At 72.9% G+C, this 57,671-nt stretch carries 43 protein-coding genes, 8 tRNA genes and 1 riboswitch; of the genes, 21 read left to right on the top strand and 30 right to left on the bottom strand.

All coding sequences use genetic code 11. The annotated features are described in order from the left end of the window. Positions 1 to 188: 188 nt before the first annotated feature. The 4 genes from AC3ET4_RS15780 to AC3ET4_RS15765 form a co-directional block, all read right to left on the bottom strand. A complete protein-coding gene (locus AC3ET4_RS15780; protein ID WP_431949678.1) occupies positions 189 to 1,343 on the bottom strand; it encodes a M23 family metallopeptidase in 1,155 nt (384 codons plus the stop codon). 185 nt (positions 1,344 to 1,528) lie between these two features. Further along, positions 1,529 to 1,667: riboswitch (cyclic di-AMP (ydaO/yuaA leader) on the bottom strand. A gap of 217 nt (positions 1,668 to 1,884) precedes the next feature. Then, complete coding sequence (locus AC3ET4_RS15775; RefSeq protein WP_431949660.1) at positions 1,885 to 3,216, bottom strand: extracellular solute-binding protein; 1,332 nt, start codon at positions 3,214 to 3,216, stop codon at positions 1,885 to 1,887. A 101-nt stretch (positions 3,217 to 3,317) separates the two neighbouring features. Beyond that, positions 3,318 to 5,840 (bottom strand): caspase, EACC1-associated type, encoded by a 2,523-nt coding sequence (locus AC3ET4_RS15770; protein ID WP_431949658.1) that lies wholly within the window; start codon positions 5,838 to 5,840, stop codon positions 3,318 to 3,320. 37 nt (positions 5,841 to 5,877) lie between these two features. Then, a complete protein-coding gene (locus AC3ET4_RS15765) occupies positions 5,878 to 6,246 on the bottom strand; it encodes an effector-associated constant component EACC1 (RefSeq protein WP_431949656.1) in 369 nt (122 codons plus the stop codon). 704 nt (positions 6,247 to 6,950) lie between these two features. Here AC3ET4_RS15765 and AC3ET4_RS15760 point away from each other — a divergent pair. Next, positions 6,951 to 7,835 carry a helix-turn-helix transcriptional regulator gene (locus tag AC3ET4_RS15760; RefSeq protein ID WP_431949654.1) on the top strand — a complete coding sequence of 295 codons (885 nt, stop codon included), beginning with the start codon at positions 6,951 to 6,953 and terminating at the stop codon, positions 7,833 to 7,835. A gap of 108 nt (positions 7,836 to 7,943) precedes the next feature. On the opposite strand, the gene AC3ET4_RS15755 is transcribed toward AC3ET4_RS15760, so the two are convergent. Continuing rightward, the gene (locus tag AC3ET4_RS15755; protein WP_431949676.1) at positions 7,944 to 10,337 is read right to left on the bottom strand and encodes an endonuclease/exonuclease/phosphatase family protein; all 2,394 of its coding nucleotides are present in this window, start codon (positions 10,335 to 10,337) and stop codon (positions 7,944 to 7,946) included. Positions 10,338 to 10,751: 414 nt separating this feature from the next. Here AC3ET4_RS15755 and AC3ET4_RS15750 point away from each other — a divergent pair, with 414 nt between their 5' ends. Further along, on the top strand, positions 10,752 to 11,924 hold the full coding sequence (locus AC3ET4_RS15750; protein ID WP_431949652.1) for an Ig-like domain-containing protein: 1,173 nt from the start codon (positions 10,752 to 10,754) through the stop codon (positions 11,922 to 11,924). A 12-nt stretch (positions 11,925 to 11,936) separates the two neighbouring features. On the opposite strand, the gene AC3ET4_RS15745 is transcribed toward AC3ET4_RS15750, so the two are convergent. Further along, positions 11,937 to 13,505, bottom strand: a complete 1,569-nt coding sequence (locus tag AC3ET4_RS15745; protein WP_431949650.1) for a hypothetical protein — start codon at positions 13,503 to 13,505, stop codon at positions 11,937 to 11,939. A 309-nt stretch (positions 13,506 to 13,814) separates the two neighbouring features. On the opposite strand from AC3ET4_RS15745, the gene AC3ET4_RS15740 reads away from it, so the two are divergent. Then, the gene (locus AC3ET4_RS15740) at positions 13,815 to 14,495 is read left to right on the top strand and encodes a class I SAM-dependent DNA methyltransferase (RefSeq protein ID WP_431949648.1); all 681 of its coding nucleotides are present in this window, start codon (positions 13,815 to 13,817) and stop codon (positions 14,493 to 14,495) included. Between the two features lie 18 nt (positions 14,496 to 14,513). Further along, complete coding sequence (locus tag AC3ET4_RS15735; RefSeq protein WP_431949646.1) at positions 14,514 to 16,502, top strand: SpoIIE family protein phosphatase; 1,989 nt, start codon at positions 14,514 to 14,516, stop codon at positions 16,500 to 16,502. A gap of 23 nt (positions 16,503 to 16,525) precedes the next feature. On the opposite strand, the gene AC3ET4_RS15730 is transcribed toward AC3ET4_RS15735, so the two are convergent. Next, positions 16,526 to 16,894 (bottom strand): hypothetical protein, encoded by a 369-nt coding sequence (locus AC3ET4_RS15730; RefSeq protein ID WP_431949644.1) that lies wholly within the window; start codon positions 16,892 to 16,894, stop codon positions 16,526 to 16,528. 109 nt (positions 16,895 to 17,003) lie between these two features. On the opposite strand from AC3ET4_RS15730, the gene AC3ET4_RS15725 reads away from it, so the two are divergent. Further along, a complete protein-coding gene (locus tag AC3ET4_RS15725; RefSeq protein ID WP_431949642.1) occupies positions 17,004 to 17,444 on the top strand; it encodes a hypothetical protein in 441 nt (146 codons plus the stop codon). A 253-nt stretch (positions 17,445 to 17,697) separates the two neighbouring features. Here the strand turns inward: AC3ET4_RS15725 and AC3ET4_RS15720 are convergent, their stop codons facing one another. Then, positions 17,698 to 18,465 carry a GntR family transcriptional regulator gene (locus AC3ET4_RS15720; RefSeq protein ID WP_431949640.1) on the bottom strand — a complete coding sequence of 256 codons (768 nt, stop codon included), beginning with the start codon at positions 18,463 to 18,465 and terminating at the stop codon, positions 17,698 to 17,700. A gap of 112 nt (positions 18,466 to 18,577) precedes the next feature. On the opposite strand from AC3ET4_RS15720, the gene AC3ET4_RS15715 reads away from it, so the two are divergent. Then, positions 18,578 to 18,808, top strand: a complete 231-nt coding sequence (locus tag AC3ET4_RS15715; RefSeq protein WP_431949638.1) for a hypothetical protein — start codon at positions 18,578 to 18,580, stop codon at positions 18,806 to 18,808. Between the two features lie 299 nt (positions 18,809 to 19,107). Next, on the top strand, positions 19,108 to 19,668 hold the full coding sequence (locus AC3ET4_RS15710; RefSeq protein ID WP_431949636.1) for a class IV adenylate cyclase: 561 nt from the start codon (positions 19,108 to 19,110) through the stop codon (positions 19,666 to 19,668). A gap of 72 nt (positions 19,669 to 19,740) precedes the next feature. Here AC3ET4_RS15710 and AC3ET4_RS15705 read toward each other — a convergent pair whose 3' ends face one another. From AC3ET4_RS15705 to AC3ET4_RS15690, 4 genes are all read right to left on the bottom strand, one after another. Beyond that, complete coding sequence (locus AC3ET4_RS15705) at positions 19,741 to 21,375, bottom strand: ABC-F family ATP-binding cassette domain-containing protein (RefSeq protein WP_431949634.1); 1,635 nt, start codon at positions 21,373 to 21,375, stop codon at positions 19,741 to 19,743. 497 nt (positions 21,376 to 21,872) lie between these two features. Continuing rightward, a tRNA-Lys gene (locus AC3ET4_RS15700) sits at positions 21,873 to 21,945 on the bottom strand. A gap of 308 nt (positions 21,946 to 22,253) precedes the next feature. Further along, the gene (locus AC3ET4_RS15695; RefSeq protein WP_431949632.1) at positions 22,254 to 24,341 is read right to left on the bottom strand and encodes a DEAD/DEAH box helicase; all 2,088 of its coding nucleotides are present in this window, start codon (positions 24,339 to 24,341) and stop codon (positions 22,254 to 22,256) included. Positions 24,342 to 24,554: 213 nt separating this feature from the next. Then, complete coding sequence (locus tag AC3ET4_RS15690; RefSeq protein ID WP_431949630.1) at positions 24,555 to 25,097, bottom strand: hypothetical protein; 543 nt, start codon at positions 25,095 to 25,097, stop codon at positions 24,555 to 24,557. 315 nt (positions 25,098 to 25,412) lie between these two features. Between AC3ET4_RS15690 and AC3ET4_RS15685 the strand changes: the two genes are divergently transcribed. From AC3ET4_RS15685 to AC3ET4_RS15655, 7 genes are all read left to right on the top strand, one after another. Continuing rightward, the gene (locus tag AC3ET4_RS15685; protein WP_431949628.1) at positions 25,413 to 25,763 is read left to right on the top strand and encodes a metallopeptidase family protein; all 351 of its coding nucleotides are present in this window, start codon (positions 25,413 to 25,415) and stop codon (positions 25,761 to 25,763) included. Positions 25,764 to 25,843: 80 nt separating this feature from the next. Next, positions 25,844 to 27,430 (top strand): metallophosphoesterase family protein, encoded by a 1,587-nt coding sequence (locus tag AC3ET4_RS15680; RefSeq protein WP_431949626.1) that lies wholly within the window; start codon positions 25,844 to 25,846, stop codon positions 27,428 to 27,430. A gap of 83 nt (positions 27,431 to 27,513) precedes the next feature. Continuing rightward, positions 27,514 to 27,586, top strand: a tRNA-Glu gene (locus AC3ET4_RS15675). Between the two features lie 329 nt (positions 27,587 to 27,915). Then, positions 27,916 to 27,990: transfer RNA gene (locus tag AC3ET4_RS15670), tRNA-Asp, on the top strand. Between the two features lie 4 nt (positions 27,991 to 27,994). Beyond that, positions 27,995 to 28,071 (top strand) — tRNA-Phe (locus tag AC3ET4_RS15665). Between the two features lie 343 nt (positions 28,072 to 28,414). Beyond that, positions 28,415 to 32,329: an ATP-dependent RNA helicase HrpA gene (gene hrpA, locus AC3ET4_RS15660; protein WP_431949624.1), complete on the top strand. Its 3,915-nt coding sequence runs from the start codon at positions 28,415 to 28,417 to the stop codon at positions 32,327 to 32,329. Positions 32,330 to 32,401: 72 nt separating this feature from the next. Further along, positions 32,402 to 32,476, top strand: a tRNA-Asp gene (locus AC3ET4_RS15655). Positions 32,477 to 33,133: 657 nt separating this feature from the next. Here the strand turns inward: AC3ET4_RS15655 and bldC are convergent. Both bldC and AC3ET4_RS15645 read right to left on the bottom strand, forming a co-directional pair. Beyond that, positions 33,134 to 33,340, bottom strand: coding sequence for a developmental transcriptional regulator BldC (bldC, locus tag AC3ET4_RS15650; RefSeq protein ID WP_003949541.1), 207 nt, complete (start codon positions 33,338 to 33,340; stop codon positions 33,134 to 33,136). Between the two features lie 482 nt (positions 33,341 to 33,822). Further along, a complete protein-coding gene (locus AC3ET4_RS15645) occupies positions 33,823 to 34,677 on the bottom strand; it encodes a DUF8083 family protein (protein ID WP_431949573.1) in 855 nt (284 codons plus the stop codon). Between the two features lie 173 nt (positions 34,678 to 34,850). On the opposite strand from AC3ET4_RS15645, the gene AC3ET4_RS15640 reads away from it, so the two are divergent. After that, positions 34,851 to 35,957, top strand: coding sequence for a Leu/Phe/Val dehydrogenase (locus AC3ET4_RS15640; RefSeq protein WP_431949571.1), 1,107 nt, complete (start codon positions 34,851 to 34,853; stop codon positions 35,955 to 35,957). A gap of 412 nt (positions 35,958 to 36,369) precedes the next feature. Continuing rightward, the gene (locus AC3ET4_RS15635) at positions 36,370 to 36,681 is read left to right on the top strand and encodes a DUF3073 domain-containing protein (RefSeq protein WP_431949569.1); all 312 of its coding nucleotides are present in this window, start codon (positions 36,370 to 36,372) and stop codon (positions 36,679 to 36,681) included. Between the two features lie 80 nt (positions 36,682 to 36,761). On the opposite strand, the gene purM is transcribed toward AC3ET4_RS15635, so the two are convergent. From purM to purS, 8 genes are all read right to left on the bottom strand, one after another. Next, positions 36,762 to 37,829 (bottom strand): phosphoribosylformylglycinamidine cyclo-ligase, encoded by a 1,068-nt coding sequence (purM, locus tag AC3ET4_RS15630; protein WP_431949567.1) that lies wholly within the window; start codon positions 37,827 to 37,829, stop codon positions 36,762 to 36,764. A gap of 28 nt (positions 37,830 to 37,857) precedes the next feature. Next, positions 37,858 to 39,375 carry an amidophosphoribosyltransferase gene (gene purF, locus AC3ET4_RS15625; RefSeq protein ID WP_431949565.1) on the bottom strand — a complete coding sequence of 506 codons (1,518 nt, stop codon included), beginning with the start codon at positions 39,373 to 39,375 and terminating at the stop codon, positions 37,858 to 37,860. Positions 39,376 to 39,535: 160 nt separating this feature from the next. Continuing rightward, positions 39,536 to 41,218, bottom strand: coding sequence for a PH domain-containing protein (locus tag AC3ET4_RS15620; protein ID WP_431949563.1), 1,683 nt, complete (start codon positions 41,216 to 41,218; stop codon positions 39,536 to 39,538). A gap of 87 nt (positions 41,219 to 41,305) precedes the next feature. Beyond that, positions 41,306 to 42,103, bottom strand: a complete 798-nt coding sequence (locus AC3ET4_RS15615; protein ID WP_431949562.1) for a maleylpyruvate isomerase family mycothiol-dependent enzyme — start codon at positions 42,101 to 42,103, stop codon at positions 41,306 to 41,308. A gap of 47 nt (positions 42,104 to 42,150) precedes the next feature. Next, the gene (locus AC3ET4_RS15610; protein ID WP_431949560.1) at positions 42,151 to 42,354 is read right to left on the bottom strand and encodes a DUF4177 domain-containing protein; all 204 of its coding nucleotides are present in this window, start codon (positions 42,352 to 42,354) and stop codon (positions 42,151 to 42,153) included. A gap of 146 nt (positions 42,355 to 42,500) precedes the next feature. Next, positions 42,501 to 44,750 (bottom strand): phosphoribosylformylglycinamidine synthase subunit PurL, encoded by a 2,250-nt coding sequence (gene purL / locus AC3ET4_RS15605; protein WP_431949558.1) that lies wholly within the window; start codon positions 44,748 to 44,750, stop codon positions 42,501 to 42,503. Then, positions 44,747 to 45,430, bottom strand: coding sequence for a phosphoribosylformylglycinamidine synthase subunit PurQ (gene purQ / locus AC3ET4_RS15600; RefSeq protein ID WP_431949556.1), 684 nt, complete (start codon positions 45,428 to 45,430; stop codon positions 44,747 to 44,749). Before purQ ends, purL begins: the two co-directional genes overlap by 4 nt. After that, complete coding sequence (gene purS / locus AC3ET4_RS15595; RefSeq protein WP_431949554.1) at positions 45,427 to 45,672, bottom strand: phosphoribosylformylglycinamidine synthase subunit PurS; 246 nt, start codon at positions 45,670 to 45,672, stop codon at positions 45,427 to 45,429. Before purS ends, purQ begins: the two co-directional genes overlap by 4 nt. Before the next feature lie 262 nt (positions 45,673 to 45,934). Here purS and AC3ET4_RS15590 point away from each other — a divergent pair, with 262 nt between their 5' ends. From AC3ET4_RS15590 to AC3ET4_RS15575, 4 genes are all read left to right on the top strand, one after another. After that, positions 45,935 to 46,252: a histone-like nucleoid-structuring protein Lsr2 gene (locus AC3ET4_RS15590; RefSeq protein ID WP_431949552.1), complete on the top strand. Its 318-nt coding sequence runs from the start codon at positions 45,935 to 45,937 to the stop codon at positions 46,250 to 46,252. Between the two features lie 140 nt (positions 46,253 to 46,392). Beyond that, a tRNA-Gly gene (locus tag AC3ET4_RS15585) sits at positions 46,393 to 46,464 on the top strand. A 45-nt stretch (positions 46,465 to 46,509) separates the two neighbouring features. Beyond that, a tRNA-Gly gene (locus AC3ET4_RS15580) sits at positions 46,510 to 46,582 on the top strand. A gap of 536 nt (positions 46,583 to 47,118) precedes the next feature. Further along, positions 47,119 to 47,191, top strand: a tRNA-Gly gene (locus AC3ET4_RS15575). A 228-nt stretch (positions 47,192 to 47,419) separates the two neighbouring features. Here AC3ET4_RS15575 and AC3ET4_RS15570 read toward each other — a convergent pair. The 4 genes from AC3ET4_RS15570 to purD form a co-directional block, all read right to left on the bottom strand. Beyond that, a complete protein-coding gene (locus AC3ET4_RS15570; protein WP_431949550.1) occupies positions 47,420 to 48,316 on the bottom strand; it encodes a phosphoribosylaminoimidazolesuccinocarboxamide synthase in 897 nt (298 codons plus the stop codon). Positions 48,317 to 48,385: 69 nt separating this feature from the next. Further along, positions 48,386 to 49,894 (bottom strand): N,N-dimethylformamidase beta subunit family domain-containing protein, encoded by a 1,509-nt coding sequence (locus tag AC3ET4_RS15565; RefSeq protein ID WP_431949549.1) that lies wholly within the window; start codon positions 49,892 to 49,894, stop codon positions 48,386 to 48,388. A 144-nt stretch (positions 49,895 to 50,038) separates the two neighbouring features. After that, the gene (locus tag AC3ET4_RS15560; RefSeq protein WP_431949547.1) at positions 50,039 to 51,742 is read right to left on the bottom strand and encodes a hypothetical protein; all 1,704 of its coding nucleotides are present in this window, start codon (positions 51,740 to 51,742) and stop codon (positions 50,039 to 50,041) included. 190 nt (positions 51,743 to 51,932) lie between these two features. Further along, positions 51,933 to 53,183 carry a phosphoribosylamine--glycine ligase gene (gene purD / locus AC3ET4_RS15555; RefSeq protein WP_431949545.1) on the bottom strand — a complete coding sequence of 417 codons (1,251 nt, stop codon included), beginning with the start codon at positions 53,181 to 53,183 and terminating at the stop codon, positions 51,933 to 51,935. Between the two features lie 203 nt (positions 53,184 to 53,386). Here purD and AC3ET4_RS15550 point away from each other — a divergent pair, with 203 nt between their 5' ends. Then, a complete protein-coding gene (locus AC3ET4_RS15550) occupies positions 53,387 to 54,133 on the top strand; it encodes an SLATT domain-containing protein (RefSeq protein ID WP_431949543.1) in 747 nt (248 codons plus the stop codon). A 67-nt stretch (positions 54,134 to 54,200) separates the two neighbouring features. On the opposite strand, the gene AC3ET4_RS15545 is transcribed toward AC3ET4_RS15550, so the two are convergent. From AC3ET4_RS15545 to AC3ET4_RS15530, 4 genes are all read right to left on the bottom strand, one after another. After that, a complete protein-coding gene (locus AC3ET4_RS15545) occupies positions 54,201 to 54,854 on the bottom strand; it encodes a hypothetical protein (RefSeq protein ID WP_431949541.1) in 654 nt (217 codons plus the stop codon). 57 nt (positions 54,855 to 54,911) lie between these two features. Continuing rightward, positions 54,912 to 55,598, bottom strand: coding sequence for a GntR family transcriptional regulator (locus tag AC3ET4_RS15540; RefSeq protein WP_431949539.1), 687 nt, complete (start codon positions 55,596 to 55,598; stop codon positions 54,912 to 54,914). Between the two features lie 88 nt (positions 55,599 to 55,686). Next, complete coding sequence (locus tag AC3ET4_RS15535; RefSeq protein ID WP_431949537.1) at positions 55,687 to 56,127, bottom strand: hypothetical protein; 441 nt, start codon at positions 56,125 to 56,127, stop codon at positions 55,687 to 55,689. 68 nt (positions 56,128 to 56,195) lie between these two features. Further along, the gene (locus AC3ET4_RS15530; RefSeq protein WP_431949535.1) at positions 56,196 to 57,569 is read right to left on the bottom strand and encodes an aspartate aminotransferase family protein; all 1,374 of its coding nucleotides are present in this window, start codon (positions 57,567 to 57,569) and stop codon (positions 56,196 to 56,198) included. Between the last annotated feature and the right edge of the window lie 102 nt (positions 57,570 to 57,671).

Below are 57,671 nucleotides of genomic sequence, written 5' to 3'. Positions count from 1 at the left end.
GGCGCTCGCGGGAGTCGGGAGGCGGATGCGGACCGGCGGCCCTGGGTGGCGGGGGGTGTCGCCAGGGCCGCCGGAGTTCGTGCGGTCGTTCACGGTCGACGGCCGGTGAACGCCGTCCGCAGCGCGGTCGGTACTGGGGTGGGTCCGGTGGGCGTTGCTCGCGCGTCGTCCCGTACCGGCCGCTCGCCTCAGACCGTGAGGCCCTTGCCGCGCAGCCAGCCCATCGGGCCGATCGGTTCGCCGCCGCCGGGGCGCACCTCGAAGTGCAGGTGGGGGCCGGTGACATTGCCCGTGGCGCCGACGCGGCCGATGGTGTCACCGGTGTTGACCTTGCCGGAGGTGACGATCATCGAGGAGAGGTGGCAGTACCAGAGCTCGGTGCCGTCGTCGAGGGTCAGGATGATGCGGTAGCCGTACGAGCCGGCCCAGCCGGCCGCGGTGATGGTGCCGCCGTGCACGGCCTTGACGGGGGTGCCGGTGGGGGCGGCGAAGTCCTGGCCTGTGTGGGTGTGGGCCCACAGCGAGCTGGACTCGCCGAAGCCGGCGGTCAGCGAGTACGAGGCGACCGGGAGCACGAAGCTCCTGGCGAGCTCGGCGAGGCGCTGGGCCTCCAGCTTCTTCGCCGCCTCCGCCGCGGCCTTCTTCTTGGCGGCCGCTTCGGCGCGGACCCGCTCCTCCGCGGCGGACTTGGCGGCCTTCGCCGTGGCCTCCTGCAGCGCGGCGGTCCTGGCGGCCCGATCGGCGGCCTGCCGCTGCTGCTGGGCCTGGTCGAGGATGCGGCTGCGCAGCACCTCGCCCGCGTCCGGGGTCAGGGCCTCGGCGACGACGGGCTCGGCTTCGGCGGCGCTGTCGTCGCCGACGAGCGCGCCCACGCCGGGCAGTCGGGACGCGTCGGGCAGGTGGGGCAGGGAGACGGCGAGCGGGTTCTTGCCCTCCGCGGTGGCGGCCCCTCCGACGCCCAGTACGGCCACGGCCGCGACCCCGAAGACAGCGGAACCGCGGCCCAGGGAGCGCTGCTTGGCGACGCGGTGCCGGCCGCGCACGGGGCCGGCGGACTCCTCCGTGGGGTTCCAGGGCTCGGCCTGCGGGCCCTCGTCGGGCGCGTCCTCGTGGAGCGCGCCCTCGTCGAGCGCGCCCTCGGTGCTCCGGGGGACGTCGGCCGCCTGGACGGTGCCGAAGGCCTCGATGTCCTCTGGCCGCGGTCCGGCGGCGGCCGGGGTCGCGGCGGCGGTCGCGGCGTATGTCTCGTACGCCCCGTGCCCGGCTCCGTCGTGCTGTGCGGGGACGGTGTCCTGAGGGGTCGTCGTCTCGGTGGGCGCCGTGGCGAGCCAGCCGGCGGCCATGTTCCACTCGCCGGTGTCCCAGCCGTCGATCGCGTTCTTCGTCGGCGGCGCCTGCTCGGCAGCCGGAGGGTTCCAGCCGGCGGCGATGTTCCACTCGGCGGTGTCCCACTCGGGGTACGCGGAGACGGAACCCTGCTGCTGTCCGGGTATGAGGGCAGGCTCGTTCGACGCCACGCGGGCGCACTCCTTTCCTTCCTTCTCGCCTACCGGGTTAGCTGACGGGTTCGGAGCAGGAAGGTCTCCTACGAGGGCCGCGAAGGCCCCCGATTCACCCCAGGAAGTGGTTCCCCGGTTCCCGCGGACGGGATTCGGCAAGCGCGCGGCGCCGCCCTGTCGGCGGCGGGACGACCGCGCTGCGTTATCGAACGTTAATAGAGGCGCCCGCCAATTCCAAGCCACTCTTGCGACTTCCTGACGGGAATCTATGGGGATAGACGCGACATAACAGGACATCGGGCTGCGACCGCCGTGACCAACGGGAAATGTGAGCGTACGTCAGTCGTTATGCGCAAGAGAGTGCCGCGCTTACGAGGAGTGATGCTCACCCCGGGCCCCGGCCGCCGAGGGCGCGCCCCAGACGGCTGTGGAGGCGCTCCGCCGAGGCGTCGGCGGAGCTGTGCGCGGCGAGCATTCCGTGCACTTCACGCTGCAGGACCCGGGTGAACGTGACGTAGTGCGCGGTCGCCGGACGGGCCCTGGCGGCCTGCAGCGCGCACCACAGCAGGGTCGTGTAACCGGGGGTCGCGGCGGTCGGCCGGGGCGAGGACTCCGAGCCGCGGCGCGTGGGGCGGTCGTAGAACCAGGCGCGCGGGTCGTGAGGATCGTCACAGTCGACGTCCCCGGCTCCGTACGCGGATCGCCGTGCGGGAGCGAAGCCGGCTTGCAGCAGTGCCTCTTGGGCGCTGCGTCCGGTCAGGAAACGGATCAGGTCCGAGGCGTCGCCGGGGCGGTCGCTGGTCGCCGCGACACCCAGGCTCTGCCCGCCGAGGGCCGCGACGCCCGGGAGCCGGGCCACGCCGAAGCGCACACCGGGGGCGAGGGCGGCGTCGAGCCGGTTGTAGGCGTAGGGCCAGTTGCGCATCAGCACACTGCGCCCCTCGGCGAACTGGGCGAGGGTGACCGACTCGTCGGCCTCGAGGGACTGCGGGTTGAGGTTGTTGGCGGCGGCCAGCCGGTTGAGCTCGTCCAGGCCCTCGCGCAGCGCGTCCTCGGTGCCCGTGTAGCGTCCGTCGCCGTCGACGAGTTCGACGCCCGCGGTCCACAGGGCTTCAAGGGTGTTGACGGTCAGGCCCTCGTACGCGCGCAGCTGGGTGGTGTAGGCGGCGTGGCCGAGCGGGCGGACGTCGGCGAGCAGGTCGCCGATCGTGGCGTAGCCGGACAGGTCCGCGGGGCGGCGGCCGGCCTTGGCGAGGTCGTCGGTGCGGTAGTAGAGCAGGCCGACGTCGGTGTTGAAGGGCACCGCGTACGTGCGGCCCTTCCAGCGGCCGGCGTCGGCGGCCTGGCGCAGGAAGTCCCCGTCGACGAGGGCGGGGTCGAGCGGACGCAGCAGCCCGCTGTCGGCGAACTCGGGGATCCAGCTGATGTCGAGATTGACGACGTCGTAGCTGGCGCTGCCGGACTGGAAGGCGCCGATCAGCTCGCTGCGCTGCTCGTCGGAGGCGGAGGGCAGCTCGACGAGCCGGGCGGGCCGGTCCGGGTTGCGGCGGTTCCACTCGTCGATCAGGCCGCGGCGGACGCCGGCTCGCCCGCCGGCGGTGAGGTCGGCGTCGCTGGCGACGACGAGCGGCCGGGAGGGGTCGGGGCGCGGCGGCGGGGCCGGGGCCGCGGTGGGGCCGATGCACGCCCCTGCCGCCAGCATGAGCAGGAAGCCCATGACGCTCCGCCGCCGGCTCCGCGAAGGCACGGCGGGACGCGGCAGCGCCGTGGCGTGCGGGTGCGGACGGGCGCCGCTCGCACCGCGGGGGGCCGGGGCTGTCATGACCCTCCCGTGGTGAGGCGGTCTATGGTCTCCGCGACCCGGTTCGGCAGATCCCGCGTGATCGCGAGGCACGCGCCGCCGTTCTCCGTCACCGCCTTGTTGAAGTGCAGCGAGCAGCCGTAGGCCTCCAGGGAGACCACCAGGACGGGGACGTCCGTGTCCGGCGGCTCCTCGCCGGCGCTGTCCTCGTCGTCGGTGATCAGGACGATCAGGGCGCCGGGGGAATCGGCCAGGGCCCGGGACCATTGGCGCAGGGCGGCGGCCACGGGGGCGTCGCGCTCGACGGAGGCCAGTTCGCGGATCGCGGCGTCCCGCGCGGCCGCGTCGTGCGCCCCGATGTCCAGGAGGGTGCGGCCGGGCACCGCGGCGATGCCGTAGCGGTAACCGGAGGCACGGGCCAGCACGGAGCGCACGAGCGGGATGTTGGCGCGGGAGTGGGAGGAGCTGGAGACGTCGACGGCGAAGAGGACGTCACGCCGGGTGCCGGCGGCCTCCCCGCCGGCACGCAGCGCGTCCTCGATGTCCTCGCGGGTCGGCGGCCGGCCGCCCGCCCGGGGGTCCGCGACGAAGACGGCGCTGTCCAGCGGGGTGTCGTCGGCCTCTTCCGTCCCGCTGACGTCGGTACGGAAGCCCTGTGCCGCGAGCGCCCGCTGCCCCGGGCGGGAGCCGAGCCACGCGCCGAGCCGGCGCACCGCCTCGGCGCGGTCGGCGCGGTCGGCCCGGCCGGTCTCCCACGTCACCGGTACGAAGGTGAGGCGCAGGGGCGGCACGTCGGAGGGGTAGTAGGCGGTGTAGGGGTCGGACTGGTTCCCCAGGCAGGGGGGACGGGATTCCAGGGTTGGGGTGACGAGCCCGGCCAGGGTGGACTCGGCGGTCAGCAGGGCCTGCTGGGTGCCGCCCCGTTCGACCAGCCAGGTGCGGGCGGAGCAGGCCAGTGCCCGGTCGTCCGCCGGGGGGACGGCGTCCGTGGTGACCCGGGTGCCGGGCCTCAGGTGCAGCAGCTGGTGCAGGGCCGCGTCCGAGGAGTGCGGTTCGGCGCTGCGGACTACCACGTCCTGCGCGTGGGCGGCGTCGACGAGTTGCTGCACGGTGCTGCCGGTGCGTTCGACTCCGTCCAGCGAGGTGGTCGTGGCGACCACCGCCGGGGAGTGCGCGAGGGTGACCGGCCTGCCGAGGGCGACGACGCTCTCCGGGCGCCGGGTCTCGGCGAGGACCCGGGTGACGGCGGTGCCGGCCGCCGGTATCCACACATCCGGGTGCGGCCCGACGTCCCGCAGCGGCATCGCGCAGTCCTCGCGGTCCTCGCCGTCTCCGCCGTCCGTGCTGCCCCCGTCCTCCGCGCCGCCCGCGCAGGCGCGTTCCGGCTCGGCCCAGGCGGCGGAGGAGCGGAAGGCGGCGACGGCCCGGTCGGTGGGCGCCGCGTAGACGGTGGTGTTGATCTGGCCGCAGCCCTCGGGCCGGCCGCCGAGCGAGGCGGTGGCGCCGTCGGCCTCGCTGTCCTGGAAGGCGTCGAGCACGGAGCTGAGCGCGGCGCGGGTCTCCGGAGCGGTGAGGACCCGCAGTTCCAGCGGGGCCGGGCACAGCGGTGGCGGTCGGTGGGCGTACGTCCAGGCGGTGACGCCGCCCGCCAGCAGGGCCAGGCCGGTGCCGAGCCCGACGGCCCGGTGCCAGAGCGGCTGATGAGGGCCCGCTGTCCACGTCCATGAGAAACCTGCGTACTGCGCGAGCCGGCGCAGCGGCGCCAGCCACCGGGCACCGCGGGCGGGGCGGGGGGTGAGCCGGGCCTGGGACAGGACGGTGTCGCCGGAGCTGTTGCTGGAGCGCTCGGTCGGGAACCACGGGTCGTAGTCCACGCTCTCGTCGAGCGCGGCGGCGTACTCGCCGGCCAGTTCGTGCAGCCGGACGCCCAGGCTTTGCACCGTCACGGGGTCGTACGGGTCGGTGCCCTCGGTCAGCACCCGGACCAGCGCGCCGGTGAAGGGCGTCGGGTCGATGCCGTCGCCCTTGTGGATGCGCGAACCGACCGCCGACGAGGTGATCAGCGAGAACGGCCGTTCCGGAAGCGGCACCAGGCCCGCGTTGCCGGAGTAGCAGCAGTCGAGGACGAGGACGACGCGCTCGGCGCGCGAGGAGGCCAGCAGCTTGAGCAGGTCGCGGTAGGGGATGCCGTCGAGGCGGGCGCCGTTCTTGGTGGACTCCCGCGTCATCAGATACAGCTCGGGCCGGCCGGAGGTGAGGTCCACGTAGCCGTGCCCGGTGAAGTAGACCAGCAGCAGGTCCTGCGCCTGCGCGGCGGCGAGGGCGATCAGCCGCAGCGCGCGGTCGCGGGTGCGCGGCTCGGCGAGGGTCTCCACGGTGCGCGGGATGAACCGGCCGAGTCCGCCGGAGACGAGCGCGGCGCGCAGCCGCGTGACATTGGCCCTGGCGGAGGGGATGTTGGAGAAGTCACGGGCGTGCTCGTACTGGGACACCCCGATCAGGACCGCCCGCGACCGGGATGCGAACGGTTCGTACGGCATGCCCGCCGGACCTCCCCAGGGCCGTCTTCCTCCGGATTCAGTTCTCCAGCGTCTGGCGGATGCGGGCCGCCATCGCCTCCAGCTCGCCGCGGGTCAGGGAGTCCCGGCTGGTGAGGACGCACTCGACGTCCCCGGCGCGTACGGTGACGCTGAGCGAGTCGCCGGGCTGGTTGCGCAGGTGGTTGCGCACGGCGCGGAGCAGCGTGAGCGCGGTGACCTGCAGACTCTCCTGGAGGATCATCAGCAGCAGGTCGTAGGCGACGCCCATGCTCTCGTCAGCGGGCCGCTCCCTGCGGACGACCAGCGGCGCCAGTTCCTCGTCGGCCCGCAGCCAGACCTCCAGCCTGCGCAGGTCCTCAGCCGCGTCCTTGCCGCCAGCCAAGCCAATGGTCACGTACGTGTCCATGACGCCTCCCCTCGGCCCCAGCTTACGCTGACGCACCGTCATTCATACTCCTCGTGAACGGAGTTGTGTGCACGGGGAAGGAAGTGGGCGGTCAGCGGGGCGCGGACGGAAGGCCGCGCGCGGTCGACACGGGCGAGGCCGGCGGGGCCGCGGCCACGGGCGGCGTACCACCCGGACCCGCGCGGATCGCACGGCAGGCAGCGGCGGCACGGCAGGCGGGCGGCACGGTCCGCTCCTGGGCGGGATGCCGCCCGTGGTCCGTTCGCCGCTGCGGGCGGAAACCGGGCGGGCGCCCGCGCGCCCGTCGCCGCCCAGGGTCACGATCAGATCCGGATAGCCGGCGGCGGCCGCCTCCTCCAGCGGCGCGCCGCCCGCACCGGCCCGTGGACGGGCGCCGGTAGGGACCGCGTACGGACCCGGCGGCCGGCCGCCGGACCGCCCACGCCCGACGACGGCGGGGCGGGCGCCGCCCGGACCCGCGCGGGGCGCACGGCAGGCAGCGGGCGCGGTCGTGCCCCGGGCCGGGGCGCCGCCCGCGCGATCCGTGCACCACGGCAGGCAGCGGGCAGGCAGGCGCCTGCGCGCTCGTACCCGGTGGCCGGCCTCAGGACCGCCGCGCCGGCCCGAGCCCCCGCGCCCGTACGCGCCTCTACGCGCTTGTGCGCGCCGGGCCGCCTCATGATCGGCCGCCCATACTGGAACACATGGAGCACAACGCCGAGCTCAGGGATTTCCTGCGGGCCCGCAGGAACCGGCTGAGCCCGCAGGACGCCGGCATCACCGTCACCGGTGCGCCGCGCCGTGTGCCGGGGTTGCGGCGGGAGGAGCTGGCGCGGCTGGCCGGGGTGAGCACCGATTACTACACCCGTTTGGAGCAGGGCAGGCACCTGAATGTCTCCGAGGCGGTGCTTGACGCCGTCGCCCGCGCCCTGCGGCTGGACGCGGCCGAGCGCACGTACCTCTTCGAGCTGGCACGGCAGCGCACCCCGCCCCGCCGCAGGCCGCAGCGCCCGCAGCGGGTGCGACCTGAGGTCCATCGCGTGCTGGACCTGCTGGGCGACCGCACCCCCGTGTTCGTTCTGGGCCGCCGCACGGACGTGCTGGCCGCGAACCGGTTGGCCCGCACACTGCTCACCGACTTCGACGCGCTGCCGCACCGGGACCGCAACCTCGCCCGCTTCATGTTCCTCGACGACGCGGCGCGGGACCTGCACCGGGAGTGGGACAAGCACGCCGCCGAGACGGTCGCCGCCCTCCGGCTGGACGCCGCGCGCCACCCCGACGACCCGGGGCTGACCGAGCTCGTCGGCGAGCTGACGATCAAGAGCTCCGAGTTCCGCGCCTGGTGGGCCGACCACAACGTGCGCCCGAAGTCGCACGGGGTGAAGCTCTACCACCATCCCGTGGTGGGCGACCTCACCCTGTCGTACGAGCACGTGGTCTTCCCCGGGGACAGCGACCAGCTGGTGTGCATCCACACCGCCGAGCCCGGCTCCACCTCCGAGGCGGCCCTGCAGCTGCTGGCCGCGTGGACCGGCTCCGACGCGCCCGCCAGCGGCTTCCCCGACCCGGAGCCGGACCCCCGGTGACGGCCCGCCCCGGGTGATGCCGCGAGGGCGGCGCCGGCGTCGCGCCGGTGCCGCCCTCGACTGGGGTGCCGCCCGCCGTACCAAGTGCCGCCGGCGGCCCGGATGCCGTCAGCGGCCGTCCGGCTTGATGCGGACGATCTGCGGGTCGTGGTCGCTCGCCTGGTCGGCGAACTCCGCGTTGATGTGCACCACGTCGTAGTCGAAGCGGCGCAGCGCCGGACTGAGCAGGATGTGGTCCAGCGACTGCGAGTTGCCCTCGTAGACGTAGGTGTAGCGCTCGGACTGCGGCAGCGTGGTCAGCAGGTCCGTCAGGACGCCGCCCGAGGTGAGGGTCGCCACCGTGTCGGAGAACTCGTAGTCGTTGAGGTCGCCGAGGACCACGACGTCGGCGTTGCGGTCGGCCGCGAGCAGCGACTTCACGAAGGAGTTGACCTCGGTGGCCTGCAGCTTCCGCTGCGCCTCCGAGCCGCGCACCGGCTGCTGGTCGACGCTGTGCAGGGGCTGGTCGCCGCCCTTGGAGTTGAAGTGGTTGGCGATGACGAAGACCTGCTTGTCGTGGAAGCGGAACTCGCCGACCAGCGGCTTGCGGCTGGAGCGCCACGCCTCGCTGCCGGGGTTGATCCGGCCCGGGGAGACCGACAGCTCCACGCCCTTGCGGGTCGGCACCGCCTTGACCGCGGTGGTGGCGTCGCCGCCGGGGCGGTCGGTGAACTGCACGCGGTCCGGGTTGAAGAGGAAGACCTGGCGGATGTTGCCGCCGGGCTCACCGCCGTCGGTGCCGTCCGCGGGGTCGACCGACCGCCAGCTGTAGCGTGGTCCGCCCGCCGCGGCGATCGCGTCGGTGAACTCGCGCAGGGTCTGGTCGGCGGTGACCGTTCCGTCGTCGGTGGCGCCGTTGTCGTCCTGGATCTCCTCGAGTGCCACGATGTCGGGCGAGGAGAGGTTGGTGACGACGCCGTCGGCGAGCCGCGCGAACTTCTCGGCGGGGTCGCTGGGGTCGAGGTTCTCCACGTTGTACGTGGCGACCGCGAGCTCACCGCCCTTCTGCTTGCGGGTCACCTCGCGCTCGAGGCCGCCTGCGACCAGCGTGCCCAGCTGCGTGGCCTGGAGGGTGTAGCCGCCGAAGCCGTCGTAGTCGATCGGGCCGCTGGTCGTGCCGGCCAGCTCGTCGCCGACGTCGGCGGTCGGGACGCCGGCGCCCGCGCCGATCGACATGACCTTGATGCGGCCGGTGTTGGGCCGGTCGTACGCGCCGTAGACCGTGCCGCCGCGGCGGGTCGGGTTCTCGTCCGGCTTCACCGTCACCCAGACCTCGTGGTACTGGGTGGTGCCGCCGATGACGCGCGCGTCGGAGAACCGGGCCAGCTCGCCCTCGTGGGCCTCGTAGAAGTCCAGGGCGTAGCGCGCCGGTTCGAGCGGCAGACCTTCGATGCTGCCGCCGCCGGCGTCGGGCGCGTACGCAGCCGGGACGGTGGACGCGTCCAGGGTGACGGGCGCGGGCAGGGCGTTGCCGGACGAGAGCACCGTGGTGGCGGGGGCGGTGACCTCGGTGACCGACTGGCTGCCGCTGCTCGGGTAGTACTCGGAGACCTTGCCGCTCACCAGCACCGTGTCGCCGACGGCGACGGTGGGGTTGGCGGAGCCGGTGTAGACGAACACGGCCTCGCTGGTGCGCGGGTCCGCGTCGGCCTCCGCTTCCGCGGACTGGATCCAGAAGCCCTTGGAGCCGGTGCTGCGGACCGCGGTGACGATGCCGGGGACCCGGGTGACGGTCTGGCCCTTGAGCGGGGAGACCCGGGTCGAGCCCTGGATGTCGTGGATCCGGGTGGTGCCGGGCTCGGTGGGCTCGGGGGTGGGCGTCGGGTCCGGGTCCGGGGTGCCGCCGCCCGGGGTCTGCCCTGCGGAGTTGACCGGGGAAGGCGCACCCGCGGTGAGGTCGGCGGCGTTGTCGTCGGTGTCGACCAGGGACGCACCGCGGGCGACGGAGGCGGTGTTGCTCGCTCCGGCGGCGGGGCCGCTGCCCTCGCGGACGACCGCGGTGCCGAAGCCGACGAGGTCGACCACGCGCGGGTCGGCGGTGCAGTCGGCCGCGGTCAGGCAGGTCAGCGGGGTGGTGCCGGAGACCAGGGCTATGGTGCCGGTGGTGCCGCTCATCGCGATCGAGCCGCTGGCGTCGGGGGCCGGCAGGGGCGTCGTGCCGCCGGCGCCGGCGGACTCCGACACGAGGTAGCGGCCGCCGGGGGCGATCTGCCCGGTGAGCGGGGTCGCCTGCCACTTGGAGGACGCGGACGGCGCGCCGGGCAGGTACTGCACGCTGTAGCCGGACAGGTCGTACGCGGCGGAGCCGGCGTTCGCGAGCTCCACGAAGTCGTTGGTCAGCGTCGCGCCCGAGTTGCCACCACCGCCGTAGACCTCGGCGACGACCGCCTCGGCCGAGGGGGTCGCATGGGCGGCGGGCAGCCCGGTCAGCACCACGGAGGCGGCGATTCCGGTCGATATCAGCGCGAGCGCCGCGGCGCGGTCGCGGCGTCGGCTCGGTCTGGCGATCGGCACGAGGGTTCTCTCCTATCGGGTCCAACAGCCCGTCACGACGGGCGGCGCACGGCGGACCGGCTCAAGTTACGCGCGTAGAAATCGACCTGACAAGGGCGTCCATGTGAAATCTCGGCATTCCCCGCGCCGCGACTCGGGCACCGAAGCGCCCTTCGGAGGTCGCGCGGGCGCTGTGACTCGCGCCGCCTCCCCGCCGTCAGGGGCTCCCCCGCCCGGGGCGGCGCGGCAGGCGGCGCCGTTCGGGCGACCCACCGATGGGTCACCCGGCGCGCCGGAACGGGCGGGGATTGCCACATTGATGACGTCCCGTCAGCACCGGTCAGTGCCAGCCGGCCTGCCCCACCTCACACCGCGGAGCCCGACGTGCGCCCACTCACCGGACGTCCCGGCCGTCACCGGCCCGCCCTCTTCAGGACCGCCGCCGCCCTGCTGGGGGCGGCCGCCGTCCTGTTCACCGCGGCCCCCGGCAGCGCCGCCCCGATGGCTCCCGCCGCCGGATGCGCCCCGGCCCCCTACGCCGGCACCGGCACGCCCGGCCGGGGCGGTGACGGCGCCGCCGCCACCGCCGCCACCCTGAACGGCCCGGCCGGGCTCGCCACCGACGCCGCCGGCCGCCTCTACATCGCCGACTCCGCCAACCGCGCCGTCCGCCGCGTCACCGCGGGCACGGCCGGTTCCGCACCCGTCATCACGACCTTCGCCACCATCGACTTCGCCCCGTACGGCCTGGCGGTCGGCCGGGACGGCACCGTCTACGTCTCCGGCGAGGGCCGGGCCGTCTCCCTGCGCGCCGACGGCCGCGGCGCCACCACGCTGCTCACCGATGCCGGCCGGCACGACGCCATCGCCGTCGGCGGCGACCGCTCCGTGTACGTCTCGGGCCGCGCGGCCGACGGCCTGCGGCGGATCCCGCCCGGCGGGAAGGCCACGGTCCGCTACTTCCCCGGCGCCACCGTCGGCGCCCTCGCCGCCGACCGCGCCGGCAACGTCTACGCCGTCGTCGACGGGCGCGTCCGGCGCATCGACCACGACGGCCGGGTGACCCCCGTGCCCGCCGCCGCCGAGCTCAGCACCAAAGACGTCCACGGCCTCGCCGTCACCGAGGACGGCTCCCACTTCTACCCGTCCCCGCGCGCCGGGACCAAGGGGTCCGTCCCCCTGAAACAGCCCTGGGGCACCGCCCTCGCGCCGAACGGCTGGCTCTACGTCTCGGACCACGCCGCCCACCGCGTCTACGCCGTCGCGCGCCCCATCCTCGTGCCGGGCCGGCTCCGCGTCACGTCCGGCCCGCACGGCCACGCCACCGGCGACGTCCTCAAGGGCGTCGCCGGGAACGGGATCACCGTCACCGGCCACAGCGAGCCCGCGCGGGGCGTCCTCGTCCAGCAGGCCAACGGCCTCTTCTCCTACACCCCGCGCGAGCGGTTCTCCGGCACCGACGCGTTCACCGCCACCATCACCGACTCCTGCCGGAACGCGACGACCCGCACCGTCCTGGTGCGGGTCGAAGCCAAGCCCCTACCGCGCGCCGGATGACGCGCGGCCCCGTCAGCCGCGCACCTCGGCCACGGCCGCGCCCAGGGCCTCCTTGATGCGCGGGCCCAGCCGGGCGAAGCCGAGCTCCTTCATCGCGGCGCGCAGCAGCGCGTCGTCCGAGCGCTCCTCGCCGTCGCTGTCGATCCACCGGACCAGCGCCGCCAGCTCCTTCGCCGAGTACGCCGTCACGGCCTGACCCGGCGTGATCTTCGGCTTCCGCGGCCGCCGGGGCGGCTTCTTCGCCGCTGCGGGCCCGGACGCCGCGACCGGCTCGGAAGGCGCCGCGACCGGCTCAGGCGTGGGCGCGACGACCGCCTCCGGCTCGGGCGTGGGCTCGGGCGCGGGCGCGACGACCGCCTCCGGCTCCGGCGCGGGCGCGACGACCGCCTCCGGCTCGGGCGCGGGCGCGACGACCGCGTCCGGCTCGTGCTCCGCAGGAGCGACCACCTCGAGCGCCCGCACGTCCTCCGCCCCCGACGCGTGAACCACGGGCTCGGCCTCGACAGGAGCGGCCTCGGGCGCAGGAGAAGCAGCCTCCGCCTCGGCGGTGACCGCCTCGGGCTCGGCGGCCGGAGCCTCCGCGGCTGGCGCCGGCTCCGCCTGGTCCTCCGCCTCCTGCGTCGGCTGCCCCTCGCCCTCCGGCTCTTCCTCCGCGTCGGACGTCACGCGCGGCTCAGGGACGGCCGGGGTCTCCGCCTCGGCCGCCTCGACCAGCAACGCGCCGACCTCCGCCGCGTCCGCCCGGCGCTCCGTCAGCTCCGCGAGCAGCGTGCCGAGGCCCCTCTCCTCCAGGCGCTGCCGGGTGGCCTTGAGGTTGGGCAGCCTGTACAGCGTGCCCTCGTCCGCGGCCAGGCGGTCGAGAAGCCGCGCGAGTTCGTCGAAGGGCAGAGTGTCCAGCGCCGCGTCGGGGCGCAGCAGGCGGCCCAGTTCGGTGAGCCCGGTGGCGGCGGCCTCGGCGGCTTGGGAGGCCTCGTCGAGGAAGTCGGCGTCCGCGGGGACGGCCGGGCGGCCGCTGCCGCCGAGGGCGGCCCAGTCGGTGCGCTCGGTCGCCGCTGAGGCCAGGGCGGTGTGCACGGCGTCGCGCCGCTGGCGTCCGGAGACGAGCCCGCGCGCACGTCCCCGCAGCGACCGGCGGCGCAGCCAGCCGACCTTCACCCCGCGTTGCCGGCGCCAGGCGCCTCGGGCGGTCGCGGCGACCAGTTCGTCCAACTCGGCCTCGGCGACGTCGTACGCGTCGGCGCTCAGCGTGCGCAGCGTCTGCCGTACCCGCATCAGCAGGGACACCGCCGTGCGGCACTCGGCCACCGTGCGGGGCGCTTCGATGCCCAGGGCCTCGGCCTCCCCCAGGCGGCGTGCGGCGGTGGTCAGCGCGGGCAGGTCGCGGTTGCGCAGCTCCGCGAGGACGGTGGAGGCCGCGCGGGCTTCCTCGGGACCGGCGACGGTGTCCGCGGCGGCGTACCAGGCGTGGGTGTCGGCAGTCAGCGTGAAGCCCCCCAGCTCGGCGTAGGCGCGCAGGTCGTCGCGCGTCCCCGCGGCGAGGGAGGAGAGGTCGGCGGTGCTGTGCACGGAGGATGCGGTCATATGAGGTCCGGTTCCTGGCAAGTGCGGTGGGCGTCGGCGGCGTACGCGCGGCGGAGCGGCCCTGGGCCGGTGTGCTCGCGGTGGCCCCACGATACGGGCGCGGTACGGCGCGGCGCACGCGCCCCGTCCGTACCGCCGGCACCGTAGTGCCGCCCGTACCCGCGGAAGGAGATGCGCCGGATGCCCGAAGTGGCCACCGGTGACCTCCGGGAGACGGCGCCACTGACGCGACGAAGGGGACGTGGAGCACCGGGAGGCGACAAAAGGACTGCATGGGATAATTGAGGACAAGCACGAAAGGGATTCTTCGTGATCGACACGTCCGTCTGGCGCGGTTACGAGAGCGGCCGACCTGACCGGAGCGGCCAGGCCGAGGCCTTCGACGCCATCGGCGACCGCTACGACGAGGCCTTCCCGCACAAGGAGGGGCAGCGCTCCGCGGGCGTGTGGCTCGTGGACACCCTGCCCGCCGGGTCACGCGTGCTGGACCTCGGCTGCGGCACGGGCCTCCCCACCGCCCGGCAGCTGAGCGACGCGGCGTTCGACGTCGTCGGCATCGACCTGTCCGAGGGCATGCTCGAACTCGCCCGAACCTACGTCCCGGACGCCACCTTCCACCAGCTGGACGTCGCCGACCTGCGCCCCGGCGGTCCGGTCGCGCTCGGCCGCTTCGACGCCGTGGCGGCCTTCTTCTCCCTGCTGATGCTGCCGCGTGCGGAGATCCCGCACGCCCTCCGCACGATCCATCAGCTGCTCACCCCGGGCGGGTTGTTCGCCCTGTCGATGGTGGAGGCCGACGTGGACGACTTCGCCATCCCGTTCCTCGGCTGCACCATCCGCGTCTCCGGCTACCTGCGGGAGGAGTTGCTGCACGTCATCGAGTCGGGCGGCTTCGAGATCGTCAAGGAGTTCTCGTACACCTACGCCCCGGCCTTCAGCGACGTACCGCCGGAGGAACAGGTCTTCCTCTGCTGCCGGCGGATCGGCTGAGGCGGGACGGACGAGGACGTGGCGCGGCACGGCACCTCCGGCGGAGACCCCGGCCCGGCCGCGGGCGGGGCGGAACCGCCCGAGCGTGCCGCCCCGTGGCCCCGGGACGCCGACGCCCCCCGCCCTCCCGGGGAGCCGCAGACCGACCGGCTGCGCTACCTCGACGCGGCGACCCGGCGCATCGCCGCCGGCATGGATCTGGACGAGACGCTGCGCGAGCTGGACACGGCGGCCGTACCCGCCTTCGCCGACGCGATCTACGTCCATCTGCACGACCCCCTGCCGACCTGGGAGGGCGTGGAGAGCCGGGAGCGCCGGGAGCAGGGGCGCAGCGGGCGCAGCGGGAACAGCGGGCACAGCGCGAACACCGGGGAGCGCAAGGACGCCTCGAACACCGCGGACACCGCGGACGCCGTCGTCCTGCACCTGCACCCCACACGGCCGCGCGACCCGGAGCGGCCCCCTCCGGGGGTGCCGTGGCCGGACACGCCGGCCCCCGCGCCGAAGCCGCCGCCGATGGCGCTGCGGTGCGTCAGTCACCCGGGAGCGCCCGGTATCTCGGAGTACGTGACGCTGAGCACCACCGGCCGGCTCACACAGTTCCTGCGGGAGGGCCGCCCGGTCTTCGGCGACGCCCCCGGCATCGCGCCCGCCGCCCGGGAACTGCTCGGGCCGGTGGCCGACCCGCCCGACACGCTGCCGCCCGGCCGCCGCCTGATCATCGCCCCGCTGCACGGCCGCGACCGCCTGATGGGCACCCTGTCCCTGCTGCGCCGGCCCGAGCGGTCCCCCTTCACCTCCGACGACCTGCTGGTCGCCTCGCAACTGGCGACCCACACCGCGCTCGGCGCCGACAAGGCGCTGATGTACGGCCACGAGGCGTCCGTCGCGGACACGCTGCAACGCACCATGCTCCCGGCCTCCCTCCCGGAGCCCACCGGGGTCCGGCTGGCCAGCCGCTACCTGCCCGCCTCGGAGTCCGCGCGGGTGGGCGGCGACTGGTACGACGCCATCCCGCTGCCCGGCAGCCGGGTCGCGCTGGTCGTCGGCGACGTGATGGGGCACTCGATGACCTCCGCCGCGATCATGGGCCAGCTCCGCACCAGCGTGCAGGCCCTCGCCGGGCTCGACCTGTCCCCGGACGAGGTCCTGCACCATCTCGACGAACAGGCCCAGCGGTTGGGCATCGAGCACATCGCCACCTGCATGTACGCGGTGTACGACCCCATCTCGCACCGACTGCTGATAGCCAACGCCGGCCATCTGCCGCCGGTCGTCCTCCTCCCCGGCGGCAAGGGCGAGGTGCTGCCCGTGCCCGCGGGCGCGCCGATCGGCGTCGGCGACGTGGACTTCGAGACCGTCGAACTGCCCGCGCCCACCGGTGCCACGCTGCTGCTCTACACCGACGGCCTGGTCGAGTCCCGCGGCCATGACATCTGGACCGGGGTCGAGCAGCTGCTCGCCCGCATCCAGACCCCGGGACGCGACCTCGTCCCGCCGCCGATCGAGGCCCTGTGCGACCAGGCACTCGGCGACCTCGGCCCCGGCGGCTCACGTGACGACGACATCGCACTGCTCGCCGCGCGCTTCGACGGCTTCCCCACGCACAGCGTCGCCTACTGGTACCTCGCCCCGCAGCCCGAGACCTCGTGCCACGCCCGCCGCCTGACCCGCCGCGCCCTGCACCGCTGGGGCCTCGACCCGATGCTCGAGACGACCGAACTCCTCGTCAGCGAGGTGGTCACCAACGCCGTCCGCTTCGCATCCCGCCCCATCACGCTGCGCCTCCTCTGCACCGACGTGCTGCGGTGCGAGGTCGGCGACGACTCACCCCTGGTCCCCCGGGTCCGCCGGGCCGGACCGCAGGACGAGGCCGGCCGCGGCCTGTACGTCGTCGACCACCTCGCCGCCCACTGGGGCGCCCGCCGCCTGGGCACGGGCAAGGTCGTGTGGTTCGAACTCCCCATTCCCGACGAGACCCTCCGCTGCGGCACCGCCCAGGCTTAGAGGTCGCGCGACCTCTTAGCGGGTCAGCAGCGCTCGTCCGTCATCACCGCGCCGAGCAGGACGACCTGTTCCGGGTTCCTGACCGCGGTGCAGATCTTCCAGACCGACGGGTCCTCGATCGGGCGGTGCTCACCGGCGGCGTCGGAGATCCGCACCTGCGTGTCCGGCCCCATCTGCTCGACGGCACGGCTGACGTTGCCGCCGATCAGTTCGGGCATCGGCAGGTTCTCTCGCGGAACGGCCGTGTCGGCGTTCGCCCCGGTCGGCGTCGCGGTGGAGGTCGGGGTCCGGGCAGGGCTGTCGGCGGCCGACGGCTGCGTGGCTCCGCTGCACGCGGCGAGGCCGCCGACTAGGACGGCCGCGAGGATCGACGTGATGAGGTGAGCGCGCATGTTTCTCCCTGGAGGGCGTGCGGGTGTCGCAGCCATCATCCGGGTCACTCCCGCCGCGGAACGCACCGCCTGCACCCTCCGAGAGGGAATAAACCGCCATAATCCCGGCATGCGCACACGCATCATCACCGCCACCCTGCTGCTCGCCGTCGCCGGGACGGCCCTCAGCGGCTGCGGGTCCGCCAAGGAACCCACCGCCGCGGCGCCCGAAGCCCCCGCCGCCTCCCAGTCCCCGGCCGACCAGGCCGACCGCGCCGACCAGGCCGACCAAGGCGACGCCCTGGCCGCGGCCGGAATCCCGGACGCCCCCACGGGGGCCGAGCGGGCCGCGCTCATCGCGGCACTGCAGGCCATCAACCCCGACTTCGCCAAGGACCCCGACAAGGCCATCGAGGCCGCCCGCAACCAGTGCGGCGCCATCAACAGCAACAGCCCCGAGGCGGACGCGGAGGCCGCCCGACGCTTCACCTACCACGGCAACGAACTCCCCGAGTCCCAGGGCAAGGCCATCAACGAGGCCCTCAAACGCCTCGACTTCTGCACGTCCTGACATTCCGTCATCCACTACCCGCGATCCCTCGGCTCCCCCGTCCGGACGGACTCCGGCCGGGGGCCGGCGGCAGGCCGAGGGGCGGCGCGGCGAGGGCGCACAACCGGCGCGACCGCCCCTCGCACACCCTCGCGCCGCTTGCGCCGCCCCACAGGCGCGGCGCAAGCCCGCAGCGGCCCGGTACGCCTACCCGGACGCCGACGAGCGCCCCGGTGCCCGCAAGGGCGGCCGGGGCGCTCGCAGGCGTCAGGGATCAGGCCTCGGGCTGCTCTATCGGGATCTCGTAGGCGATCTCCCAGCGCACGTCCGGCACGGTGATGTCCGCGGTCTCGACCGGCCGGCAGTCCGTGTCGTAGTACGTCCGCTCGATGCGCGTCAGCAGGTCGCCGACGGAGATGCCGAGGAGATTGGCCTCTTCCTGCGTCGCCCGGCCCGGGCGCGGGACCTCGACGGCGGTGCCGATCCGCACCCCGATGGTGCGCATCCGCTCCACGACGCCCATTCCGGCGAGCGGCCCCATCTCGGGGAGCACGATCGGAGTGCCGTCGGTGACGGCCATCGGTTCCCAACTGCTCGACAGCTGCACCGGCATGCCGTCGGCAAGGAACTCGTACCGCGTGTGGACGCACGGGTCGCCGGGCTGGACGGCAAGGCGCCGCGCGATCCCCTCCGGCGCCGGCACACGGGCCTGCGAGTGGGACTCCCAGGTCCCGGACTTGCCCCTCTCCTTCATGTCGGCACGGAACGGGCTGCCGCCGCGCTGTTCACGATGGCGGGAGCGGACCATGCGCAGGCGCTCACGGGGGACCCGGACGTAGGTGCCGGATCCGGCTCGGCCCTCCAGGAGGCCCTCGATGATGAGCCGTTCCTGCGCCCGCTGCATCACCATGGCGCTGACGCCGTACTCGGCGGCGAGCTGGGCACGGGAGGGAAGTCGGTCGCCGATCCGCCAGTCTCCCGCCGCGATCCGGGCGCGCAGGGCTTCGGCGATCGGCAGATATGAGGCCGGTGTGCGTGGCATCGGGTCTCCGGCGGTGATCGGGTGGCGGCTCCATTGACAAATCTAATCGCTCAGGTGCAAGCTAAGCGATTAGGACTACGCTCCGCAATCGACCAATGACCAAGAGGCACCCATGCGTCCACGCATCGAGAGCATCGCCGCCCGGCTCTTCGCCGCCGCCGGCACGGAAGTCGAACGCACCGAGGACGTGGACGGTGTCCGCCTGACCGTCGCCATCCCCGTGGTGATGGACGAGACCCGCCGGTCGTTCCTTCTGGCCGCCCTCGCGGATGCCGACGACTACGGCCACGACTGGACGGCCGACGGCGAGCGGGCATGGGCCCTGATCACCGACGCGCCATGAGCAGGTGCCAGCCCCCGCCCCCGCCCGCCGCCCCCCGTCAGTGGTGCGCCTGGCACCGCGACTGGACCGCGGGCGGGACCGCCGTGCTCGTCGCCGTCATCCCGACCGGAGTCGGCCCCGACTGGGCCCGTTACGCGTGCCGTCCGTGCACGACCGCGCACGGGATCCTGCCGTGGAAGGCCGGACAGCCCGCCGGCGAGATCCGGATGAGGGCAGATCGCCCGGAACACAGCGGCCACCCCGTTCCGCGGACGCGGCACCGTCGTTCAGAGGTCAGCGACCATCGATCGGAGAGACCCATGGCAGGCATCGAGTACGAGGCGAAGCTGCTCGACATCGACCTCGGGGAGGCCACCCGGCTCATCCTCGCGGCAGGCGGGACCGAGGTGGCTCCGCCGCGCCTCATGCGCCGCTATGTGTACGACACCGTCCCCGCCGTGCCCGGACGCTGGGTGCGCCTGCGGGACACCGGCACCGGCGCCACCCTGTGCGTGAAGGAGATCCGCACGGACGCCGTCGACGGCACCCACGAGACCGAGGTCACCGTCGATTCGTTCGAAGAGGCCGCGGAACTCCTGCGCCTCACCGGCCTGACGCCGCGTGCCTACCAGGAGAACCGCCGCACCTCCTTCACCCTCGGCGCGGTTCGGCTCGAGCTGGACGAGTGGCCCCTGATCCCGCCGTACCTGGAGATCGAGGCCGACGACGAGGCCCAGGTGTGGGCGGCGGCGGATGCCCTCGGCTGTGACCGCGGTCAGCTCACCTCCATGAACACCACAAGGGTCTACCGCCACTACGGGATCGACCTGGGCTCCATCGCCGACCTGCGGTTCGAGGAGGAGGCCGCGCTCCCCCGCTGAGCCGAAGCGCCGAAGGGCCACGTCCGGGTGACGCCTGGACAGGTGCGATTCCGTTGTTCCGTGCGGGACTCGCTACAGCTGCCGGTAGTCACCGGTGTCGACCGTACGGTCGACACCGACGGCGTCGGCCAGCCGCCGGTCGTGTGTGACCAGCAGCAGCGTGCTGCTGAACGAGGCAACGGCCTGTTCCAGCTGTTCCACCGCTTCGATGTCCAAGTGGTTGGTGGGCTCGTCGAGGACGAGGCAGTTGACTCCTCGGGCCTGCAGCAGCGCGAGGCCGGCCCGGGTCCGTTCGCCCGGCGACAGCGACGCGGCCGGCCGCAGCGCCAGGTCCCGTCCGAGCCTGAACTTGGCCAGCAGCGCGCGGGTCTCGGTGGTGTCCAGTCCGGCTGCGTCGCCGACGATGTCGGCGCAGGACCGCTCCGAGTCCAGCACGGCTCGCGCCTGGTCGATCTCGCCGAGCCGGGCGGCGGTGCTGGTGTGCTGAGTGCCCGCCACCAGCGGAACCCGACCGAGCAGGGCGCCGAGCAGGGTCGTCTTGCCGCTGCCGTTGGGTCCGGCGATGCGCAGCCGCTCGCCGAAGCCGACGTCAAGGGTGACGGGTCCCAGCCGGCAGGACCCGCGGTGGACGACCGCCTGGTGCAACGACAGCGCGGTACCGGAAGGGGCGCCTGCCCGGGCGATCGTGAACTGCAGCCGCCAGGGTTCCCTCACCTGTTCGGGGGCGGCCGCGTCAAGGCGCTGCACGGCGCGTTCGGCCTTGGCGGCGGCGGCACCGGTGTTCTGCGCTCCGGCGAGCCGGGAGGCCTTGCGGAATTTGTCGCCGTCGGGCTGACGTCGCGGATCGACCGCTCTGGCCGCTCCCTGCCGCGCCCACTCCCGCTGCGTGCGTGCGGCGCCGGTCATCTGCTGCCGGGAGGCCTCGTACGCGGCGTAGGCCTCGACGGCACGCCGGCGCGCGGCGGCGCGTTCGGTGACGAAGCTGTCCCAGCCGCCGCCGTACTCGCTGGTGCGGCGGGTGAACTCGTCCAGTTCCACGACCTTGTCCACGGTCGCCGCCAAGAAGGCCCGGTCGTGGCTGATCAGCGCGATGCCTGCCCGGCTGTGCCTGATGTGCTGCTCCAGCCGGGCCAGGCCGTCGTCGTCCAGGTCGTTGGTCGGCTCGTCCAGCAGGAGGATGTCCGGCTGAGCCAGCAGTACGGCGGCAAGCGCCAGCCGGGCCCGCTGCCCGCCGGACAGCTCGGCGGTGGCTCTGGCGTCGAGTCGCGCACCCAGATCGGCCGCTACATCGGCGGCGCGCTCGGGAAGATCGGCTCCGCCCAGGGCGAGCCAACGGTCCCACGCCTGGGCGTAGGCGTCGTCCGCTCCGGGCTCCTGCCGCTGGAGCAGACGGATCGCGGCATCGAGGTCCTGCTGCGCCTGCGCCACACCGGTGCGGCGGACGAGATAGTCGCTCAGCGGCACACCGTCGCGCATGTCCCGCTCCTGGTCGAGGCGGATGACGGTGGCATCGGCCGGCGCGCGGGTCACGCTGCCGCTGTCGGGGAGCAGCTCAGCCGCGGCTATCCGCAGCAGGGTGGATTTCCCGGTTCCGTTCGGGGCGACGATCCCCACGCGTTCTCCGGCCGAGACCGCCAGATCCGCTCCGTCCAACACGGTGAGAGCGCCGTGGGCATAGGTGATGCCGGTACAGCGAAGCTGGGCCACGGTGTGAGTGCTCCTTACGAAGTCGCGGTCGCCGACGTGTGGTCGAGTCGGTCCGTGACTGCCGCGGGCGATGCCGGCGGGACGGTCCCGGGCACGATCAGCACGGCCTGAGCGGACGTCGACACGATGATCACTGTGAGCACGGCGGGCGGCGGTCACGGAGCGAAGTGCGCACACTGACCTGTGACATCCGCAGGCTCCAGTGCTGTGCGCGCTGCGAGGGGCGACGCTATCCGAGGGGATGGGGTCGGCGCGCCTCGATTTCGCCGAGGACCGTCCTGATTCGTTCGGTCCAGGTCGGGGCGTGCGTGCTCAGGGAGGGGGCGCGCCACACCGATGGCGCCCTCTGTGCGGCCGTTCAAAAGTCCCGCGAGGCACCCCGGAGCGCTCCGCGCGACGCCTGACGAACCGTGCACTTCGGGCGAGCACCGGTTGAGCCAGCGATCCCGAAACGCCTGAGGCCCAGGTCAGCTGTCCTCTGACCTGGGCCTCTTCCGTAGGCCGTGTGGGACTCGAACCCACAACCAATGGATTAAAAGTCCACTGCTCTGCCAATTGAGCTAACGGCCCGCACCCCGCAGCATAGCCGGACGACGGCCGTGACTCCGAGCGCATTGGGCCAGTACGGCGCGGCCACCCCGGCGAGGGGCGGGGAGGGCAGCCCGATGGTGTCGCCTGGGGGTGTCGCCCGCGCCGGGCGCGGGAGCCCTCGAGGCCTCGGTGGAGCGCCGGGCGCGGACGCCCGGGCGTGGCGGCGCCGACGCCGCCTCGCCGTCCCGCGAGGGCCGCCCACGCGGGCCCAGGGGCCGCGATGCGGCCGGAGACACGGCAGAGCCCGGCAGACGGGGCGTCTGCCGGGCTCTGCCGTTCAGCTGAGGTCAGCCGTTGCGCTTCCAGCGCGGCTTGTCCGCACGGCGGTCGAAGCCCCCGGGGCGGTGGTCGTCACGACGGCCGTACGGGCGGCGGTCGTTGGCGTCGCGGTCACGGTTGTACGACGGACGGTCGTCACGGCGGTCCCGGTTGAAGGGGCGGTCCCCACCGAAGTGCCGGTCACGGGACTCGGGGGAGCGGGCCGGGCGGTCGTCACGGCGGTCGTACGAACGCGCCGGACGGTCGTCACGGCGGTCGTCACGGCGGTCGAATCCACGGTCGCGGTCACGGTCCCGGTTGAACGCGGGCCGCTCGTCGCGGCGGTCGCGGTTGTACGACGGACGGTCGTCACGGCGGTCGCGGTTGAACGACGGACGGTCGTCACGGCGGTCGCGGTTGAACGAGGGGCGCTCGTCGCGGCGGTCGCGGTTGTACGACGGACGGTCGTCACGGCGCTCGTACCCGCGCTCACCCCGGTCCCGGTCCCGGAAGGACGGGCGGTCGTCGCGACGGTCGTCACGGCGGCGCTCGTAGTTGCCCCGGTCGTCGCGGCGCTGGAAGCCGCGCTGCTCCGGCGCGGACGCCTCCGCGGCCGGGGCGGCGGTGGTCGCCGCGGCGGCGACCGCCTCGGCGGCCTCGGCCTGGGCGGCGGCCACGGCTGCCTCCGGGTCCTCGCCGCGCTCACGGGCGGCACGCGCCGTGAGGCGGTCGGCCTCCTCGCGCAGCTCGGCAGCCCGCCGCTGCGCGCGCTCCAGGGACTTGGTGAGGTCGGCGACCTCGCGCTCGGCCTGCTGGGCCGCGTTGCCCGCGGCGTCCGCCTGCACCTCGGTCAGCGACCGGGCGCCGGTGATCTTGGCGACGTCCTCGTCGAACGCCCCCGCCCCGCCCACGATGTGGCGCGAGGCGTCGACGCCAGCGTCCTCCATCAGACGGAAGATCTGCTTGCGCTGGTGCGGCAGGGCGAGCGAGACGACCGTGCCGGACTGGCCGGCCCGGGCGGTGCGGCCCGAGCGGTGCAGGTAGTCCTTGTGGTCGCCGGCCGGGTCCACGTTGAGGACCAGGTCGATGCCGTCCACGTGGATGCCGCGGGCCGCGACGTCGGTGGCGACGAGGACGTTGACGTAACCGTCCTTGAAGTCCGCCAGCGTGCGGGTGCGGGCGCCCTGGGTCATGCCACCGTGCAGGGCGTCGGCCTTGACGCCCGCCTCGCGCAGCTGCTCGGCGACGCGGTCGGCACCCATCTGGGTGCGGACGAAGATGATGGTGCGGCCCTTGCGGGCGGCGATGGCGGCCGTGACCGGGGCCTTGTCCTTCGGCTTCACGACCAGGACGTGGTGGGTCATCGTGGTGACCGCGCCCGCCGAGGGGTCGACCTCGTGCGTGATCGGGTCCTTCAGGTACCGCTTGACCAGGGTGTCGATCTCGTTCTCCAGCGTGGCGGAGAACAGCAGCCGCTGGCCGCCCTGCGGGATCAGGTCGAGGATCTCGGTGACCTCGGGCAGGAAGCCCATGTCGGCCATCTGGTCGGCCTCGTCGAGGACGGCGATCCGGACCTGGTCCAGCGAGCAGGCGCCGCGCTCGATCAGGTCGCGCAGCCGGCCGGGGGTGGCGACGAGGATGTCGACGCCCCGCTCCAGCGCGTAGATCTGGTTCTGCATGGAGGTGCCGCCGCAGACGACCTTCATCTTGAGGCCGAGCACGTCGCCGTACGGCTGCAGCGCGTCCGCGACCTGCATCGCCAGCTCGCGGGTCGGGGTGAGGATCACGCCGCGCGGGCGCTTGCGCTCGGTGTGGCCGTCGGCCAGGGACGTGAGCAGCGGCAGACCGAAGGAGAGGGTCTTGCCGGAACCGGTGCGGCCGCGACCGAGGATGTCGCTGCCCGCCAGGGCGTCGGGGATCGTCGCCGCCTGGATCGGGAAGGGGGTGGTGACCCCGTTCTGCGCCAGCTTGCGGACGATCGACTCGGGCAGACCGAGGTCGCCGAAGGTCACGGTGGGGGTCTCGGGAGCGGTCTGCTCCTCGGTGACGGTGACGGCCTCGTCGGCGCCGTCGATGTCGATGGGCATGGCGGAACGGTCGGCAGTGTCAATAGACATGCTGAAGCTAAAACCTCTCGGAGATTTCGGCACGCGCCAGCTCCGGAGGTTGCTTACAACCGCCTCGATGCGGTCAGCCACAGGAGAAAAGGAACGCGCCAACGCGGCGCGTCTCGGGTTCGGCGCCGGGCAAGGGATCAAACGATCTACCAGCATACGCATACGAGACCGCTTTGGCCAATTCGGTCCTCTCACGCCGCCCTGGCACCGCCCTCATGCCGCTCTCTCCCCCGGTTCTCCCGGCGCTCCCGGCTCCCCCGCTCCCCCCGCGGCGCCGTTCGCCGAGGGCGCGCTGGACGGCGACGGCTCGGGCGAACCGCCCCCGGACGGCGGCGGGGAGCTGTCGCCGGGCGAGGACGTCGCCGAGGGCCGGTCCGACGGGGGCGATGACTGCGAGGGCTGCCCCGGCGACGAGGGGCGCACCGGGGACTTCACGCCGGGGGAACGCCCCGGACCCTGCGTCGGCCCGGGCACCGATTCCTCCGCCGACACCGAGGGGGAACCCGCGGCGGGCCGCAGTGCCCCCGGCCGTCCCTCCACCCCGCCCGGACCGCCGCCGGGCACGACCACCCCGCCTTCCTGCCAGGTCCCCCCGGAACCGCCGGCTGCCGCCTCGGCGACACCGGAGGAGACCTCCTTCGGCCGGGCGTCGCCTCCCGCGCCGCCCACACTGACGCAGCCGGTCAGGGAGCCCAGGGCGAGCACGGGCAGGAGCAGCACGGCCGCCGTACGCGCACGGGCGGGGGCAGGGGTCACGTGGGCACCTCTGGTGGATCGGGCTGGACGGTGACAGCGGAGGTCCGGTCGGTCTTGAGGTCCGGATGGTCCGGTGCGCCGGCGAGGGGTCGTCGCGGGACCGGTTCCGTGCTGCCCAACGGGCGCACGGCCCCCGGGGACACGCCCGCACGCGGGGCGGGCGCGGCAGCGCGATGGCCGCCCGGCGCCGGACGGCCGCGAGAGGGCCACGCGGACGTCCGCCGAACGGATGCCGCCGCGCCGCCCTTCGGCACGCCCGGCACGGAATCGCGTCGGACCCTGCCCGAACGGCCGTCCGTCCCGGACAATGGCGGTGTGCTGGAGATGTCACGCGAAGCGTTCGAGGAACTGGTCAGCGACGCGCTCGACCGGATCCCGCCGGAACTGGCCCGCGTCATGGACAACGTGGCGGTGTTCGTCGAGGACGAGCCCGACCCCTCCGATCCGGAACTGCTGGGCCTGTACGAGGGAACGCCGCTGACCGAGCGCGGGGAGTGGTACGCCGGCGTCCTGCCGGACCGGATCACGATCTACCGCGGTCCGACCCTGCGCATGTGCGGCACCAAGGAGGAGATCGTGGAGGAGGTCGCCACGACCGTCGTCCACGAGGTGGCGCACCACTTCGGCATCGAGGACGAGCGCCTGCACGAACTGGGCTGGGGCTGAGCCCCGGTCACCCCCGCGGGCACGCGGGCGACTCCGTCCGGCGGCGCATGCCTCGCGAGGGCCCGGGGCATACGTCGGCAATGGTCCGCGTTCGCTCTCGTGTGCCCCGTATCCGTGACCTGTGGCGCCGCCACCCGACCGCAGCGCCCGCCCCCGCGCTCACCGCCTCCCCCGCCCGCAGCCCGTACCCGGGCGCGCTGGGGCTGCTCGCGGTGGCGCTGGTGGGCGGCTGGCTCGGCCTGGCGGTACTGGGCGGCATCGAGGAACCGGTCGGCCCGATGAACACCCGGATGTCGCTGCACCCGTCCTGGACCGGTGACACCGAGGTCAACGTCTCCCCGCTGGGCTCCCTCCGGCTGGACAGCCACGACGGCCCGCTGCGCCTGGTCGTGGACGTCGACACCCTCGACCCCGAGCGGTCGCGGAACCTCATACGGCACCCGGAGCGGATCAGCGGACTGCAGAGCGAGGTGGCGGCGGACGTGCGGCACAGCACGGCCGAACTCGTGCTGCAGTCCTCGGTGGCGGCGCTGACCGGCGCCACCGCCCTCGGCCTCGCCGTCTACCGCACGCCCAAGCGCGCCCTGGCCGTCGGCGGGCTGTCCCTCGCGGTCCTGGCGGCCTGCGCCGGCACCGCCTTCGGCACCTGGAACCCGCGCAGCGTCCTGGAGCCCCGCTTCTCCGGGCTGCTCAGCAGCGCACCCTCGGTCGTCGGCAACGCGCGCAGCATCGTCAGCGACTTCGACGTCTACCAGCAGGAACTCGCCCGCCTGGTGACGAACATGACCCGGCTGTACGACGCGGCGTCCACGCTGCCCGCCTACGCCCCGGACCCGACCACGCTGCGGGTGCTGCACGTCTCCGACATCCACCTCAACCCGGCGGCCTGGGAGATCATCCAGTCGGTGGTGACCGAGTACAAGATCGACGTGATCATCGACACCGGCGACCTGATGGACCACGGCACCGCCGCCGAGAACGGGTTCACCGCCCCCATCACGGACCTCGGCGCGCCCTATGTCTTCGTCCGCGGCAACCACGACTCCATGGACAGCCAGCGCGCGGTCGCGAGCCGTGCGGGCGCCCACGTGGTCGACGACGGCCGGTCGGTGGTCGTCGAGGGACTGCGCATCGCCGGCATCGGCGACCCGCAGTTCACCCCGGACCGCTCCGTCGAGGCGGTCGGCGACCCCTCGGAGCGGGCGGCCGGGCAGCGGCTCGCCGACGCCGTCCGGCTGCAGAACGCCTCGGGCGCCAAGGTCGACATCGCCGTGGCCCACAACCCGATCGCCGCCGCCCAGGTCGACGGCCTCGTCCCCCTGCTCCTCGCCGGCCACACCCACACCCGCGACGTCGGCGTGCTCGAGAACGGCAGCCGGCTGATGGTGCAGGGCACGACCGGCGGCGGAGGGCTGCGCGCCGTCGAGGGGGACACGCCGCAGAAGGTGGAGGCCTCCGTCCTCTATCTGGACCGCGACACCCACGCGCTCCAGGCCTGGGACGAGATCACCCTCGGCGGGCTCGGGCTGTCCACCGCCGAGGTCTCCCGCCACCTCCCGGAGGAGGTGGAGCCGGGCCGCGTCCCCTCCCCTTCCGGCGCACCCTCCTCCTCCCCTTCCGGCACCCCGTCCGCAAGGCCCTCCGCCACGGCGGGAAGCGGTCGATGAACCCTTTTGGCGTTCCCCCCTCGCATCCCATATGCTTCTGACGCGTCCCGACGGTGTCGAAGATCCGCCCGGCGGGCCATTCAGCCCTCATCGTCTAGTGGCCCAGGACGCCGCCCTTTCAAGGCGGTAGCACGGGTTCGAATCCCGTTGGGGGCACATACGTCTGCTTCGTCCGGCAGACCATGCGCGTTGGCAGTGCGGTCGGTTCACCGGCAGCGCTGCCTTCTGTGTTTTCCGGGCGTTCTCCGGCCCCGACCAGTGCCGCGGCCTCGCAGCCCCGCAGGTCACACGTACGTGGCGGCACTCCCGGTCTGATACGCTGGTCCAGCGAGATCGGCCCGCCAGTGCGTGTCCGACCGGTCACCGAGAAGCATCGACCGGCAGTCACGTCACCGACGATCCATCTCTCGCACAGCGCGGCGGAATCCCGTTGGGAGCACGCACAAACGTGTGGGAGACTGTCTCTCGCACAAAGCGCGAAGCAAGGTCCTGTGGAGCAGTTTGGAGTGCTCGCCACCCTGTCAAGGTGGAGGCCGCGGGTTCAAATCCCGTCAGGACCGCGCTGGCTGGGTAGCTCAGTTGGTACGAGCGATCGCCTGAAAAGCGATAGGTCGCCGGTTCGACCCCGGCCCCAGCCACCAGCAACCCCCGTCGAGATCCTCGGCGGGGGTTTCGCGTTGCCTGCGCAGCACCCGTGCCGGCAGCCGTGGCCCTGCTCACCACCCTGACTGACCGGCCCCTGACCGGCACAACGACCGGCACAGCGAACGGCACAGCGAACGGCGGGCCGCGAACCCGTCCCACCCGCCGGCCCCGCGGGCGGCGGCAACTGGCCTCGCGCGGCCCGCGGTCACGCCGCGGCGCCGGCGGCGTGACCGGCATCACCGCGCCCCGCGCAGCGGGCCGGTCCGGTCTGCGGGACGGCGGGCGCTCGGCGTAATGCGTTCGCCCGCCGGGCGCGGCGGATGCGATGCTGGAACGCGTATGTCTACGCAGACCCCCTCCCCCGCATTCGGCGAGCTCGCCGCGCGACTGGCCGAGCTCACCCTGCGCGACGCGCACCGCCTCGGCCGTCGCCTGGACGGCGCACGCCGCATCCGCAAGCCCGAGGCCCGCTCGGCCGTGCTGGCCGAGATCGGGGCGGAGATCGACACGGCCGTGCTGAAGGTCGAGGCGCGACGCACGGCCATACCCGCGATCAGCTACCCCGAACAGCTGCCGGTCAGCCAGAAGAAGGACGAGATCCTCGAGGCGATCCGCGACCACCAGGTCGTGATCGTCGCGGGTGAGACCGGCTCCGGCAAGACCACCCAGATCCCCAAGATCTGCCTGGAGCTGGGCCGCGGCGTCCGGGGCCTCATCGGCCACACCCAGCCCCGCCGGATCGCCGCCCGCACGGTCGCCGAGCGCGTGGCGGAGGAGCTGCGGACCCCGCTGGGCGGAGCGGTCGGCTGGAAGGTCCGGTTCACCGACCAGGTCGGCGACGGCACGCTGGTCAAGCTGATGACGGACGGCATCCTGCTGGCCGAGATCCAGACCGACCGGGAGCTGCGCCAGTACGACACGATCATCATCGACGAGGCCCACGAGCGCAGCCTCAACATCGACTTCATTCTGGGCTACCTCGCCCAGCTGCTGCCCCGCCGCCCCGATCTCAAGGTCGTCATCACCTCCGCGACGATCGACCCGGAGCGCTTCTCCCGGCACTTCGGCGACGCCCCGATCGTCGAGGTCAGCGGGCGTACGTATCCGGTCGAGGTGCGGTACCGCCCGCTGCTGGCGCAGGACGCCTCCGACGACGACCGCGACCAGATCACCGCGATCTGCGACGCGGTCGACGAGCTCCAGGCCGAGGGCCCGGGCGACATCCTGGTCTTCCTCTCCGGCGAACGGGAGATCCGCGACACCGCTGACGCCCTCAACAGGCGGCAGCTGCGCTTCACCGAGGTGCTGCCGCTGTACGCGCGGCTGTCCTCCGCCGAGCAGCACAAGGTGTTCCAGCGGGCTACGGGCCGCCGCATCGTGCTGGCCACCAACGTCGCGGAGACCTCGCTCACCGTCCCCGGCATCCGGTACGTGATCGACACGGGCTTCGCCCGCATCTCCCGCTACAGCCACCGCACCAAGGTGCAGCGGCTGCCCATCGAGCCGATCAGCCAGGCCAGCGCCAACCAGCGCAAGGGCCGCTGCGGGCGCGTCGCGGACGGCATCTGCATCCGGCTGTACTCCGAGGACGACTTCCTGTCCCGCCCGGAGTTCACCGACGCCGAGATCCTCCGCACCAACCTGGCCTCCGTCATCCTGCAGATGACCGCGGCCGGCCTCGGGGACGTCTCCCGCTTCCCCTTCATCGACCCGCCGGACGCCCGGAACGTCAAGGACGGCGTCCAGTTGCTGCAGGAGCTCGGCGCGCTCGACGGGCAGAAGCTCACACAGACCGGCCGCAAGCTGTCCCAGCTGCCGGTGGACCCGCGGCTGGCCCGGATGGTGCTGGAGGCGGAGCGCAACGGCGTGGTCCGCGAGGTGATGGTCATCGCGGCCGCGCTGTCCATCCAGGACCCGCGCGAACGCCCCCAGGACAAGCAGCAGCAGGCCGACGAGAAGCACCGCCGTTTCGCCGACGAGAGCAGCGACTTCATGGCGCTGCTCAATCTGTGGCGGTACGTGCGCGAGCAGCAGAAGGCGCTCTCCTCCTCCGCCTTTCGCCGGATGTGCCGCACCGAGTACCTCAACTACCTGCGGATCCGCGAGTGGCAGGACATCTACAGCCAGCTGCGCACGGTCGCCAAGACGATGGGCATCCACCTCGCCGAGGGCGACCACGAGGTCGACACCCGGCTTGTGCACCAGTCGCTGCTGGCCGGTCTGCTCTCGCACATCGGCCTGAAGGACACCGACAAGAACGAGTACCTGGGCGCCCGCAGCGCCAAGTTCGCGGTCTTCCCCGGCTCCTCGCTCTTCAAGAAGCCACCGCGGTGGATCATGTCGGCCGAGCTGGTGGAGACCTCGCGGCTGTGGGCACGGGTCAACGCGCGCATCGAGCCGGAGTGGATCGAACCGCTCGCCCAGCATCTGGTGAAACGCTCCTACAGCGAGCCGCACTGGGAGAAGGACCAGGCCGCGGTCATGGCCTTCGAGAAGGTGACGCTGTACGGCGTGCCGGTCGTCGCCGACCGCAAGGTCAACTACGGGAAGATCGACCCGGAGACCAGCCGCGAGCTGTTCATCCGCAACGCGCTCGTCGAGGGCGACTGGCGCACCCACCACCAGTTCTTCCACGACAACCGCAAGCTGCTGGCCGAGGTGGAGGAGCTGGAGCACCGGGCGCGGCGCCGCGACATCCTCGTCGACGACGAGACGCTCTTCGACTTCTACGACCGCCTGGTCCCCGAACACGTGGTCTCGGGCGCGCACTTCGACTCGTGGTGGAAGCACAAGCGCCGCGAGGAGCCGGAGCTGCTCAACTTCGAGCACTCCATGCTGATCAACGAGAACGCCGAGGCCGTCACCAAGGACGACTACCCCGACTCGTGGCGCCAGGGGAAGCTCAAGTTCCGTGTGACGTACCAGTTCGAGCCGGGCGCGGACGCGGACGGCGTGACCGTCCACATCCCGCTGCAGGTGCTCAACCAGGTCACCCCCGACGGCTTCGACTGGCAGATCCCGGGACTGCGCGAGGAGGTCGTCACCGAGCTCATCCGCTCGCTGCCGAAGGCGATCCGCCGCCACTACGTCCCGGCGCCGAACTACGCGAAGGCCTTCCTCGACCGCGTCGTCCCCGTGCAGGACCCCTTGCCCGAGACCCTCGCGCGGGAGCTGCAGCGGATGGTGGGCGTACCCGTCACCGCGGAGGACTTCGACCTCGCCAGGGTCCCGGAGCATCTGAAGATCACCTTCCGGGTGACCGACGAACGCCGCCGCAAACTGGCCGAGGACAAGGACCTGGAGGCGCTCAAGCAGCGGCTCCGGCCCAAGACCAAGGCCGCGATCAGCAAGGCCTTCGACGCCGCGGGCTCCATCGGCATCGAGCGGCGCGCAGGGCTGAAGCAGTGGACGGTGGGCGCTCTGCCCCGCACCTTCGAGACGCGGCGGTCCGGTCAGCCGGTCAAGGCCTTCCCGGCGCTGGTCGACGAGGGCGAGAGCGTGGGCGTGCAGCTCTTCGACACCGAGGCCGAGCAGGCCGCGGCGATGTGGCGCGGCACCCGCCGGCTGATCCTGCTGAACGTCCCCGCCAACCCGGCGAAGTTCGCCGCGGACCGGCTGTCCAACCAGGACAAGCTCGCCCTGTCGCGCAGCCCGCACGGCTCGGTGGCCGCCCTGTTCGACGACTGCGTCACCGCGGCCGCCGACCGGCTCATGACCGAGCACGGCGGCCCGGCGTGGGACGAGGAGTCCTTCCGCAAGCTGTACGACTCGGTGCGCGCCGACCTCGTCGAGCTGACCGTCAGGACGGTCGCCCAGGTGCGCCAGGTGCTGGCCGCCTGGCAGGCCTGCGAGCGCCGTCTGAAGGCCACCCAGAGCCTCGCCCTGGTCGCGAACCTGGCGGACGTCAAGGAGCAGCTGGGATCCCTCGTTAGGCCCGGCTTCGTCACCGCCTCGGGGGTGCACCGGCTGCCGGACCTGCTCCGCTACCTGGTGGCCGTAGACCGGCGCCTCCAGCAGATGCCCACGGGCGTCCAGCGCGACACCACGCGCATGGAGAAGGTCCGTGAGATCCAGGCCGAGTACGCCGAGCTGCTGACCGCCCAGCCGGCGGGCAGGCCCGTCCCCGAACGGGTGCGCGAGATCCGCTGGATGATCGAGGAACTGCGGGTCAGCTACTTCGCGCACGCCCTCGGGACGGCGTTCCCGGTCTCGGACAAACGCATCTTCAAGGCCCTCGACGAGGCCTGGGGCTGATCGGGTTCGCAATCACCCTCTGACCTGCTGTACAGTCGTCATCGCGGCAAGGGAACAACGGCCGCGAAACCTGGTCCTGTGGAGCAGTTTGGAGTGCTCGCCACCCTGTCAAGGTGGAGGCCGCGGGTTCAAATCCCGTCAGGACCGCACATGAAGCAAGGCCCGCGTCCAGCGAAGGACGCGGGCCTTCTTGCTGCGTGCGCGCGGTGGGCCGGCGTACGCGAGGGCCGGCGGGGGCGACGACCGGCGTGCGCGACGGCAGTCGGGAGCGGTCGCGGAGGACGCGGAGGACGCGGGTCCCCTGGTGCCGCCCGTCGGCGCGTGGTACGCCTGGCACATGAGCGCGACGCCCGGGGAACCGGGCCCGGCACCCACGGGCCGTGAGGCGGCCGCGGCTGCCGCCGGCACCCATCCGGCCTGCGGTCACCGATGCGCGCGCGGCACCGCCCGGTGGGGCCGGGGCGCAGGGCGCGACGGGTGTCGCGAACGCCGCCGTCCCATTACCGCACGACCACGGAGAGCGACAAGTCACCGCTGCGTGACAGGAGTCACATGAACTCATCCGCTGCTGGGGGAACTTGGGGGCTCCTGTGGGGCCGTCAATTTAATATGTGCAATTGCACTCACGACCGGATCCCCGACACTCACAGGACCGACACATCACACACACAAAAAAGATCGCACCGGAGCCGGCGGACTCCGGTGCGATCATGTTCCTATGGGCTTCCCTGATGGGGGCAGGGACCCTTCGGAGCGGACGTCGCGGCGGGTTGGGGGCCCCGCATGGACGTCCGTTTGTTCAGGTCAGGCCTCGCTGCGCTGCTGCGGAATGCCCGCGAGCAGTGCACGGACCTCCGCCTCGCGGTAGCGGCGGTGCCCGCCGAGCGTGCGGATGGACGTGAGCTTGCCAGCCTTGGCCCAGCGCGTGACCGTCTTCGGGTCCACGCGGAACATCGTGGCGACCTCAGCGGGGGTCAGCAGCGGCTCGGCATCAGGGGTGCGAGCGGTCATGAGCGGCCTCCTCGAGAGAACCGAACCAACACGGTTCTTTCCTCTAAATTCTGCACCTTGACCCGCGTTGCCCGAAATGGCGGACGCGGGCCGAGTCGGTAATAGGACGAACGGCTTGTCCTTGGCACTACAACTACACCATCTGTCCAGCCGTGTCGGCCAAACCGATGGATTTGCCCTCTGAGGTGTCTAAGCTCGACGGAAGCCGATGGACCAGGCCATAACGGACAGTCACACCTGAGTGACGATCAGTCACAGCCAACCCACGAGCCACAGCCCCACCTCAAGGGCGCACAACCCCGGACATTCCACCCAGAGCGCGTGGAAAGGGGCCCTTCCGGACCCGATGTCCCATATTGTCATGGGGGGCGGGGATAAGAGCAAGACCCCTAAACGTGCTTTAGGTCACGCTTAGGCCAAAGGTACCGGTCGGCCGGACTCAGGACCAAAGTCCCTCCCCATGCCCGGCTTCCGACGGGCCCTCAGCTGGCGTACAAGAGCTCCCTGACGGCCCGCCAGCGGCCGGTGAGCCGCTCGTACGCCTCACCGGCCCGGGCGTCGTCACCTTCCCGCAGCGCCGCCAGCGCCTCCGCCACGTCCGCGGCCGACCGGTCCCCCGAGAGGGAGTCCGGCGCGATGGCGTGGACGAGCCCTCCGTAGTCGAGTTCGACCAGGGAGCGCGGGTGGAACTCCTCGAGCCAACGCCCTACATCTACCAGGCCCTCGATCAAAGGTCCCTCTTCGAGTGAATCCTTGAGCACCCGCAGCGCCCGGGCCGTGCGCCGTCGCGCCTGCACCATAGGGGTCCGGTACCGCATCACAGGCTCCTTCGACTCGCCCGCGCCCGCGGGTTCGTACTCCCGCTCGGAGTCGTCGAACAGCGCGAACCAGCGCACCGGGACGTGCCAGGTCGCCCCGCGGATCCAGGGACGGGCGTCGGCGTTCTCGGGCTTCTGCGCCCGCCACGCCGCGAAGTCGGCCTCCGCCTGTTCGCGCGTGACCCTGGGCAGGACCGCGTCCACCACCGGGGCCGGGTACTCCTCGACCAGATCGGACAGGGCCAGCCAGCCGCGCAGACGGGTGCGCCAGGGGCAGATGTGGGTCACGCCGTCCACGACGGCGACGAACGCCTCGCTGCTCTCCCGGACCGGGACCGGGAGGGGCGGGACCGAGAGCAGGCCGGCCAGCGACTGCCGCAGCTCGTCCTGTGCGGTCCTCTGCGCGCCCTGGGCGGCGTACCGGTACCAGTGACCGCGGTCGGGCTCCGGAAAGGCCGCCAGCGGCTCGTACACCCGCAGATACGCCGCGTAGGGGACCAGCACCGATGACAAGCCCACACCCGCTCCCTCGTGACGGCATCCGCCCTGGCATCGTCCCACGTCGCTTCCGGCACGGGGAGTGATCCACGACACTGGGAACATGTTCCGGGCCGGGTGGTTCTAGTCTTCTGCCAACCGGCCCTCCCCCACCCACCCGGAGGGCGACCTCTGGACATTCGGGAGTCACCACAGTGACCGACGTACGTCAGACACCCGGCATCGTCTCCACGCTGTTCCGGTCGGAGCAGGGCGGTCATGAGCAGGTCGTCTTGTGCCAGGACCGCGCCAGTGGCCTCAAGGCCGTCATCGCGATCCACTCCACCGCCCTGGGCCCGGCCCTCGGCGGCACCCGCTTCCACACGTACTCCTCCGACGAGGAGGCGGTCGAGGACGCGCTCAACCTCGCCCGCGGCATGTCCTACAAGAACGCCCTCGCCGGTCTCGATCTCGGCGGCGGCAAGGCCGTCGTCATCGGCGACCCGGACCGGGACAAGTCGGAGGAACTGCTGCTGGCCTACGGCCGCTTCGTGGCCTCGCTCGGCGGCCGCTACGTCACGGCCTGCGACGTCGGCACCTATGTGGCCGACATGGACGTCGTCTCCCGTGTCGCGCCGCGGTGGACCACCGGCCGTTCGCCCGAGAACGGCGGCGCCGGCGACTCCTCCGTGCTGACCGCCTGGGGCGTCTTCCAGGGCATGCGCGCCTCCGCCCAGGCCAAGTGGGGCGACCCGACGCTGCGCGGCCGCCGGGTCGGCGTGGCCGGTGTCGGCAAGGTCGGCCACCACCTGGTGGAGCACCTGCTCCAGGACGGCGCCGAGGTCGTGGTCACCGACGTTCGCGGCGAGGCCGTCGACCGGATCACCTCCCGCCACCCGCAGGTCACCGCCGTCTCCGATGCTGACGTCCTGGTGCGTACGCCGCTGGACGTGTACGCGCCCTGCGCACTCGGAGGCGCCCTCGACGACGACTCGGTGCCGGCCCTCACCGCCTCGATCGTCTGCGGCGCTGCCAACAACCAGCTCGCGCACCCCGGCATCGAGAAGGACCTGGCCGACCGCGGCATCCTGTACGCGCCCGACTACGTCGTGAACGCGGGCGGTGTCATCCAGGTCGCCGACGAGCTGAACGGCTTCGACTTCGAGCGGGCCCGCGCCAAGGCGACGAAGATCTTCGACACCACCCTGGCGATCTTCGAGCGCGCCGCCGCCGACGGCGTCCCGCCCGCCGCCGCCGCCGACCGCCTCGCCGAGCAGCGCATGGCGGAGCGCACCCCCGCGGAGAGCTGGCTGCGTCCCTGAACCGTCCCGCGATCGTCCGCGATCGTTCGTGATACGCGGGGCCTCGGCACTGCCGCGGCCCCGCTGCGCGCCCCCGTCGCATGGCGGCGAGGGGCGTGTCTTCCATCACAAACCGGACACCCGCGGGGCGCCCCCGACGTACGGTGTCCGCGTCCTCGCGTGTCGGGCCGGCTCCGCCCGGTCTTTCCGGCGAGGGCGGCGGGCCGGACATCCGACCGTTACCACGCCCCGGCAGCCAGCCCGTGGCGGAAGAAGGTAAAATCGCGACTGACCAGCCAGGACGGGGCCATCGCGGGCCCCTGCTCCGACGCGCGTCGTGCGGGCGACGTACCGTGCGGCCTCGGAAGCAGGTACCGTTGAAGTCCTACGGACCGGGACTCTCACCCGAGGGCCCGTTCCCTATCGTGAACGCGTGTCAAGACTCGGGGCCGTCGAGCCCCACGTTGAGGGGGTCGAGCCAATGGGGCGCGGCCGGGCCAAGGCCAAGCAGACGAAGGTCGCCCGCCAGCTGAAGTACAACAGCGGCGGAACGGACCTGTCACGTCTGGCCGAAGAGCTGGGCGCATCGTCGACACTGCCGGTCAATCCGGACGTACAGGAAGACGACGATGACGACGAGCTGGAAGACGACCCGTACGCACGGTACGCGGATCTCTACGGCGACGACGAGGACGACGACGAGGACGACGAGTCCCAGTCCTCCTCGCAGCGTCGTCGCGCTTGACGCAACACATTCCGTTCCAGCTTGACCACTGACCCGGTCCGGGCACCGTCCGGACCGGGCTTTGTGCTGTCCCGGACCGGTCAGCCCGCGTAGTCCCCGGTCAGCTCGACGGCCTCGGCGTGATCGCCGCGCTCCACGATCCCGCCCGCCACCCAGGCCTCCAGCCCGCGGTCGGCCAGCGTCGTCAGCGCCACGTCCACCGATTCCTGGGGGACCACGGCGACCATGCCGACGCCCATGTTCAGGGTCTTCTCCAGCTCCAGCCGCGCCACGCCGCCGAGCTCGCCGACGGTGCTGAACACCGCACCCGGCGTCCACGTCGAGCGGTCCACCGTGGCGTGCAGGTGGTCCGGGACGACCCGGGCCAGGTTGTTGGCGAGGCCGCCACCGGTGACGTGCGAGAAGCCGTGCACCTCGGTCGTACGGGTCAGCGCCAGGCAGTCCAGCGAGTAGATCCGGGTCGGCTCCAGCAGCTCCTCACCGAGGGTGCGGCCGAACTCCGGCACCTCCCGGTCCAGCGCCCAGCCGGCCCGGTCGAACAGCACGTGCCGGACGAGCGAGTACCCGTTGGAGTGAAGACCGGAGGATGCCATGGCGATCACCACGTCACCCTTACGGATGCGATCCGCGCCCAGCAGCCGGTCGGCCTCGACGACGCCCGTACCGGCGCCTGCGACGTCGAACTCGTCCTCGCCGAGCAGGCCCGGGTGCTCCGCCGTCTCGCCGCCGACCAGGGCGCAGCCGGCCAGCACGCACCCCTCGGCGATGCCCTTGACGATGGCCGCGACCCGGTCCGGGAAGACCTTGCCGACGCAGATGTAGTCGGTCATGAAGAGCGGCTCGGCGCCGCACACGACCAGGTCGTCGACGACCATGCCGACCAGGTCGTGGCCGATGGTGTCGTAGACGCCCATGCGGCGGGCGATGTCGACCTTGGTCCCCACGCCGTCGGTGGCGGAGGCCAGCAGGGGCCGCTCGTAGCGCTTGAGCGCGGAGGCGTCGAAGAGGCCGGCGAACCCGCCGAGACCGCCCACGACCTCGGGGCGGGTGGCCTTCTTCACCCACTCCTTCATCAGCTCGACCGCGCGGTCGCCCGCCTCGATGTCGACTCCCGCCGCGGCGTAGCTGGCACCGGTGTTCTCGGACATGCCTGTGTTGTGTCCTTGCGTCGAATGCTTACGGGCGACGGAGCGCGTCGGCCGCATCGGGGCCGCCGGCCAGCTCGGTCTCCAGAAGGTGCTTGCCGAGCAGCTCGGGGTCCGGCAGCTCCATCGGGTACTCGCCGTCGAAGCAGGCCCGGCAGAGGTTGGGCTTGGCGATCGTGGTCGCCTCGACCATGGCGTCGATCGAGATGTACGACAGCGAGTCCGCGTCCAGGGACTTGCAGATCTCGTCGACCGACAGGCCGTTGGCGATCAGCTCGGCGCGGGTGGCGAAGTCGATGCCGAAGAAGCAGGGCCACTTGATCGGCGGCGAGGAGATCCGGATGTGGACCTCCGCGGCGCCCGCCTCGCGGAGCATCCGGACCAGCGCGCGCTGGGTGTTGCCGCGGACGATCGAGTCGTCAACGACCACCAGGCGCTTGCCCCGGATGACCTCCTTGAGCGGGTTGAGCTTCAGCCGGATGCCCAGCTGCCGGATGGTCTGCGAGGGCTGGATGAAGGTCCGGCCCACATACGAGTTCTTCACCAGGCCGGAGCCGTAGGGGATGCCGCTCTCCTCGGCGTAGCCGACCGCGGCCGGCGTGCCGGACTCCGGGGTCGCTATCACCAGGTCGGCGTCGACCGGGGCCTCCTTGGCCAGCCGGCGGCCCATCTCGACCCGGGAGAGGTAGACGTTGCGGCCCGCGATGTCGGTGTCGGGGCGCGCCAGGTACACGTACTCGAAGACGCAGCCCTTGGGTCGGGCGTCGGCGAAGCGGGAGGCGCGCAGCCCGTTCTCGTCGATGGCGATCATCTCGCCGGGCTCGACCTCCCGGATGAAGCTCGCGCCGACGATGTCAAGGGCGGCGGTCTCCGACGCGACGACCCAGCCGCGCTCGAGGCGGCCCAGCACCAGCGGGCGGATGCCCTGCGGGTCGCGGGCGGCGTAGAGCGTGTGCTCGTCCATGAAGACCAGGCTGAAGGCGCCCTGGACCACGGGCAGCACCTGCCGGGCGGCGTCCTCGACGGACAGCGGCTTGCCGTCCGCGTCGACCTGGCCGGCCAGCAGCGCCGTCACCAGGTCGGTGTCGTTGGTCGCCGCGACCTTGGTCGCCCGGCCGTTGCCCTGGGGCAGCGCGGCGACCATCTCGGCCAGCTCGACGGTGTTGACCAGGTTCCCGTTGTGGCCGAGGGCGATGGAGCCGCCGGCGGTGGCGCGGAATGTCGGCTGGGCGTTCTCCCAGACCGAGGCACCGGTGGTCGAGTAACGGGCATGCCCGACCGCGATGTGGCCCTGGAGGGAACCGAGTGAGGTCTCGTCGAAGACCTGGGACACCAGGCCCATGTCCTTGAAGACCAGGATCTGGGAGCCGTTGCTCACTGCGATGCCCGCGGACTCCTGTCCGCGATGCTGCAGGGCGTACAGCCCGAAATAGGTGAGTTTGGCGACCTCTTCGCCGGGGGCCCAGACACCGAAGACGCCGCAAGCGTCCTGGGGGCCCTTCTCGCCGGGGAGCAGGTCGTGGTTGAGTCGTCCGTCACCACGTGGCACGTCACCGAGTCTAGGGCAGGTTCCACCGTCGTCCGAACGAGGGAACCCGACATAAGTGCGTTCTATGCGCGTAAACCCATGGGGCGCTTGGGCATGTGACGTTGGTCAGGGCCTCGGTCGAGGCGCGGTCAGGGCTGGTCGGAAGTGCGGTCCGGGGCAGTCAGAGGTGCGGCCCTGGGCGAAGTGCGGGGTCGCGGACCATGGCCGTCAGCTCGGCCGCGGCCCGCGCGGGGCGGGTCGGACGGCCTCGGAACCTCCCCGAGGCCGGGAAGGAGACCGCGCCCAGGCGTACGTCGTCCGCCCCCGTGGTGCGGCGCACGAACAGCACGCCCTCGCGAGTCAGGACGACGCGCGTGACGGTCTCCCATGGAACGTGCCGCGTTCGCGCATGACGTCGGACCCGGAGCCCGGTGGCGTCGGCGGTGACACGCCACAGGACCACGGAGAGGAGTTCGCTCGCCAGTGCCGCGGCACCAGGGACCATCAGCGCCCACTGCCACCAGCTGGGTCCCCCGCGCACCACCGCGGCGACGCACAGGACCTCGCAGAGCAGCCCCAACGCCCCCGCGATGCGGACCGCGGGGCCGCCGTCCCAGCGCGCCGGAGCGGCACCCGGCCCCATTGCGGCAGCCGCCTCGGCGATCTCCGCCTCGGCCTTCCGGCGGTGCTCGGCGTGCGCCCGCCGGTCGCGGTCCTGCGGATGGGACGGCGACCACGGGCGGGCCGGGGCCACGGTCGTCTCGACCACCGCCCGACCCTTCGTGGTCGTGCCCAGCAGCACCAACTCGGCCCCTTCGCACGGGAGGCCGTAGAGCACGGCCTCGCCGCGCGGCGCGCCGCGGTACGCGCTCGACGCGTACGTCAGGACGGGTTCTCCATCCGCCCCGTCGAAAGGATGGACCGCGCTACCGCCACCTCCTCCCCGCACGAAGACCCGCAGAGCGGGGGCAGCACCCCGCCGCAGGGCCGCCGCGCGAGCCGCCGTCAGCACCCCGGACAGCAGCAGGCTGACGGCGGCTCCGCCGCCCGCCACCGCCAGGAGCTGCAGTCCGAAGTGATCGCGGTACGGCTCCGCGGCAAGCCGCGTCCACTCCCCGTCGACGAGGACGGGGACGTGGGCACCGCGGTCGTAGTCCTCGGGGAACGCCACATCGACGTCATGGCGGCTGCCGTCCCCGAACCGGACGACGAGACGATCCTCTGCGTCGTCGGAGACGACGATGGCGCCGACCGTGCGCGCCACCGCCGCGTGCCGCTCGTCGGCCCGGTCGTCGGCGATCGCGAGGACGGCGGCTCCCCCGGCGGCCACGAGGACCACCAGCCCGGCAACCACGCGAAGCACACCGCGCCGTACGGCCGGCGCCGCGGACTCCGGGACCGGCATCACGAGACCACCGGCCGCCTCCAGGGCCAGCGCCCGCTGCGTACGGCGCACCCGCAGCCGCGCGAGAACCGCGGCCCAGCCCCAGCACAGCGCGGCCAGTACCGCCGTGTCCGCCAGGCGCTCGGCGGCACCACCGGCCCACATGTCCGGATCAGCCATCGACAGCAGCAGCAGCGGCGCCGACACCAGCGCCGCCTCGGGCAGCACCAGCAGCCACACCATGTGCACGAAAAAGGCGATGGTGCCGACCGCGTCCAGCCACATGGGTCCGCACGGCGCGGACGCCGTGCACCGCTCATAGGGGGCGCAGGCGATCGCCGCGATCACGGATGCCAGCAGCGCCGCCGCGGGCCACCGGGGCGCGGCCCAGCGGGGCGGCCGCACGGCCGCCCAGCGGCGGGCGTCGGCGGAGAGCCAGGGGCGGGCCGGTATGCGTGCCGGGGACTTTGCGGAGGTCACAGGCGCATTATGCGAGCGCCCGGGCCGCCACAGCCCAACAGGGGCAGGCCCGGCCGCCTCAGCCCAGCAGGGGCAGGCCCGGCCGCCTCAGCCCAGCAGGGGCAGGTAGGGAGCGAGGTCGGCGCGCTCGCCGCTCGCGAAGACCGCGGCGGAGGCGAGTGCGTCGGCCCAGTACGTACGGCCGGTGGCGAGGCGGATCCAGGTCACCGGGTCCGTCTCGACGACGTTGGGAGGGGTGCCCCGGGTGTGACGGGGGCCGGGGACACACTGCACCGCCGCGTACGGCGGGACGCGGACCTCGACGGAGTTGCCGGGCGCGGCGACGGCCAGGGTGTCAGCGAGGAGCCGTACGACGGCGGCGACGGCCTGCCGCTCCAGCGGGACGGGCGCGTTCGTCGCCCGGGCGAGGTCGTCGCTGTGGACGACCAGTTCGACGAGCCGGGTCACCAGGAAGTCCGTGGACCGCATCGCGCCGAGGGTGATCGCCACCAGGCGCCCGGGCGCCACCGCCTCGTCCAGCACCCCGGCGAGCCCGTGGGCGGCCTCCTCCAGGCGCGTGGCGGCGTCGGCGGTCCCTGCGGCCGTCTCGCGGGCGTCGGCGTCCAGCGGGCCGGCGATGCGTTCCGTGGAGCGCGCCCACAGGGTGAGATCGAGGTCCGCCCGGGCCGGGGCGGGCGAGGCCAGCACCCGGGCGACGGCCTCCACCTCCCGGGCGATGTGCACCACCAGCGTGTGCACGTCCCACCCCGGCAGCCCGGAGGGTGCGTGCAGCTGCTGTTCCGTCAGTCCGCGGGCGGCCCCCAGGACGTGGCCGACCTGCGCGGTGAGCGCAGCGCGGGTCCTGGCGGGGTCGTAGGTGCGGGGTTTGCGGGCGGTGGGCGGCATGTCCGCAGCCTACGCGCCGGCCCCGGCCCGCACCCCGACCCCGGCGGTCAGGCCTGGCGCGGGCGCTCGAAGGTGAGCAGCAGACCGCCCACCGCGCCCGGGCCGATCCGGCCCTTGACGTCGGCCGCGGTGATCGTCTTGAGGTGCCAGCCGTCCTCGGCGTACTTGTTGAGCGTCTTCTCCAGCTTGTCGTCGTCGATGGCGTCGCCTACCAGCGACTCACGGAAGCTGACGACCTTGTACTCGTGCATCGTTGACCCCTCGTCGTAACGGTGGTTGCGCAACGCACAGTACCGCCGGTCGCGATCATGCGGGCCGGCCGGCCGAGCGGACGGCCGCAGCGCAGCGCCCCCGCGCCGAGTGGCGCGGGGGCGCTTGCGGAAGGCAGGCGGACGGATCAGGCCAGGAGGGCCGGGATCGTGCCCTCGTGCGCCGTGCGGAGCTCGTCCAGCGAGATGCTGAACTGGCCCTGCAGCTCCACCGCGTCGCCGTCGACGACACCGATCCGCGTCGCGGGCAGACCCCGCGCACCGCACATGTCGGTGAAGCGGAGCTCCTCGCTGCGCGGCACCGAGACGACCACCCGGCCCGTCGACTCCGAGAACAGAAAGACGAACGGGTCGAGGCCGTCCGGCACGACCAGGCGCGCGCCGTTGCCGCCGCGCAGGCAGGACTCGACGACGGCCTGGACGAGCCCGCCGTCGGACAGGTCGTGGGCCGCGTCGATCATGCCGTCCCGGGAGGCCGAGATGAGGATCTCGCCGAGCAGCTTCTCGCGCTCCAGGTCCACCGCCGGCGGCAGTCCGCCGAGGTGGTCGTGGACGGCCTGGGACCAGGCGGAGCCACCCAGCTCCTCCTTGGTGTCGCCCAGCAGGTAGAGCAGCTGGCCCTGGTCCTTGAAGGCGACCGGGGTGCGGCGCGTGACGTCGTCGATCACGCCGAGCACCGCCACGACGGGCGTCGGGTGGATGGCGACGTCGCCGGTCTGGTTGTAGAGCGAGACGTTGCCGCCGGTGACCGGCGTGCCCAGCTCCAGGCAGCCGTCGGCCAGGCCCCGGCAGGCCTCGGCGAACTGCCACATCGCGGCCGGGTCCTCGGGCGAGCCGAAGTTGAGGCAGTCCGAGACCGCCAGCGGCTTCGCACCGCTCGTGGCGACGTTGCGGTACGCCTCGGCGAGCGCCAGCTGCGCGCCGGTGTACGGGTCGAGCTTGGCGTAGCGGCCGTTGCCGTCGGTGGCGACCGCGACGCCGAGGTTGGTCTCCTCGTCGATGCGGATCATGCCGGAGTCCTCCGGCTGTGCCAGCACGGTGTTGCCCTGCACGAAGCGGTCGTACTGGTCGGTGATCCACGCCTTGGAGGCCTGGTTCGGGTGCGCGACCACCGTCAGGACCTGCTCGCGCAGCTCCTTCGCGGTCTGCGGGCGCGGCAGCTTGTTGGCGTCGTCGGCCTGGAGCGCGTCCTGCCACGCGGGGCGGGCGTAGGGGCGCTCGTACACCGGGCCCTCGTGGGCGACGGTGCGCGGCGGGACGTCGACGATCTGCTCGCCGTGCCAGAAGATCTCCAGCCGGTCGCCGTCGGTGACCTCACCGATGACGGTGGCGATGACGTCCCACTTCTCGCAGATCTCCAGGAAGCGGTCGACGTGCTGGGGCTCGACGATGGCGCACATGCGCTCCTGCGACTCGCTCATGAGGATCTCCTCCGGCGAGAGCGTCGCGTCGCGCAGCGGCACGGTCTCCAGGTCCACGCGCATGCCGCCGGAGCCGGCCGAGGCCAGCTCGGAGGTGGCGCAGGACAGGCCGGCGCCGCCGAGGTCCTGGATGCCGGCGACCAGCTTCTCCTTGAAGATCTCCAGGGTGCACTCGATGAGCAGCTTCTCCTGGAAGGGGTCGCCGACCTGGACGGCGGGGCGCTTGGCCGGGCCGCTGTCGGAGAAGGTCTCCGAGGCGAGCACGGAGACGCCGCCGATGCCGTCGCCTCCGGTGCGGGCGCCGTAGAGGATGACCTTGTTGCCGGCGCCCGAGGCCTTGGCGAGGTGGATGTCCTCGTGCTTCATCACACCGATGCAGAGCGCGTTCACCAGCGGGTTGCCCTGGTAGCAGGGGTCGAAGACGACCTCGCCGCCGATGTTGGGCAGGCCCAGGCAGTTGCCGTAGCCGCCGACGCCCGCGACGACGCCGGGCAGGACGCGCTTGGTGTCGGGGTGGTCCGGCGCGCCGAAGCGCAGCGGGTCCATGACGGCGACCGGGCGGGCGCCCATGGCGAGGATGTCGCGGACGATGCCGCCGACGCCGGTGGCCGCGCCCTGGTAGGGCTCGATGTACGACGGGTGGTTGTGCGACTCGACCTTGAAGGTGACCGCGTAGCCCTGGCCGACGTCCACGACACCGGCGTTCTCACCGATGCCGACGAGCAGCGCGTCGTTGGCGGGGGCCTTCTCGCCGAACTGGCGCAGGTGGATCTTGCTGCTCTTGTAGGAGCAGTGCTCGGACCACATGACGGAGTACATGGCGAGCTCGGCACCGGTGGGACGGCGACCGAGGATCTCGCGGATGCGCTCGTACTCGTCCTGCTTCAGGCCGAGTTCGGCCCACGGCTGCTCGGCGTCCGGAGTCTCGGTGGCGTGCTTCACGGAATCGAGTGTCATGACGCGTGAACCAGCTTCTTGAGGATCGAGGTGAAGAATCCGAGGCCGTCGGTGCGGCCGGTCCCGATCAGCGACTCGACGGCGTGCTCGGGGTGCGGCATGAGACCGACGACATTGCCCGCGGCGTTGGTGATGCCGGCGATGTCCCGGAGCGAGCCATTGGGGTTCCAGTCCGCGTAGCGGAACACCACGCGGCCCTCGGCCTCCAGCTCGTCGAGGACGCGCTCGTCGGCGACGTAGCGGCCGTCGATGTTCTTCAGCGGGATGCTGATCTCCTGGCCCTGCTCGTAATCGGCCGTCCAGGACGTCGAGTTGTTCTCGACGCGCAGCCTCTGGTCCCGGCAGATGAAGTGCAGGTGATTGTTGCGCAACATCGCGCCCGGAAGCAGATGCGTCTCGGTGAGCACCTGGAAGCCGTTGCAGATACCCAGGACCGGAAGACCGTCCTTGGCACCGGCGATGACCGACTCCATCACCGGCGAGAAGCGGGAAATCGCCCCTGCCCGCAGATAGTCGCCGTAACTGAATCCCCCGGGCAGGACGACGGCGTCGACCTGGTGGAGATCCTTGTCACGGTGCCACAGCGCCACCGGTTCGGCGCCGGCGAGCCGGACGGCCCGCTGGGTGTCCCGGTCGTCGAGCGTCCCGGGGAAGGTGACGACACCGATACGTGCGGTCACGACTCCACCCTCACGGTGAAGTCCTCGATCACGGTGTTGGCGAGGAAGGTCTCGGCCATCTCTCGGATACGGCTGAGGGCGGCGTCGTCGACCGGACCCTCAAGTTCGAGCTCAAAACGCTTGCCCTGGCGGACGTCGGCGATTCCCTCGAACCCGAGGCGCGGCAGCGCGCGCTGCACCGCCTGGCCCTGGGGGTCGAGGATCTCCGGCTTGAGCATGACGTCGACTACGACGCGTGCCACGGTCACTCCCGGTGGTGTGCTGCGGTGAGATGTTCCCACCGTACCCCGCCACAGAATCTACGCGGGTAGATATTCCAGAATGGTCACGGAATATCCGTCCGCCGGATTGCCGGCGGGACATCCGGAGGAATAAACCGAGCACGACCGGCGAAAATATGCGGACCGGTAAATGGGAAAGCATTGACCCCGGCCATGGGGCTTCGGTACAACAACGAGGCCAACGCAGGCCCCTGGGCCTTCTCCATTGAAAGGACCGGCATCCATGGCGCAACGCGTACTGGTCACGCTCTCCGACGACCTCGACGGCGGTGAAGCGACGGAAACGGTCTCTTTCGGCCTCGACGGCAAGTCCTACGAGATCGACCTGTCCGCCGGCAACGCCCAGCAGCTCCGCGAGGCGCTCACTCCGTACGTCGAGGCGGGCCGCCGCCGGAGCCGGCTCGGCAAGGCCTTCAAGCACACCTCCCTTGCCCCCGACCCGGCCGCCGTGCGCGCCTGGGCGCTCTCCCGGGGCTTCGACGTGCCGCCGCGCGGCCGCATTCCGAAGAAGCTCTACGAGGCGTACGCCGAGGCCGGCTGATCCGCCCGCGCCCCGGCCGCCGGAAACGCCGGGGCGCCGCCCGGGAATCACCCGGAAGAAGCGATTGGACAGCCACCCCCCTTGATCCGCTAGAGTCTGAGCACGCCGAGGGCGGGCCGAAAGGCCGGCTCCCGGGCCACGCGGGTGTAGTTCAGTAGCAGAACATCCCTCTTCCAGGGGGAAGGCGCAGTGTGCGATTCCTGTCACCCGCTCTGGTTGCTCGACCGGTCCTGAGGATCGGGTAGAGTAGTCGCCGTGCGGACGTGGCTCAGTTGGTAGAGCATCACCTTGCCAAGGTGAGGGTCGCGAGTTCGAATCTCGTCGTCCGCTCTTGAGGGAAGGCCCCGGTCGGATCACCGACCGGGGCCTTCTTCGTGCTTCCGCGCGGGCGTGCTTGCGTGTGTTCCGCGTACGCGTGGCACCGGGTTCGCGTGGCGCCGCGGCCGGGGCGCGCCCGCCGCGTGGTCCTGGGGGCCCGGGCCGCGGTCAGGGCCGGCGTCCGAAGGTGTGACCATCACCACAGCTTGGCCCCCTGACTGCCCGGCCCGAAGACCGGGTCGCCACCGCGCCGCACCCTCCCCGCACTCGGCCACCGGTGCCGCGGCCCATGCGGCGACCGGTTCGGCGCGGGCGTCCCCATGCCGGCGACGGGCCCTGCGGCGCCCCGCCGGGTCCGTCGTCGGCCGTTCCGCCCGGCGCGCGGCGGGGGCGGGCCGCAGGCCCTGGGCAGATCCTCGCCCGCGGCACGTCCCCTTCGTCCGCGGTACGCCGCCCGGCAGCGCGGACCCGCCGGGCCGGGGTGTGTGCCCAAGGCCCCGAGGGTTGGCTATAGTAGGTGTCGCACCGCACGGGAACGCGCGGAGCAGGCGGACGTAGCTCAGTTGGTAGAGCGCAACCTTGCCAAGGTTGAGGTCGCGAGTTCGAGCCTCGTCGTCCGCTCAGAGAAAGGCCCCGGTCGTCACGACCGGGGCCTTCGGTCTTCCCGGGACGACGGGTTTCCTTCGCCCCTGGCGCCTGTCCCACCGACCCTGATGCCCGTCCTACCGGCGCCTGGCGCCTGTCCCACCGGCGCCTGACGCCCTTCCCGCCGGCACCCGCGTGCCGTGCCCGCCGGTCCTCTCGACCGGCGGGCACGGCACGCGACGGGCACGGCACGGCCGCGGCGGACTACCAGCTGAGGCCGGTGAGACGCTCGTACGCCTCGATGTACTTGGCGCGGGTCTGCTCCACCACGCGCTCCGGCAGGGGCGGCGGGGGCTGCTCGCTGCGGCGGTCCCAGCCGGACTCGGCGGAGGTCAGCCAGTCGCGCACGAACTGCTTGTCGAAGGAGGGCTGGGCGTGGCCCGGCTCCCACAGCTCGGCGGGCCAGAAGCGAGACGAGTCCGGGGTCAGCACCTCGTCGGCGATGGTCAGCGCCTCACCGTCGAAGCCGAACTCGAACTTGGTGTCCGCCAGGAGGATGCCGCGCTCGCGGGCGATGTCCCGGGCCCGGGCGTAGACCGCGAGGGTGCTCTGGCGCAGCTGCGCCGCGGTCTCGGCGCCGACCTTGCGGGCGACCTCCTCGTAGCTGACGTTCTCGTCGTGTTCGCCGACCTCGGCCTTGGTGGCCGGGGTGAAGATCGGCGCGGGCAGCTCGGAGCCGTCCACCAGGCCCTCGGGGAGGGTGACCCCGCACACCGTGCGGTCGGTGTTGTACTCGAGCAGCCCGGAGCCCGCCAGGTAGCCGCGTGCCACGCACTCGACGGGAACCATGTCCAGCGGCTTGCAGATCGTCGTCCGCCCCTCCCAGTCGGCGGGGGCGCCCTCCGGCAGCTCGGTGGAGAGCACATGGTGCGGCACCAGGTCCGCGATCTGGTCGAACCACCACAGCGACAACCGGGTCAGGACGCGGCCCTTGTCCGGGATCTCGGTGGGCAGCACCCAGTCGTACGCGGAGATCCGGTCACTGGCGACCATCACCAGCTCTCCTGCCTCGTTCCGGTACAGCTCGCGCACCTTGCCGGTGTGCAGGTGCACCAGGCCCGGCACGTGCGCGGGCTCGGGCTTGTGGACGAATCCGGACATGGGTCCTCCCCGATCGGCGGTTCGGATCCCGATTCTCCCGCACCCGTGGCCGCCGGGCGCGACGCGGGGTCAGTCGTGCTTGCAGATGCGGTCCAGGAGGTTGGCCGTGGCGCGCTGGATGCGGGGGTCGATGTGGCCCGGGCGGTCCAGCGCCGGGGACCAGGCGAAGGTGCCCGAGGCGAAGACCAGGGCCCCGCCCGGGGCCCGGTACAGGGAGGTCTCCTGGTGGACACGGCGGCCGGCGGAGTCCTCGTACGGGGAGTGCGCGAGCAGGATCCGCTCCATGTAGTCGGGCAGCGGTGTTCGGGGGAAGTAGCGGTCCGCCTCGCCCGCGACCAGTCCGGGGATCTCCTCGCCCTCCTCCGCTCCGGTGGCCTCCCACAGCCAGTGGCCGGCGTTGCGCACCACCAGCGGGGAGGGTTCGGGAACCCGGCCGGCGTACTGCACGCCGATCAGCAGCTGCTCGGGCTCGCCCATGTCGCGCCACAGCGCGCTGCGGCCCGGCGGGTGGCCGCGGCGCTTGCGGCAGCTGAGCAGCCGGTCGGGATCGCCTGACGGGGAGGGGCCCAGCTCGGTCTGCCAGTACATGGTGTTGGCGGACAGGAAGACCAGGGAGGTGCCGGCATCCCGGGCCGCCTCGACGGCGCGCCGCATGGGGACCGTCCAGTACTCGTCGTGGCCGGGGAAGATCAGGCCCCGGTAGCGCGAGGGGTCGATCCGGCCCGCGTGCAGGTCGCGGGCGTCCGCGTAGGCGAGGTCGTAGCCGTAGCGCTCGGCCCAGCGGATGAAGTCGTAGGCGTGGCCGACGTGCAGCGGCAGCCCGGCGCCGGCATAGGGGCGGTCGAAGGAGACGGTGACCGCGGCCTCCTCCTCGCCCAGCAGCCGGCCTTCCTCGTCCCAGGCGTGGTAGAGGCTGGCGCCCGTACGGCCGTCCTCGGGGTACAGGTTGTACGCCTGCCAGGTGACGTCGGGCAGCAGCAGGAGCAGGTCGGCGGGCCGCTCGTCGCGGACGGTGAAGGGGATGTGGCTGCGGTAGCCGTCCTGGGTGGTGAGGACGGCGACATACGCGCCGGACTTCCAGTACGAGGGGACCTGGAGGCGCCAGGACTGCCACCAGTGGTGGCAGGAGACCGTGCGCCCGGCGGCGAGCGGCGCGGGCTGGACGATCCCCGAAAGCCGGGGGCTGGAGGTGAGCTGGGCGGCTCCGTCCCCGCCGTAGTGCCCGATCCGGTAGACGTCGACGCCGTAGCTCTGCGGCGGGTCGACGGTGATCCGGAAGTCGATGGCGTCGCCGGGGGCCACGGAGGAGCCGGGCGCGAAGCCCTTGATCTGGCACCGCACGTCGTCCGCCACACGCGGGCCGGGCACGCGGGGCGCGCGTCCGGCGGACTCGCCCGGGAGATCCCCCGGCTCCCCGCGGATGGCCGCCAGATCGACGTACCAGGGCACGACCTGGCCGGTGTCGTCCAGATACTGCACGGCACCGCGCAGCCACGGCACCGGGCCCTGCCCGAACGGGTCTGTGACCCCGTGCGCCAGTGCCCCGGACTGCCAGCGGCGGACCTGCTCCTTCACCACGATGTCCCCTCCTCGTTGTCCCCCGAGGTGGTGTGCGCGTACGCACGTCCAGCACATCACACTGTGCGCTGTTTTAGTTACTTTTCGTGGCGCATTATCGCGAGGATTTCACGCCGGGGCGCACAAACGCCGTAAAACTTTCCGTCAGATGAGCCGTATCGGCTTCTCGGGGCGCACGCCCACGGCACTGAGCCAGGAACGCAGGGGGGCGGCGTCCCCGTTCTCCACGAGCCGGAGCACCGGCCAGGCGAGATCTCCCCGCCGCACCCCGCCGACCAGCAGTGCCGGTCCGTCCAGCCAGTCCAGCCCCGGGGCGGCGCCCGCGGTGTCCACCGCGGCGCAGCAGACCATCGCGGTCACATGATCGGTGAGCAGCTCACGACCGGTCCGCGGAGGAAGAAGCTGATAGACCGGCGTGTAAGGGCCCTCGGGCGGCGCCAAGCCGGCCCCCTCCCGCGCGGCCGCAGCGCGACCGGCCTCCTCACGGGCGACGTGCCGGGTGATCCGGGCCGCCAGCTCCTCGCCGCCACCCGAGGAGAGCCGTTCCACCACCCGGGCCAGGGTCGCTCGTCCCGGCTCTTCGCGCTCGCTCACCGCGCTCCGGGAACCGCCGGAGGCCACGGATATGCGCCGGCTCCCGGCGACCCCCGCGGGCTCATGCGCCTCGTCGAGGACGGTGACCAGGCGGGAGGCGTCGCTGCGCCAGATGCGGTCCACGACCTCCTGCGGATAGGTGTCCCAGCCGACCGGGGCCCACTCCGGGCCCGACCGCTGCGGCCCGCCGTGGAACAGCCGGGCGGCGAGCAGCGAGGCCGCCTCGTCGACCGTGCCCGGCTCCTCCAGCAGATCGCAGGCCGGGCGCTCGCCCAGCCGCGTCTCGAAGCCCTCGGCCAGCCGGTCCCGCCGGGACAGCTCGGTGAGGGCCGCCACCACGCCGGCGTCGAGGCGCGAGGGCCAGCGCCCCATGCGCCAGGCCGGCAGCGCCACCCGGGTCAGCAGCCGGTCCCAGCCCGCGTAGGCCAGGCCCACCTGCTCCTGCGCGACGATGCGCAGCCCGTAGTCGACGGCCTGGGCCCGTTCGGAGGCGGCTGCGGCGACCGCGCGCTCCATCTCCGCGGCGTGCGCCCGGCAGCCGCGCAGCAGCAGCTTGGCGACCCATCCCAGGAAGCCGTACGCGGGGCGGCGCAGGAACCCGGCCCTCGACGGCTCCCGCGCCGCGGTGGCCACGCCGACGGCGGCGTCCAGACCGCGCACGAAGCGGCGGGCGGCCGCGATGTCCGGATCGGCCGCCGGCCCCGTGCCCGCCACGACCGGGGCAAGCAGGGCGCGCAGCTCGGCGACCCGCATCCACCACATGAACGGAGAGCCGATCACCAAGGTGGGCGCCTCGGGCGCCCCGCCGCGCCGCCTGCGGCGGGGGCGGCGCGTGGTGTCCTGGGTGCGGTGGGTGCGGTCCTCCAGCCAGCTGTCGCAGTCCGGGGTCAGTTCTATCGCCGAGGGGGCCGGCACCTGCAGGCGCACGGCCAGGTCCCGCACCATGCGGTAGAGATCGGGCGCGGACGCCTCGGAGACCGCCACCGTGGGGCTCACGGCCGGCCTGGCCCGTACGATCACCGCCGCGACGCCGGCCGCGAGCAGCAGCACGAGCAGCGCGCCCGCGACCACCGCCCAGCGCAGCACCTCGGACGCGTCGCCGACGATGTGGCCGGTGGCACCGCCGACCAGCAGCACGACGGCCACCGCGGCGGGCAGCAGAGCTACCGCCAGCGCGGCGCCGCGGATGCGCAGGACGGCGCGCGCGTGCGATCGCGCATGCCCCTCACCTTCCCCGGCCAACGGTGTGCTCACCCCCAAGCTGCTGACGCGACTGCATGCCCCCACTGTCGCACCGCCCACCGACACCGCAATGCCGGTAGGGCCGATGGTGCAGCGCTCGCGGGCTTCCGCAGTGCGCTTGCCGGGCACAGTAGTTGGGCTGTGGGCTCGCGTCAGCAGGATGGCGAAGCCATCACCCCTTGGAGTGGCTTTGCCCGCTGATTCAGGCCTGGGCGGCCTTCTCTGCGATATCCGAACGGTGGTGCGAGCCCTTCAGCTCGATCCGCCCCACCGCCCGGTAGGCACGCTGCCTGGCCTCGGCCAGGTCGGCGCCGGTGGCCGTCACCGACAGGACACGGCCGCCGGCGCTCACCACACGGCCCTCCCCGTCCGCCTTGGTGCCCGCGTGCAGCACGTAGGCGTGCTCGTCCTGCTCCGCGACCTCGTCCAGGCCCGCGATCGGGTCGCCGGTGCGCGGGGTGCCGGGGTAGTTCTCGGCGGCGACGACGACCGTCACCGCGGCCCCGTCGCTCCACCGCAGCGGCGGGAGGTCCGCCAGCCGGCCGGTCGCCGCAGCGCGCAGCAGGCCCGCCAGGGGGGTCCGCAGCCGGGCCAGCACGACCTGGGTCTCCGGGTCGCCGAAGCGCGCGTTGAACTCGATCACCCGCACACCGCGCGAGGTGATCGCCAGCCCCGCGTACAGCAGTCCGGCGAAGGGGGTGCCGCGGCGGCGCAGCTCGTCGACGGTCGGCTGGAGCACCGTGCGCTCCACCTCCTCGACCAGCCGCGGGTCGGCCCACGGCAGCGGGCTGTACGCGCCCATCCCGCCGGTGTTGGGGCCCTGGTCCGCGTCGTGGGCGCGCTTGAAGTCCTGCGCGGGCTGCAGGGGGACCACCGTCTCGCCGTCGGTGACGGCGAACAGCGAGACCTCGGGGCCGTCGAGGAACTCCTCGACGACCACGCGCTCGCAGGAGTTGGCGTGCGCCCGGGCGGCCTCCAGGTCGCCGGTCACCACGACGCCCTTGCCCGCGGCCAGACCGTCGTCCTTCACGACGTACGGGGCGCCGAAGGCGTCCAGGGCCGCGTCCACCTCGGCGGGCGTGGTGCACAGATAGGAGCGGGCGGTCGGCACGCCGGCCGCGGCCATCACGTCCTTGGCGAACGCCTTGGAGCCCTCCAGGGCCGCAGCCTGCGCGGACGGGCCGAAGCAGTCGATGCCCCGGGCACGCACGGCGTCGGCCACGCCCGCCACAAGGGGGGCCTCCGGGCCCACCACGACGAAGTCGGCGCCGAGCTGCTCGGCGAGGTCGGCCACGGCCTCACCGTCCAGGGCGTCGACCGCGTGCAGCCGCGCCACCTCGGCGATGCCGGCGTTCCCGGGCGCGCAGTGCAGCGCGTCCACGTCGGGGTCGAGGGAAAGGGCACGGCACAGGGCGTGTTCGCGGGCGCCGCCGCCGATGACAAGGACGTTCACGCTGCCCAGGGTATCGGCTGGCGGCGACCGCCTCGCAGGTCGGTCGCCGCCGGGCCCGGCCACTCTTTCGGGTGGCCCGGTGCCGGGCCCCATACCTGATCAAGCGGCTCGTAAGGGCGGATTCGTACCGATGACGCTCGCACGGTCAGCCGTTCGGCGGTAAGAAGGTGCCTCGTCATCGGAAGTCGCGAGGGAGCGTGCAGGTGAGCGAGCCGGACATGTATCCCGAGGAGGTGTCCCCGGAGAAGCCGAAGCGGTGCGCGCTGCACCGGCGGGAGGACCTGCGGCCGCTGCCCTTCCCGCTCGGCGACTGGGGGGAGCCGGCCGAGCGGCTGGAGGAGCTCTACCGCTGGGTGGAGGCGGACGCCCTGCGCACCGTCGAGTGGTACCTCGCCGACCGCCTGCGCAAGCGCCGCTGGGCCCGGTCGCTGCGGGTCGGCGCGGCCCTCTTCGCGACAACCGGCGCCGTCCTCGCCGTCATGGGCGCGGACGGCCGCGTCCGCTGGGCGTACGCCGCCCTGCTGCTGGCCGTCGTGTGCGTGGGGCTGGACCGCTACCTGGGGCTCACGGCCGGGTGGATGCGGGACATGGCGACCGCGCAGGCCGTACAGCGCCGCCTGGAGGTGCTGCGCTTCGACTGGGCGTCGGAGTCGGTCCGCGAGGTCCTCGGCCCGACGGAGGGCACCGCGGCCGAGGCCGCGGAGCGCTGCCTTTCGGTGCTGCGCCGCTTCAGCGAGGAGGTCTCGGACCTCGTGCGCTGCGAGACCGCCGACTGGATGGTGGACTTCCGGGCCGGCGCCGCGCCGCTGCGGACCCAGTCCCTCACCTGGTCGGGGGGTCCGCGGCTCACGGAGGGCGCCGGCGCCGGCGGCGGCCGGTTCCCGCAACTGCCCGGCGGACGGCCGAGCATGCCGCGGCAGCGCCCCCCTGAGGGCCCGCGCGCGAGCTGACCGCCGCCCGGGAACGCCCGCGACCCCTCGCAGGCGTTCCCGGTGGGCGGCAGCCCCGGGCCGCGGCCTAGCCGAAGACGATCATCGAGCCCTGGCCCAGCGCCCGCGTCGCCGCCGCGTGCAGCCCCAGCCACACGTGGCGCTCCCGCGCGAAGGGGCTGCCGTCGTGGTGAGCGGGCGGGGCCGCCGGCTCCTCCAGCTCGGTGGGGCCGATGGGCGGCTGCGGTGCGGGCGGCGGGTTCAGCGGGTCGATGCCGATCACCGGAGCGACGAACTCGAGTTCGCGCAGCAGGCCGTGCGCGGATCCCAAGGGACCGCCGGCGTCGAGGAGTTCGTCGGTGACCAGCGGATGGGCGAAGTCGAGTGGGACGTACGCACCCGCGTGGTCGTAGTGCCAGACAAGATGGGACTGCTGGGCGGTGGTCTCGAACATCTCCAGCAACTGCTCGTAGTCGCCGCCGAGTTCGTCGACCGGGGTGACCGCGAGGCCCTGGATGTGCAGGAGGTAGGCGCGGCGCAGGAAGTGCAGCGCGTCGTAGTCGAAGCCCGCGACCGGGGCCACGTCGCCGGACAGGCCCGGCATGTAGGCGTAGACGGGCACCGGGGGCAGGCCGGCGTCGTTCAGCGCCTGGTCATAGCGGGCGATCTCCTCGGCGAACGGGTTGTCGGGGCTGTGGCAGAGCACGTCCACCAGGGGAACCAGCCACAAGTCGCAGGCCACAGGCGCTCCAAGTCCTTCCGTGCGTGGTCGGACCAGCGTAGTGGGCGGCGGCCGTTCCTACCGGCCCGTCGTCAGTCGCCGCATGAGCGTGAGGGAGTGGTCGTCGAATTCCTCGACGACGCGCCGGGCGGTCTCCGGATCCCGCTCCTCGATCGCGGTGACCAGGGAGACGTGGCCGGACCAGCACAGACCCGCCAGGTCCGGCCGACCGCGCAGGTAGGGGACCGCGTAGGCCCAGGTCTGGATGCGGAGCCGGTCGAGGAACTCGGCGACGTGGGCGTTGTCCGCCAGCGCGGTCAGTTCCCGCCAGAAGCGGATGTCGTAGCCGATGAGGACCTCCAGCTCGCCGGCCCGCGAGGCGCGCGCGGCGGCCTCGGCCCGGCGCCGTACGGAGGCCAGTTCCTGGGGATCGACCTCGCGCATGCCGCGCGCGGCGACGCGGCGGAAGATGCCCTCCACGACGAGGGTGCGCGCCTCGACCATGGAACGGAACTCCGCGTCCGTGAAGCGCCGCACCTGGAAGCCCCGGTGGTGCTCGACGTCGAGCAGCCCCTGCGCCGTCAGGTCGACCAGGGCCTCGCGGACCGGGGTGGCCGACACCCCGTACAACTCCGCGATCTCCTTGACCGTGAAGTGCCGCCCCGCGGTCATGCGCCCGGTCAGCACCTCGTCGCGCAGCGCGTCGGCTATCTGCTGCCGCAGACTGCTCCGTCGGACGGTTCCGACCGCTGGGCCTTCCGGCATGCCCGGTGCCTCCCTACAGGTGTGGCCGCGCGTACGGCTCCGCCACACCTTATGCGAGCGGACGGCCCGCACCTGTGACACGGCTCACTCACCTGGCCCGCCGCACCGGGCTGCGGTCAGCCGTCGTTGTACGGGCCGGTCTTCCCGAGAAGGGGAAGACCGGGAACCCGTCCATGCAGGGGCGGTCCGCGGGAAAGGAGGGCCACTCCATCCCCACCCGGTACAGCAGCGTCAGCGCGCCGACGGCCACGAAGAGCGCGAGCCAGGCGGAGGCGCCGCCGGGAAGCGGCCACCTGCGCAGCACGAGCCCGAGGAGCACCAGCAGCAGGAACATGCAGCACCAGGCGACGGGCATCAGCAGGTTCAGCCCGAGGTAGTTGCTCGCGTCGTTGCCGAGCGGGCAGTCCCGCCACGACCGGGCGACCCACCCCGTGGCGACGTACACGCCCACGGCGCACAAGGCGCCGGCCGCCACGTGCCAACCCGGCGCCGCATCCGCCGACCGCTCCGGCTCCCCCGTGTCGTACACGCTTCCCCTGTTCTCCCGGTCGGGGGACGCGGGAAAACGGGCGCCCGGTTTCCCGCGGCGGCGCGCCGCTACCCTCCCTGGACGGTGTGCTCGTCGGCGACGGACAGCGCCGCGTCGAGAAGCGCCAGGCCCTCCTTGGCCTCGGCCTCGGTGATGGTGCAGGCGGGCACCACATGGGTGCGGTTCATGTTGACGAACGGCCACAGTCCGCTCGTCCTGCAGGCCGAAGCGAAGGCCGCCATCGGCGCGTTCGCCTCGCCCGCCGCGTTATAGGGGACCAGCGGCTCACGGGTCTCCCGGTCGCGCACCAGTTCCAGCGCCCAGAACGCGCCCAGGCCGCGCACCTCGCCGACCGAGGGGTGGCGTTCGGCGAGCTCCCGCAGCCCCGGACCGAGCACGTTCTCGCCGAGCGCGGCGGCGTGTTCCACGATGCCCTCGTCCTCCATCACCCGGATCGTGGCGACGGCGGCGGCGCAGGCCAGCGGGTGGCCGGAGTAGGTCAGGCCGCCCGGGTAGGGGCGGGTGGCGAAGGTCGCGGCGATCTCCTCGCTGATCGCGACGCCGCCGAGCGGCACATAGCCGGAGTTGACGCCCTTGGCGAAGGTGAGCAGGTCGGGGACGACGTCGAACTGATCGGCGGCGAACCAACTGCCGGTGCGGCCGAAGCCGGCCATGACCTCGTCGAGGACGAAGACGATCCCGTACCGGTCGCAGATCTCGCGCACTCCCGCCAGGTAGCCGGGCGGCGGCACCATGATCCCCGCCGTGCCGGGCACCGTCTCCAGGACGATCGCCGCGACGGTCTGCGGGCCCTCGAAGACGATGGTGTCCTCCAGGTGCCGCAGCGCGCGGTCGCGCTCCTGCTCGTCGGTCTCGGAGTGGAACGGCGACCGGTAGAGGAAGGGCGCCCAGAAGCGGACGACGCCGGCCGCGCCGGTGTCGGAGGCCCAGCGGCGCGGGTCGCCGGTCAGGTTGATCGCGGCCGCGGTGGCGCCGTGGTAGGAGCGGTACGCGGACAGCACCTTGGGGCGGCCGGTGTGCAGCCGGGCGAGCCGGACGGCGTTCTCGACGGCCTCGGCGCCGCCGTTGGTGAAGAAGATCTTGTTCAGGTCCCCGGGGGTGCGCTCGGCGATCAGCCGGGCGGCCTCGGAGCGCGGCTCCAGGGCGAAGGCCGGCGCGAAGGTGACCAGCTTGGCGGCCTGCTCCTGGACGGCGGCGACGACCTTGGGGTGCTGGTAGCCGATGTTGGTGAACACCAGGCCGCTGGTGAAGTCCAGGTAGCGGTTGCCGTCGTAGTCCCAGAAATACGCGCCCTCCGCTCCGGCGACCGCCAGCGGGTCGATCAGGCCCTGCGCGGACCAGGAGTGGAAGACGTGAGCGCGGTCGGCGGCCTTGACGGCGGCGCCGGTCTCGGGGTCGGGGTCGGCGAAGGGAGGGGTCATACGCCCCAGGCTAAGCAACCGCGCGGGGCAACAGGCACTGGCACCTTGTATGACGGTGCGGGCGCGCGCCGACAGGTTGTTGGGGGCACGCCGCCCCCACTC

It is taken from the genome of Actinacidiphila sp. bgisy167, assembly GCF_057707665.1.
This window is presented reverse-complemented; position numbering and strand designations above follow the sequence as displayed.

Coding starts and splice junctions, on each gene's coding strand:
- AC3ET4_RS15715 (WP_431949638.1), top strand. CDS start 18,578: ATGCGTCCACGCATCGAGAGCATCGCCGCCCGGCTCTTCGCCGCCGCC.
- hrpA (WP_431949624.1), top strand. CDS start 28,415: ATGTCTACGCAGACCCCCTCCCCCGCATTCGGCGAGCTCGCCGCGCGA.
- AC3ET4_RS15760 (WP_431949654.1), top strand. CDS start 6,951: ATGGAGCACAACGCCGAGCTCAGGGATTTCCTGCGGGCCCGCAGGAAC.
- AC3ET4_RS15765 (WP_431949656.1), bottom strand. CDS start 6,246: ATGGACACGTACGTGACCATTGGCTTGGCTGGCGGCAAGGACGCGGCT.
- purM (WP_431949567.1), bottom strand. CDS start 37,829: ATGTCCGAGAACACCGGTGCCAGCTACGCCGCGGCGGGAGTCGACATC.
- bldC (WP_003949541.1), bottom strand. CDS start 33,340: ATGACCGCTCGCACCCCTGATGCCGAGCCGCTGCTGACCCCCGCTGAG.
- AC3ET4_RS15745 (WP_431949650.1), bottom strand. CDS start 13,505: ATGACCGCATCCTCCGTGCACAGCACCGCCGACCTCTCCTCCCTCGCC.
- AC3ET4_RS15570 (WP_431949550.1), bottom strand. CDS start 48,316: ATGTCCGGATTCGTCCACAAGCCCGAGCCCGCGCACGTGCCGGGCCTG.
- AC3ET4_RS15590 (WP_431949552.1), top strand. CDS start 45,935: ATGGCGCAACGCGTACTGGTCACGCTCTCCGACGACCTCGACGGCGGT.
- AC3ET4_RS15710 (WP_431949636.1), top strand. CDS start 19,108: ATGGCAGGCATCGAGTACGAGGCGAAGCTGCTCGACATCGACCTCGGG.
- purL (WP_431949558.1), bottom strand. CDS start 44,750: ATGACACTCGATTCCGTGAAGCACGCCACCGAGACTCCGGACGCCGAG.
- AC3ET4_RS15530 (WP_431949535.1), bottom strand. CDS start 57,569: ATGACCCCTCCCTTCGCCGACCCCGACCCCGAGACCGGCGCCGCCGTC.
- AC3ET4_RS15695 (WP_431949632.1), bottom strand. CDS start 24,341: ATGTCTATTGACACTGCCGACCGTTCCGCCATGCCCATCGACATCGAC.
- AC3ET4_RS15780 (WP_431949678.1), bottom strand. CDS start 1,343: ATGGCCGCCGGCTGGCTCGCCACGGCGCCCACCGAGACGACGACCCCT.
- AC3ET4_RS15615 (WP_431949562.1), bottom strand. CDS start 42,103: ATGCCGCCCACCGCCCGCAAACCCCGCACCTACGACCCCGCCAGGACC.
- AC3ET4_RS15730 (WP_431949644.1), bottom strand. CDS start 16,894: ATGCGCGCTCACCTCATCACGTCGATCCTCGCGGCCGTCCTAGTCGGC.
- AC3ET4_RS15720 (WP_431949640.1), bottom strand. CDS start 18,465: ATGCCACGCACACCGGCCTCATATCTGCCGATCGCCGAAGCCCTGCGC.
- AC3ET4_RS15680 (WP_431949626.1), top strand. CDS start 25,844: ATGGTCCGCGTTCGCTCTCGTGTGCCCCGTATCCGTGACCTGTGGCGC.
- AC3ET4_RS15610 (WP_431949560.1), bottom strand. CDS start 42,354: ATGCACGAGTACAAGGTCGTCAGCTTCCGTGAGTCGCTGGTAGGCGAC.
- AC3ET4_RS15725 (WP_431949642.1), top strand. CDS start 17,004: ATGCGCACACGCATCATCACCGCCACCCTGCTGCTCGCCGTCGCCGGG.
- AC3ET4_RS15540 (WP_431949539.1), bottom strand. CDS start 55,598: ATGCCGGAAGGCCCAGCGGTCGGAACCGTCCGACGGAGCAGTCTGCGG.
- AC3ET4_RS15770 (WP_431949658.1), bottom strand. CDS start 5,840: ATGCCGTACGAACCGTTCGCATCCCGGTCGCGGGCGGTCCTGATCGGG.
- AC3ET4_RS15775 (WP_431949660.1), bottom strand. CDS start 3,216: ATGGGCTTCCTGCTCATGCTGGCGGCAGGGGCGTGCATCGGCCCCACC.